General features: G+C 71.8%; 53 protein-coding genes (2 of these 53 cut by a window edge). 42 read left to right on the top strand and 11 right to left on the bottom strand.

Annotated features, from left to right (window positions below; genetic code table 11):
• The 5 genes in view from flgB to fliG are tightly spaced (at most 47 nt apart) and all read left to right on the top strand, a layout consistent with a single transcriptional unit that may run on beyond the window.
• A protein-coding gene (gene flgB / locus ACZZ97_RS12840; protein ID WP_314103710.1) for a flagellar basal body rod protein FlgB crosses the window boundary here: on the top strand, positions 1 to 311 show its 3' portion. The gene continues 49 nt to the left of window position 1, outside the view; only the last 311 of its 360 coding nucleotides appear in the window; its start codon lies beyond the left edge, outside the window; its stop codon occupies positions 309 to 311.
• Positions 311 to 706, top strand: a complete 396-nt coding sequence (locus ACZZ97_RS12835; RefSeq protein WP_314103712.1) for a flagellar basal body rod protein FlgC — start codon at positions 311 to 313, stop codon at positions 704 to 706. The genes flgB and ACZZ97_RS12835 overlap by 1 nt, the downstream gene beginning before the upstream one ends.
• Positions 706 to 1,071, top strand: a complete 366-nt coding sequence (gene fliE, locus ACZZ97_RS12830) for a flagellar hook-basal body complex protein FliE (RefSeq protein ID WP_314103714.1) — start codon at positions 706 to 708, stop codon at positions 1,069 to 1,071. Before ACZZ97_RS12835 ends, fliE begins: the two co-directional genes overlap by 1 nt.
• Complete coding sequence (fliF, locus tag ACZZ97_RS12825) at positions 1,071 to 2,765, top strand: flagellar basal-body MS-ring/collar protein FliF (RefSeq protein WP_463473385.1); 1,695 nt, start codon at positions 1,071 to 1,073, stop codon at positions 2,763 to 2,765. Before fliE ends, fliF begins: the two co-directional genes overlap by 1 nt.
• Positions 2,766 to 2,812: 47 nt before the next feature.
• A complete protein-coding gene (gene fliG / locus ACZZ97_RS12820; RefSeq protein WP_314103717.1) occupies positions 2,813 to 3,850 on the top strand; it encodes a flagellar motor switch protein FliG in 1,038 nt (345 codons plus the stop codon).
• 550 nt (positions 3,851 to 4,400) lie between these two features.
• Here the strand turns inward: fliG and ACZZ97_RS12815 are convergent.
• On the bottom strand, positions 4,401 to 4,883 hold the full coding sequence (locus ACZZ97_RS12815) for a winged helix-turn-helix domain-containing protein (protein WP_463473384.1): 483 nt from the start codon (positions 4,881 to 4,883) through the stop codon (positions 4,401 to 4,403).
• On the bottom strand, positions 4,880 to 5,323 hold the full coding sequence (locus ACZZ97_RS12810) for a hypothetical protein (RefSeq protein WP_463473383.1): 444 nt from the start codon (positions 5,321 to 5,323) through the stop codon (positions 4,880 to 4,882). Before ACZZ97_RS12810 ends, ACZZ97_RS12815 begins: the two co-directional genes overlap by 4 nt.
• 222 nt (positions 5,324 to 5,545) lie before the next feature.
• Here ACZZ97_RS12810 and ACZZ97_RS12805 point away from each other — a divergent pair, with 222 nt between their 5' ends.
• The 9 genes from ACZZ97_RS12805 to ACZZ97_RS12765 all read left to right on the top strand — a co-directional run bounded on the left by ACZZ97_RS12805 (position 5,546) and on the right by ACZZ97_RS12765 (position 15,231).
• A complete protein-coding gene (locus ACZZ97_RS12805; RefSeq protein WP_463473382.1) occupies positions 5,546 to 6,493 on the top strand; it encodes a FliH/SctL family protein in 948 nt (315 codons plus the stop codon).
• The gene (locus ACZZ97_RS12800; protein ID WP_463473381.1) at positions 6,490 to 7,959 is read left to right on the top strand and encodes a FliI/YscN family ATPase; all 1,470 of its coding nucleotides are present in this window, start codon (positions 6,490 to 6,492) and stop codon (positions 7,957 to 7,959) included. Before ACZZ97_RS12805 ends, ACZZ97_RS12800 begins: the two co-directional genes overlap by 4 nt.
• Complete coding sequence (locus tag ACZZ97_RS12795; RefSeq protein WP_463473380.1) at positions 7,959 to 8,447, top strand: hypothetical protein; 489 nt, start codon at positions 7,959 to 7,961, stop codon at positions 8,445 to 8,447. The genes ACZZ97_RS12800 and ACZZ97_RS12795 overlap by 1 nt, the downstream gene beginning before the upstream one ends.
• 5 nt (positions 8,448 to 8,452) lie before the next feature.
• Complete coding sequence (locus ACZZ97_RS12790) at positions 8,453 to 9,256, top strand: C40 family peptidase (RefSeq protein ID WP_463473379.1); 804 nt, start codon at positions 8,453 to 8,455, stop codon at positions 9,254 to 9,256.
• Positions 9,253 to 11,064, top strand: a complete 1,812-nt coding sequence (locus ACZZ97_RS12785; protein WP_463473378.1) for a flagellar hook-length control protein FliK — start codon at positions 9,253 to 9,255, stop codon at positions 11,062 to 11,064. The genes ACZZ97_RS12790 and ACZZ97_RS12785 overlap by 4 nt, the downstream gene beginning before the upstream one ends.
• A 113-nt stretch (positions 11,065 to 11,177) precedes the next feature.
• Positions 11,178 to 11,618, top strand: a complete 441-nt coding sequence (locus ACZZ97_RS12780; protein ID WP_123547645.1) for a flagellar hook assembly protein FlgD — start codon at positions 11,178 to 11,180, stop codon at positions 11,616 to 11,618.
• A 182-nt stretch (positions 11,619 to 11,800) separates the two neighbouring features.
• Positions 11,801 to 12,973 carry a flagellar hook protein FlgE gene (locus ACZZ97_RS12775; protein WP_123547646.1) on the top strand — a complete coding sequence of 391 codons (1,173 nt, stop codon included), beginning with the start codon at positions 11,801 to 11,803 and terminating at the stop codon, positions 12,971 to 12,973.
• 510 nt (positions 12,974 to 13,483) lie between these two features.
• Complete coding sequence (locus ACZZ97_RS12770) at positions 13,484 to 14,779, top strand: mannosyltransferase family protein (protein ID WP_463473377.1); 1,296 nt, start codon at positions 13,484 to 13,486, stop codon at positions 14,777 to 14,779.
• Positions 14,780 to 14,907: 128 nt separating this feature from the next.
• Entirely contained in the window at positions 14,908 to 15,231 is a 324-nt protein-coding gene (locus ACZZ97_RS12765; protein ID WP_463473376.1) for a hypothetical protein, read from the top strand.
• Between the two features lie 76 nt (positions 15,232 to 15,307).
• On the opposite strand, the gene ACZZ97_RS12760 is transcribed toward ACZZ97_RS12765, so the two are convergent.
• The gene (locus tag ACZZ97_RS12760; protein WP_463473375.1) at positions 15,308 to 15,592 is read right to left on the bottom strand and encodes a DUF4190 domain-containing protein; all 285 of its coding nucleotides are present in this window, start codon (positions 15,590 to 15,592) and stop codon (positions 15,308 to 15,310) included.
• Positions 15,593 to 15,714: 122 nt separating this feature from the next.
• Positions 15,715 to 16,356, bottom strand: a complete 642-nt coding sequence (locus tag ACZZ97_RS12755; protein WP_463473807.1) for a YitT family protein — start codon at positions 16,354 to 16,356, stop codon at positions 15,715 to 15,717.
• 534 nt (positions 16,357 to 16,890) lie between these two features.
• Between ACZZ97_RS12755 and ACZZ97_RS12750 the strand changes: the two genes are divergently transcribed.
• From ACZZ97_RS12750 to csrA, 13 genes are all read left to right on the top strand, one after another.
• On the top strand, positions 16,891 to 17,286 hold the full coding sequence (locus tag ACZZ97_RS12750; protein WP_463473374.1) for a flagellar FlbD family protein: 396 nt from the start codon (positions 16,891 to 16,893) through the stop codon (positions 17,284 to 17,286).
• Complete coding sequence (locus ACZZ97_RS12745; RefSeq protein WP_314103762.1) at positions 17,286 to 18,110, top strand: motility protein A; 825 nt, start codon at positions 17,286 to 17,288, stop codon at positions 18,108 to 18,110. Before ACZZ97_RS12750 ends, ACZZ97_RS12745 begins: the two co-directional genes overlap by 1 nt.
• On the top strand, positions 18,107 to 19,144 hold the full coding sequence (locus ACZZ97_RS12740; protein WP_463473373.1) for an OmpA/MotB family protein: 1,038 nt from the start codon (positions 18,107 to 18,109) through the stop codon (positions 19,142 to 19,144). The genes ACZZ97_RS12745 and ACZZ97_RS12740 overlap by 4 nt, the downstream gene beginning before the upstream one ends.
• Positions 19,145 to 19,190: 46 nt before the next feature.
• Positions 19,191 to 20,138: a flagellar motor switch protein FliM gene (locus ACZZ97_RS12735; RefSeq protein ID WP_314103766.1), complete on the top strand. Its 948-nt coding sequence runs from the start codon at positions 19,191 to 19,193 to the stop codon at positions 20,136 to 20,138.
• Positions 20,135 to 20,872, top strand: a complete 738-nt coding sequence (fliN, locus tag ACZZ97_RS12730; protein WP_194613974.1) for a flagellar motor switch protein FliN — start codon at positions 20,135 to 20,137, stop codon at positions 20,870 to 20,872. The genes ACZZ97_RS12735 and fliN overlap by 4 nt, the downstream gene beginning before the upstream one ends.
• 2 nt (positions 20,873 to 20,874) lie before the next feature.
• The gene (locus ACZZ97_RS12725) at positions 20,875 to 21,633 is read left to right on the top strand and encodes a FliO/MopB family protein (protein WP_463473372.1); all 759 of its coding nucleotides are present in this window, start codon (positions 20,875 to 20,877) and stop codon (positions 21,631 to 21,633) included.
• A 359-nt stretch (positions 21,634 to 21,992) separates the two neighbouring features.
• On the top strand, positions 21,993 to 22,853 hold the full coding sequence (gene fliP, locus ACZZ97_RS12720; protein ID WP_228507259.1) for a flagellar type III secretion system pore protein FliP: 861 nt from the start codon (positions 21,993 to 21,995) through the stop codon (positions 22,851 to 22,853).
• Positions 22,853 to 23,128, top strand: a complete 276-nt coding sequence (gene fliQ / locus ACZZ97_RS12715; protein WP_123547654.1) for a flagellar biosynthesis protein FliQ — start codon at positions 22,853 to 22,855, stop codon at positions 23,126 to 23,128. Before fliP ends, fliQ begins: the two co-directional genes overlap by 1 nt.
• A gap of 39 nt (positions 23,129 to 23,167) precedes the next feature.
• Positions 23,168 to 23,887, top strand: coding sequence for a flagellar biosynthetic protein FliR (locus ACZZ97_RS12710; protein ID WP_123548289.1), 720 nt, complete (start codon positions 23,168 to 23,170; stop codon positions 23,885 to 23,887).
• A 2-nt stretch (positions 23,888 to 23,889) separates the two neighbouring features.
• The gene (locus ACZZ97_RS12705; RefSeq protein WP_463473371.1) at positions 23,890 to 25,146 is read left to right on the top strand and encodes an EscU/YscU/HrcU family type III secretion system export apparatus switch protein; all 1,257 of its coding nucleotides are present in this window, start codon (positions 23,890 to 23,892) and stop codon (positions 25,144 to 25,146) included.
• Positions 25,146 to 27,197 (top strand): flagellar biosynthesis protein FlhA, encoded by a 2,052-nt coding sequence (locus tag ACZZ97_RS12700; RefSeq protein ID WP_463473370.1) that lies wholly within the window; start codon positions 25,146 to 25,148, stop codon positions 27,195 to 27,197. The genes ACZZ97_RS12705 and ACZZ97_RS12700 overlap by 1 nt, the downstream gene beginning before the upstream one ends.
• Position 27,198: 1 nt before the next feature.
• Positions 27,199 to 28,410, top strand: coding sequence for a hypothetical protein (locus ACZZ97_RS12695; protein WP_463473369.1), 1,212 nt, complete (start codon positions 27,199 to 27,201; stop codon positions 28,408 to 28,410).
• Between the two features lie 199 nt (positions 28,411 to 28,609).
• A complete protein-coding gene (gene csrA, locus ACZZ97_RS12690; protein WP_123547658.1) occupies positions 28,610 to 28,864 on the top strand; it encodes a carbon storage regulator CsrA in 255 nt (84 codons plus the stop codon).
• A gap of 136 nt (positions 28,865 to 29,000) precedes the next feature.
• On the opposite strand, the gene ACZZ97_RS12685 is transcribed toward csrA, so the two are convergent.
• Positions 29,001 to 29,858 carry a spermidine synthase gene (locus tag ACZZ97_RS12685; protein WP_463473368.1) on the bottom strand — a complete coding sequence of 286 codons (858 nt, stop codon included), beginning with the start codon at positions 29,856 to 29,858 and terminating at the stop codon, positions 29,001 to 29,003.
• 340 nt (positions 29,859 to 30,198) lie between these two features.
• Between ACZZ97_RS12685 and rpoB the strand changes: the two genes are divergently transcribed.
• From rpoB to ACZZ97_RS12670, 3 genes are all read left to right on the top strand, one after another.
• Positions 30,199 to 33,690, top strand: coding sequence for a DNA-directed RNA polymerase subunit beta (gene rpoB / locus ACZZ97_RS12680; protein WP_123547660.1), 3,492 nt, complete (start codon positions 30,199 to 30,201; stop codon positions 33,688 to 33,690).
• Positions 33,691 to 33,739: 49 nt separating this feature from the next.
• Positions 33,740 to 37,621, top strand: a complete 3,882-nt coding sequence (locus ACZZ97_RS12675; protein ID WP_133738215.1) for a DNA-directed RNA polymerase subunit beta' — start codon at positions 33,740 to 33,742, stop codon at positions 37,619 to 37,621.
• Between the two features lie 200 nt (positions 37,622 to 37,821).
• Complete coding sequence (locus tag ACZZ97_RS12670) at positions 37,822 to 38,952, top strand: GNAT family N-acetyltransferase (RefSeq protein WP_463473367.1); 1,131 nt, start codon at positions 37,822 to 37,824, stop codon at positions 38,950 to 38,952.
• 112 nt (positions 38,953 to 39,064) lie between these two features.
• Here ACZZ97_RS12670 and map read toward each other — a convergent pair whose 3' ends face one another.
• Positions 39,065 to 39,835, bottom strand: coding sequence for a type I methionyl aminopeptidase (gene map, locus ACZZ97_RS12665; RefSeq protein WP_314102063.1), 771 nt, complete (start codon positions 39,833 to 39,835; stop codon positions 39,065 to 39,067).
• Positions 39,836 to 40,002: 167 nt separating this feature from the next.
• On the opposite strand from map, the gene ACZZ97_RS12660 reads away from it, so the two are divergent.
• Complete coding sequence (locus ACZZ97_RS12660; protein WP_123547665.1) at positions 40,003 to 40,542, top strand: GNAT family N-acetyltransferase; 540 nt, start codon at positions 40,003 to 40,005, stop codon at positions 40,540 to 40,542.
• Between the two features lie 135 nt (positions 40,543 to 40,677).
• Here the strand turns inward: ACZZ97_RS12660 and ACZZ97_RS12655 are convergent, their stop codons facing one another.
• The 4 genes from ACZZ97_RS12655 to ACZZ97_RS12640 form a co-directional block, all read right to left on the bottom strand.
• Positions 40,678 to 41,037, bottom strand: a complete 360-nt coding sequence (locus tag ACZZ97_RS12655) for a hypothetical protein (protein WP_192169980.1) — start codon at positions 41,035 to 41,037, stop codon at positions 40,678 to 40,680.
• Between the two features lie 179 nt (positions 41,038 to 41,216).
• Positions 41,217 to 41,717: a roadblock/LC7 domain-containing protein gene (locus ACZZ97_RS12650; protein ID WP_314102062.1), complete on the bottom strand. Its 501-nt coding sequence runs from the start codon at positions 41,715 to 41,717 to the stop codon at positions 41,217 to 41,219.
• Complete coding sequence (locus tag ACZZ97_RS12645) at positions 41,714 to 42,328, bottom strand: GTP-binding protein (protein WP_314102061.1); 615 nt, start codon at positions 42,326 to 42,328, stop codon at positions 41,714 to 41,716. Before ACZZ97_RS12645 ends, ACZZ97_RS12650 begins: the two co-directional genes overlap by 4 nt.
• Positions 42,328 to 43,074 carry a cytidine/deoxycytidylate deaminase family protein gene (locus ACZZ97_RS12640; RefSeq protein WP_463473366.1) on the bottom strand — a complete coding sequence of 249 codons (747 nt, stop codon included), beginning with the start codon at positions 43,072 to 43,074 and terminating at the stop codon, positions 42,328 to 42,330. The genes ACZZ97_RS12645 and ACZZ97_RS12640 overlap by 1 nt, the downstream gene beginning before the upstream one ends.
• Before the next feature lie 366 nt (positions 43,075 to 43,440).
• Here ACZZ97_RS12640 and ACZZ97_RS12635 point away from each other — a divergent pair, with 366 nt between their 5' ends.
• The 11 genes from ACZZ97_RS12635 (at position 43,441) to ACZZ97_RS12585 (ending at position 56,461) form a co-directional block, all read left to right on the top strand.
• The gene (locus ACZZ97_RS12635) at positions 43,441 to 45,114 is read left to right on the top strand and encodes a GspE/PulE family protein (protein WP_314102059.1); all 1,674 of its coding nucleotides are present in this window, start codon (positions 43,441 to 43,443) and stop codon (positions 45,112 to 45,114) included.
• Positions 45,115 to 45,196: 82 nt separating this feature from the next.
• Positions 45,197 to 47,053 (top strand): type IV pilus twitching motility protein PilT, encoded by a 1,857-nt coding sequence (locus ACZZ97_RS12630; RefSeq protein ID WP_463473365.1) that lies wholly within the window; start codon positions 45,197 to 45,199, stop codon positions 47,051 to 47,053.
• Complete coding sequence (locus ACZZ97_RS12625) at positions 47,053 to 48,285, top strand: type II secretion system F family protein (RefSeq protein ID WP_314102572.1); 1,233 nt, start codon at positions 47,053 to 47,055, stop codon at positions 48,283 to 48,285. Before ACZZ97_RS12630 ends, ACZZ97_RS12625 begins: the two co-directional genes overlap by 1 nt.
• Before the next feature lie 278 nt (positions 48,286 to 48,563).
• The gene (locus ACZZ97_RS12620) at positions 48,564 to 49,010 is read left to right on the top strand and encodes a type II secretion system protein (RefSeq protein ID WP_463473364.1); all 447 of its coding nucleotides are present in this window, start codon (positions 48,564 to 48,566) and stop codon (positions 49,008 to 49,010) included.
• 109 nt (positions 49,011 to 49,119) lie between these two features.
• On the top strand, positions 49,120 to 50,523 hold the full coding sequence (locus tag ACZZ97_RS12615) for a prepilin-type N-terminal cleavage/methylation domain-containing protein (RefSeq protein WP_123547672.1): 1,404 nt from the start codon (positions 49,120 to 49,122) through the stop codon (positions 50,521 to 50,523).
• Complete coding sequence (locus ACZZ97_RS12610) at positions 50,520 to 51,209, top strand: PulJ/GspJ family protein (RefSeq protein WP_463473363.1); 690 nt, start codon at positions 50,520 to 50,522, stop codon at positions 51,207 to 51,209. The genes ACZZ97_RS12615 and ACZZ97_RS12610 overlap by 4 nt, the downstream gene beginning before the upstream one ends.
• Positions 51,209 to 53,083, top strand: coding sequence for a hypothetical protein (locus ACZZ97_RS12605; RefSeq protein ID WP_463473362.1), 1,875 nt, complete (start codon positions 51,209 to 51,211; stop codon positions 53,081 to 53,083). Before ACZZ97_RS12610 ends, ACZZ97_RS12605 begins: the two co-directional genes overlap by 1 nt.
• Entirely contained in the window at positions 53,080 to 53,913 is an 834-nt protein-coding gene (locus ACZZ97_RS12600) for a prepilin peptidase (protein ID WP_463473361.1), read from the top strand. The genes ACZZ97_RS12605 and ACZZ97_RS12600 overlap by 4 nt, the downstream gene beginning before the upstream one ends.
• Before the next feature lie 31 nt (positions 53,914 to 53,944).
• Positions 53,945 to 54,994: a type IV pilus assembly protein PilM gene (gene pilM, locus ACZZ97_RS12595; protein ID WP_463473360.1), complete on the top strand. Its 1,050-nt coding sequence runs from the start codon at positions 53,945 to 53,947 to the stop codon at positions 54,992 to 54,994.
• Positions 54,991 to 55,653, top strand: coding sequence for a hypothetical protein (locus ACZZ97_RS12590; RefSeq protein ID WP_463473359.1), 663 nt, complete (start codon positions 54,991 to 54,993; stop codon positions 55,651 to 55,653). The genes pilM and ACZZ97_RS12590 overlap by 4 nt, the downstream gene beginning before the upstream one ends.
• A gap of 4 nt (positions 55,654 to 55,657) precedes the next feature.
• Positions 55,658 to 56,461: a hypothetical protein gene (locus ACZZ97_RS12585; protein WP_463473358.1), complete on the top strand. Its 804-nt coding sequence runs from the start codon at positions 55,658 to 55,660 to the stop codon at positions 56,459 to 56,461.
• Positions 56,462 to 56,638: 177 nt separating this feature from the next.
• Here the strand turns inward: ACZZ97_RS12585 and ACZZ97_RS12580 are convergent, their stop codons facing one another.
• Positions 56,639 to 56,892, bottom strand: partial view of a hypothetical protein gene (locus tag ACZZ97_RS12580; protein ID WP_463473357.1) — the final stretch only. It continues 544 nt past the right edge of the window; the window shows 254 of its 798 coding nt (coding positions 545-798); its start codon lies beyond the right edge, outside the window; the stop codon is at positions 56,639 to 56,641.

Below are 56,892 nucleotides of genomic sequence, written 5' to 3'. Positions count from 1 at the left end.
GTCTCTCGCTGCGCCAGAAGACCATCGCCGCCAACATCTCGAACGTGAACACGCCCGGCTACCAGGCCAAGCGCGTGCAGTTCGAGGAGGCGCTCGGCCGGTCCGTCGCCCAGGGCGGCGCCGCGCAGGGGGCCGGCCACGTGCAGGCCACGACGCAGCGCTCGCTCGAGCCGACGCGACTCGACGGCAACAACGTCAACCTCGACACCGAGACCCTGTCGAACATCGACACCGTGCTCCGGTACCAGTTCGCCACCCAGGCGATGAACGGCGAGCTGACCAGCGTCCGCGCCGCGTTCAGGACCAACTGATGACCGCCTTCGACGCGATCGGCATCGCGAGCACCGGCCTGACCGTGCACCGCAAGTGGCTCGACGCCGTCTCCGACAACATCGCCAACGTCAACACGGTCAAGTCGATGGACGACACCGCGTTCCAGGCCCGCTACGTCGAGGTCCAGGAGGGCGCCGGCACCAGCGGCGTCTTCGTCAAGGCCGACCGCTACGGCAGCGAGGCCGGCCGCGTCACCTACCTGCCCGACCACCCGCTCGCCGACGCCGAGGGATATGTGCGCATGCCCGACATCGACCTGGGAGCCCAGATGGCCGACCTGATCATGGCCCAGCGCGGCTACCAGGCGAACGCCGCCGTGGTCGACCGCGCCAAGACCGCCTACGAGGCCGCTCTCCAGATCGGCCGCGGCTGATGCCGGTCGGAGGAGTCCCCGCGATCGGGGCCGTGGCGCCCACGGGCTACGCCGACGTGTCCGCACTGCTCGAGGGCGGCGCGGTCGGCGGCGCAGGAGGCGCGTCGTCCGTCACCGGGACCACCGGCGCGGCCAGCGCCTCCGGTGCCGCCTTCGGGTCGAGCATGGTCGGCGCGGTCGAGGGCCTCCAGCAGCTGCAGAGCCAGTCGAAGACGCTCGCCGTGAAGGCCGTCACCGGCGACCTCACCGACATCCACGACGCGACCATCGCGGCCACCCGTGCCCAGGTGACGCTCGAGCTCGTCGCCGCCGTCCGCAACAAGGGCGTCGACGCCTTCACCGAGATCATGAGGATGCAGGCCTGATGCCGACCGCAGTGCAGAACTCCCTCGCCCGGATGCGGGCGACGATGGGCGGCTTCTCCGTCGCCCAGAAGACCATCGCGGTGATCATGATCGCCGCGCTCGTGCTCGGCACGGTCGCCCTCGTGAGCTGGCTGACGAAGCCGAGCTACTCGCCGCTGTTCAGCGGCATCGAGCCCGCCGACGCGAGCGCCATCGTCGAGCAGCTCAAGGCCGACGGGGTCCCCTACGAGCTGACCGCGGGCGGCGGCACGATCCTCGTGCCCGAGGAGCACGTCTACCAGGAGCGCCTCACCGCCGCCGCGGCAGGCCTGCCCTCGACCGGCGGCCAGGGCGGCTACTCGCTGCTCGACACCATGGGCGTCACCTCGTCCGAGTTCCAGCAGGACGTCACCTACAAGCGCGCCATCGAGGGCGAGCTCGCCAAGACCATCTCGGCGATGGACGGCGTGAAGACCGCCACCGTGCAGCTCGCGATCCCCGAGGAGTCCGTCTTCGTCGCGGAGCAGCAGGACCCCACCGCGTCGGTGTTCGTCGAGACGCAGGGCGGCGTGACCCTCACCAGCAAGCAGGTGCAGGCGATCGTCAACCTGACCAGCGCCTCCGTCGAGGGCATGGCGACGACCGACGTCGCCGTCACCGACTCGACCGGCGCCGTGCTCTCACAGGTCGGCACCGGGGCCGTCGGCGGCGCCGGCGACCAGGCCAGCGACTACGAGTCGAAGGTCCAGACCGCCGTGCAGACGATGCTCGACAAGGTCGTCGGCCCCGGCAAGTCGTCGGTGATCGTCGCCGCCGACCTCGACCAGAGCTCGGGCACGAAGGTCACCGAGTCGTTCGCGCAGCCCACCAGCGGCCCCATCGCCCTCAACGAGTCGAGCACCACCGAGCAGTACGGCGCGGGCTCCGGGGGAGCGGGCGGCACCGGTGCGACCGGCGTGCTCGGCCCCGACAACATCGCCGTGCCGAACGGCACCGGCACGGGCACCGACGCGGCCGGCACCCCCACCGCGACCGGCGACGACGGCTACGTCAACGAGTCGGCCACGAAGAACAACGCCGTCGACAAGGTCACCGAGACGATGAGCGTGCCCGCAGGAGGCGTCAGCCGGCAGACCGTGTCGGTCGCCCTGGACGCGAACGCGGCCTCCGGCGTCAACATGCAGAGCATCAACGACCTCGTGCGGAACGCCGCGGGGATCGACACGGCGCGCGGCGACGCGGTCGAGGTCGCCCTCGTGGACTTCGACACGGAGGGCGCCGAGGCCGCGAAGGCGGCGCTCGCCGCGGCCGACGCGGCCGCCGCCTCCGAGGCGATGTGGGGCACGATCCGCACCGTCGGCATCGTCGCCCTCATCGTGATCGCGCTGATCGTCGGCCTGGTCGTCTTCGCGAAGAAGAACAAGCGGCACGACCGGGAGGACGTCGACCTCGGCGAGCTCGCGGCCGGCAACGCCGCCCAGACCTGGGACGCGACCATGCGGCTCGACCTCGACGACGCGGGCGCCGCCTCCCGCCGTCAGCTGCTCGCCGACGAGGCCGCCACCGTGGCCCTGCCGGTCGCGGCGCCCGAGCCCTCGCCCGAGTACGTGTCGGCCGAGCGCCGCCGCGCCGAGATCGACGCCCTCGCCGAGCGCGACCCCGAGAAGACCGCCGAGCTGCTGCGCGGCCTGATGGACGAGCGGGTCCAGTCGTGAGCGCGACCGCGTCCGCTGCGGACCTGACCCCGACGCAGGCGTTCGGGGTGCCCGCCGCGTTCGGTGCACCTGCCGCGCGCCCGGCGCTGACGGGGCCGCAGAAGGTCGCGGTCATCCTCATGCAGATGGAGCAGGCGCACGCCGCCGTCGTCATGAAGCAGTTCAGCGAGGAGGAGGCCGAGGAGATCACGGCCGAGATCGTCAAGCTGCGCCGCGTCGACCCCGCCGTGGCCGAGTCCGCCGTGGCCGAGTTCCACGACCTGACCCGCTCGGGCCGCTACCAGCGCCGCGGCGGGCACGACGTCGCCGTCGGCCTGCTCGAGGCGTCGTTCGGCTCGGAGCGCGCCGCCGGCGTCATGGAGCGGCTCGCCTCGAACGCGATGGGCAAGAGCTTCGAGTTCCTCGACGAGGCCGACCCCGGCCAGGTCATCACCCTGCTCGACGGCGAGCTGCCGCAGACCATCGCCCTCGTGCTCGCGCACCTGCGGCCGCAGCAGGCCTCGGCCGTGCTCGCCGGCCTCGACGTCGCCGCCCGCACCGACGTCGCGCAGGCCATCGCCACGATGGGCACCGCCACGCCCGAGGCCGTCGGCATCGTCGCGACCACGCTCAAGGTGCGTGCCGGCGCCGTCGTCGCGCCGCGCGAGCAGGTCGAGGTCGTGGGAGGCATCCAGCCCCTCGTCGAGATCATCAACCGCAGCGACAGCGCCACCGAGCGCGCGCTGCTCGACGGCCTCGACGAACGCGACCCCGAGCTCGCCGAGGAGGTCCGCTCGCGGATGCTCACCTTCGAGGACATCGTCAAGCTCGAGTCGCGCGACATCCAGCAGGTGCTCCGCGGCATCGACGCCGCCGTGCTCGCGACCGCGATGAAGGGGGCGCTCGCCGCCGTCGTCGAGGTCATCCGCGGCAACGTCTCGGAGCGCAACCGCGAGCTGCTCGACGACGAGCTGCAGTCGATGGGCCCCGTCCGCAAGTCGCAGGTCGAGGAGGCGCGGGCCGAGGTCGTCCGTGCCATCCGCGAGCTCGAGGCGCTCGGCACGATCACGATCCACCGCGCCGACGAGGACGCCCTCGTCGAGTAGCCCCCGCTGCCCGCGGCTGCCGCTGCTGCGGCTGCCGCTGCCGCCGCCCTCGAAATTTGAGAGTGATCCTGCTCCAGGCGCCCAGCCCGGTCCGGCCCTGTGCCCTCGCGGGAGCGGATCTGTCTCGCTTTGCGGCGTCCGCTGCGGGTGCCCGCCCCGCCGGTCGGCAAATGCCGACCGGCGGGGCGGCAATACGGGGATATCCGGGTACCGGAACGCGGTCCGGGCTCGTTCTGTCGGGTTCTGCAGGGTCCCGCGCTGGTCGGCCCGCGCCTCCTCGGCCCACGACGAGATCACTCTCAATTTTGAGAGTGATCTCGTCGTGGGCGGGCCATGGGCGGGGTCAGGCGGCCCCGTTCCGGAAGATCTGTCTCCGTTTGCGGTCGCAGCCCACGAACGAGCCTGGGCCAGCGCCGCAGATTTCCGGGGGCAGGGGTTTCGAGCCCAGGAGGCGCGGTCGAGCTGAGCAGGATCTCTCTCGCTATGCAGGCCGCAGGCGGCAGGCGGCAGGCGGCAGGCGGCAGTCGAGGTGCGACGCGAGGCCGCTGCGCTAGCCGACGGCGATCTCGCGCAGCACCGCGAGGTGCGCGGTCCAGGCGGCGCGCCCGTCCGGCGTCAGCTTGAGCGACGTACGCGGCCGCTTGCCGACGAACCCCTTCGACACCTTCACGAACCCGGCGGCCTCGAGCGTGCTGATCTGCTTGCTCAGCGCGGAGTCGGTCACCTGGACGGCGTCCCGCAGGTCCTTGAAGTCGAGCTGGTCGGCCGCCGCGAGCGCCGCCACCATCGAGAACCGCACCGGCTGGTGCAGGGTCTCCGACAGCCGGAGGCGCGGGTGCGGACCGCGGGACGTGCCGTCGCCCCCCGCGCCGGCGACGCCCCCCGAGCCCGAGCTCGCACCCGCACCCGCACCCGCACCCGCACCCGCGCCTGACCCCGCACCCGAGCCCGACCCCGCACCCGAGCCTGACCCCGCACCCGAGCCCGGCCCCGTGTCCGACCCCGACCCCGACCCTGCGCCGGCGACGCTCATCGCTCCGCCTGCCGAGCCTCGTGCGTCGCCGCGGCGACGGAGACGACCATCAGCGCGGCGGCCAGCACGCAGGTGCCGACGACGTCCTCGCCCTGGGACGAGCCGACGACGACCATCGCCACGACGTAGATCGCGAAGATGGCCCCGAGGTACAGGCCCCAGCGGCGGCCGAACCCGATGCGGTGCGACCGGAGGAAGGCGAGCTGGAACGCCACCACGGCCGCGATCCAGACCAGCAGCGCGATCATCGCCACGAAGTAGTTCGTGCCCGTCGTGAGCCCGAGGGCGAGCGTGCCGAGCGAGAGCACGGAGCCGAGCGAGAGCAGCACGGCGACGCCGGGCCAGCCGGCCCGAGCGGTGGCGTGGCGCCCGGTCGAGTCGGCCTCGGCCAGCAGCTGGCGGGCCTCGTCCGGCGTGGGGAGCCTGGTCTGGTCGGTCATGGTCTCGTCCTCTCGTCGATGTGTTCCCACTCTAGGAAGTACTTTCTCGTTAAGCAAGTACTTTCTGATTGCCTGGACAAGTCCGCACCGCGCACCCTGCCCCCGTTCGGGGCAACGCCTTACGCGCCCCCCGCGACCTGCCGAGAGTCGCCCTTGAGCACGGATCGCTCGACCCCTGGCCACGGATCGGCCGAACCGCCCTCCCTCCTGAACGGCCCGTCGATGCTCGATCCCGCGATCTCCGCCTCGGAGACGATCTCCGCCCCGGAGTCGTTCTCGCGCGTCGTCTACCCCTCGCTCACGGAGGTGCGGTCCGGCTCGTCGACGACCGCCCCCGCACTCGACCCCGGTCACGCCGTGACCCGCGGCACCGGCATCGGCGCGGTCGCCGGCCTCGGCGGTGCCCACGGTGCCGCCGCCCGCAGCGCCTCGCTCCTCTCTCCCCACGCCGACCCCGACGCCGCCGCACGCGCGGCCCGTGCCGAGGCCCGCGGCCACGCGGCCGGCTACGCGGCGGGCCTCCGTGCCGCCGAGGCCGACCTGGCCGCGCGTCGGGTCGCGACGGACGCCGAGCACCTCGAGTCCGTGACGCGCCTCGAGCGCTCGCTGGCCGCCTCCTTCGCCGCGCTCGACACGGCCGCCGAGGCGCTGCGGCAGCGGGTCGCGCCGGTGCTCGCCGAGTCCGAGGAGGTGCTGGTCCAGACCGCGCTCGACCTCGCCTCGGCGGTGGTCGGCTACGAGGTCGCGGCGTCCGAGCCCGACGTCCGAGCCGGGAGCAGCCTCGCGGCCGAGCACGACGGCGTCGCCGAGCACCGCGCCGCGGCCGAGCACCTCAGCGCGGCCGAGCACCGCGCCGCCGTCGAGCACCCCAGCGCCGCCGAGCACGCCGCCGCCCCGCACCCCGCCGGCCCCCGTGAGGGCCGCACGGCCCGCGCTGCCGTCGCCCGCGCCCTCGACGGCCTCGACCGCTCGCTGGTCGTGGGCGTGCGCCTGCACCCGGCCGACCTGGCCGCCCTCGGGGACGCGGTCGCCGCCTCCTCGGTGCCGCTCGTCGCCGACTCCCGGCTCGCCCGGGGAGACGCCGAGGTCGACCTGCCCGCCGGCCTCGTCGACGCCCGGCTCGTCACCGCCCTCGCCCGGGCGCGCACCGCTCTGCTGGGGGGATCGTGACCCTCACCGCACCCGCCCGGACCCGGCTGGCCGCCGCCCGCGCCGCCGCGCGCCCGCAGCGCGTCGGCAGCGTCGTCAGCGCCGTCGGGCTCGGCATCACCGTGCGCGGCCTCGACGCTGCGGTCGGTGACGTGCTCGAGATCGGCGTGCCCGCCACCAGCACGGACGCCGCCTCCCTCGGCGCCGGCGCGAGCAGCGTCGGCGCGGCCAGCGTCGGCGCGGCCTCCGGCACGACCGGCGCCGCCGCGGCCTCCGGCACGACCGCCTCCGCCACGACGTCCGCCGCCTCCGCCCTCGCCGAGGTGGTCGCGACCACCCCGGACGGCCTCCGCTGCATGCCGCTCGGCCGCCTCACGGGCGTGACGGCCGGCACGCCGGCGCGCTCGACCGGCCGCCCCCTCCTCGTCCCCACCGGCACCGGCCTCTTCGGCCGCGTGCTCGACGGCCTCGGCCGTCCGATCGACGGCAAGGGCCCCCTCCGTGCCCCCGACGGAGCCGGCGTCGACCTCGTCCCGCTGCACCACGAGACCCCGTCGGCGATGCACCGCGCGCGGATCGACACCCCCCTGCAGCTCGGCGTCCGCGTGCTCGACACGCTGACGACCGTCGGGCGCGGGCAGCGCGTCGGGCTCTTCGCCGGCTCGGGCGTCGGCAAGTCGTCGCTGCTGTCGATGATCGCCCGGGGCACCGACGCGCAGGTCAGCGTCATCGCCCTCGTCGGCGAGCGAGGCAGGGAGGTGCGCGAGTTCCTCGAGGACGACCTCGGACCCGAGGGCCTCGCCCGCTCCGTCGTCGTGGTGTCGACCAGCGACGAGCCGGCGCTGATGCGACTCCGTGCCGCGTTCGTCGCGACCCGCATCGCGGAGTCGTTCCGCGACCAGGGCGCCGACGTCGTGCTGATGATGGACTCGCTGACCCGCGTGGCGATGGCCCAGCGCGAGATCGGGCTGTCGGTCGGCGAGCCGCCGGCGACCCGGGGCTACCCGCCGTCGACCTTCTCGGTGCTCGCCGAGCTGCTCGAGCGTGCCGGGACCGACCGGATCGGCTCCGTCACCGGCCTGTACACGGTGCTCGTCGACGGCGACGACCACAACGAGCCCGTCGCCGACGCGGCCCGCAGCATCCTCGACGGGCACGTCGTGCTCGACCGCAAGCTGGCCGTGACCGGGCACTTCCCGTCGGTCGACGCGCTCGGCTCGGTCTCGCGCGTCGCCTCGAAGGTGACCACCGCCGAGCAGCGCGCCGCCGCCACGAGCCTCCGGAAGGTGATGGCCGCGCGTCGCGCCGCGCAGGACCTGCTCGACGTCGGCGCCTACCAGCGGGGCACGAACCCGCTCGTCGACGCCGCGGTCGAGCACCAGGGCGCGATCGACGCGTTCCTGCAGCAGGGCATGGACGAGCGCGCCGACACCGCCGCCTCGTGGGCCGGACTCGCCCAGCTGACCGCCCGACTCGGAGGTGCCTGATGGCCCGCGCCTTCTCCCTCCTCGGCCTCCTTCGGCTGCGCCACGCGCAGCAGGACCAGGCCGCCGGGCACCTCGCCGAGGCGAACGACCGGCTGCGCGACGCGGCCGACCGTCGCCTCGCCGCCAAGCGCACCCTCGACGACGGGCCCGCCCAGGTGACGGACGCGGCCATGCTCAGCGCGATCGCCGCCTCCCGCGCGTCGAGCCGGGCGATGCTCGCCGAGCTCGACGCCGTCGCGGCACGCCGCCGGGCCGAGGCGGAGGAGGCGCAGACGGCGTTCGAGGCGGCGCGCCGGGCCGCGATCGGCCTCGAGAAGCTCGAGGCCGCGCACGCCGTCGAGGCCGCCGCCGAGGACCTCCGCACCGAGCAGGCCGCCCTCGACGAGATCGCCGGCCAGTCGTGGCGGGTGCGCCAGGCCGAGGCCGCCGCCTCCACGACCACACCGACCACACCGACCACCACCTCGACGCCAGGAGGCGCACAGTGAGCCCCGTGAGCGAGGTCCTGTCCCGGATCGACGACATCAGGACGCAGATCGACCAGCTGCGGAACGGACGCACGCCGTCCGTGCTCGGCACGGCGGCCGCGGCGTCCGCGGGGTCGGGCAGCTCCGCGGCCTCGGCCGGCGCGTTCGCCGACGCCCTCGCCGGCACGAGCGGCGCCGGTGCGGCGGGCGCCGCGGGCGGCCTCGCGACGACCCCCTCCGTGGCAGCAGTCAAGGGAGCCGTGGCGACCGGCAGCGGCGCGACCGGCGCCGACGTCGTCAGCGGCGCGAAGAAGTACCTCGGCGTGCCCTACGTGTTCGGCGGCGAGAGCGCGAGCGGGATGGACTGCTCCGGCCTCGTGCAGACCGTGTTCAAGGAGCTCGGCGTCTCCATGCCGCGCGTCGTGCCCGACCAGGCCCGGATGGGCGCCGAGGTGCCGTCGCTCGCCGAGGCGAAGCCGGGCGACCTGCTCGTCGCCAAGGGCGAGGGGCACATCGTGATCTACCTCGGCGACGGCAAGGTGCTGCACGCGCCCCGTCCGGGCAAGGACGTCCAGATCGTCGACAACTGGTACAAGGACTCCGACCTGTCGACCATCCGCCGCATCGTGCCCGCGACCGGGACCGCTGCCGCGTCCGCCGTGGCGGGCGCCTCGCCTGCAGGCGTCTCCGCGACCTCGCTGGCCTCGCTCGCGTCGTCGCTCGGCGTGACCGGTGCCGGTGCCGGTGCCGGTGCGGCCGGCGGCTCCGGCTCGACCGACCTGATGACCGCCGCGCTCCAGCGCCTGATGAGCGGAGGGGCCGCCCGATGAGCGTCCTGCGCACCCTGCACCCCCTCGTCCCCGGCCCTGCCGACCGGGCCGACGCCTCCTCCGGTCCCGACCGCTCGGCGGCAGGGCGCTCGTCGGCCGGTCGTCCCGCGGCCGGGCGTTCCGCCGCGGGCTTCGGCGAGGCGATGTCGTCGGCCGCGCCGCGCGACCAGGCCCCGGCCCACGCTCCGGGTCCGCGACGCCCGTCGTCGACCGCGACGGCCTCCCCTTCTCACGCTGCAGCCGCCGGGCGCGCGCCCGCGGCCGCTGCGGGCCCGGCCGCTGCGGCTGCGGCTGCGTCCGCGGCAGGTCCGGTCGCGGCCGGGGAGTCGCTCGAGGGCGGGACTGCGGATCGCGTCGGCGATCTCCCCCAGGCAGGATCGTCCTCGCCGGGAGCGGCCTCCCTGCAGGCGGCCCTGGTCGCCGCTGCCCTCGGCTCTTCGCCGTCTCCTGCGGGTGTCTCTCCTGAGGCTGATCCGTCCCGTGACGGATCAGCGATCCTCCCCCTCTCCCCGCCCGTCGGCGAGGCCGTCGGCCCGGCCCCGGCCCCGTCCTCGGCCCCCGCCGCGACCCCTGATCCGTCTCGTGACGGATCAGCCGCCTCGGCCACGGGCGCCGCGGTGCCGGGACAGTTCTCGCAGGAGGCGGCACTCGCGCAGACCGTGTCGGTCACCGATCCGTCCCGTGACGGAACAGCCCTGAGCCCGGGCTTCCCCCGGACGGTGCCCGCCCCGACCGCGGGCGTCGGCGACGTGCCCGCGGGCCTCGTCACGGCTGCGGCCTCGGCTGCGGCCTCGGCCTCGACCTCGACCGCCACCTCGACCTCTGCGGCGACCGCGACCGCCGCGACAGCCTCCGCCGGCGCTGCGGTCGGCGGCTGGCGGCAGGCGGCAGCCTCGGGCACGTCGCCCGCGACGCCGGGCCCCGTCACGGCCGCGTCGCCGTCGTCGGGGGAGAAGATCCCGACGGCCCCGGCCACCGCGGCCGGGGCGCCCCCGGCCAGCGTCCCGTCAGCATTCGTGCGCGCCGCCTCCGCTGCAGGTTCAGCGTCCGTCTCCGTCCCCGTCCCGGTCCCCGGCTCGGCCGCCGGGCCCTCGGCGACCGCCGCCGACCGGGCGCTCCTCGCCGATGCCGGCGTCGCGACCACCACGACGACCAGCACCTCCGCCTCCGCCGTGCCCGTCGCCCCGCCGATGGTCGCGGTGCCCGGCGCGCCCGCTCCGGCAGCCGCAGCGGGCGCGACCTCCGTCGCCGCGCCTCCTGCGGCCCCGGCGCCCCTCGGGCAGCAGCTCGCGCGTCCCCTCTTCTCGCTCGCCGCCGCGGGTGCCGGGACGCACGTCGTCACCGTCACCGTGAGCCCCGAGGCCCTCGGGCCGGTCACCGTCCGGGCGCACGTCGGCGCGCACGGCATGCACGTCGAGATGTTCGCCCCGACCGACGCCGGGCGGGAGGCGGTGCGGGCGATCCTGCCCGACCTCCGCCGCGACCTCGGGGGAGCGGGGCTCCAGGCGAGCGTCGACCTCTCGAGCCAGAACCAGCCGTCCGACGACCGTGCCGACCAGCAGCGGCTGCTCGACCAGCGGGCGGCGCAGCAGTCACCGCAGGAGGCGCGCGACGGTTCCGCCCAGTCCGGCACCGGAGAGCGCGGGGCCGGCCAGCCCACCGGGCCGCGCGACCCCGACGGCAGGCTCGGTCGCGACGGCCCCGACGCCGACAGCCTGCGGGCCGGGGCCCTCGGGGCCGAGGCCGGTGCGGGCGGGCTGCGGGGCTCCTCCTCGCCGCCGACCGTCTCGATCGACGTGCTGGCCTAGCGCCCGCACCGCCCGCCGCCGCCGCCCGCAGCGCCGACCACGGCCCGCACCGCCGCACAGCACGACCCTCCACAGCTCGCCCCCGTTCCGCCCTCCACAGGAAGACACAGCAGATGCCCTCGATCGACCAGATCTCCGGAACCGTCGACCCGACCGTCATGGCCGCGGCCCAGCAGTCGTCCTCGGCGCGCACGACGAAGACCGCCATGGACGGCGAGATGTTCATGAACCTGCTGGTCACGCAGCTGAAGAACCAGGACCCGTCGTCGCCGATGGACACCAACGCGATGATGGCGCAGACCACGCAGCTCGCGATGATGGAGCAGATCACCAACCAGACGACGACCGCGAACGAGGGCTTCTCGCTGCAGATGCGCACCTCGGCGTCCGCCCTGGTCGGCCGCGAGGTCAGCTACACGGGCCCCGACGGCAAGGCCGTCACCGGCACCGCGACCAGCGTCTCGTTCGCCGAGTCCGTGCCCAAGGTCACCGTCGGCGGGAAGGAGGTCGCGTTGGATCTCATCTCCGGCATCACCGCGACGCCGAAGGCCTAGCGACTCGTTCCCTCGCGGCGCCGCCGCCCTCGCGGCCCAGCCGCACGGCACCCCCCTCGCGGCCCAGCCGCAGGCACGGCCGCGCAGCACCCCGCACTTCTCAGCACCGCCCCGGACGCAGGACGCGACCGGTCTCTCCGCGCAGGACGCGCCTCCTCAGCTCCGTCCGAAAGGCAGCTCCCATGCTCCGCTCCCTCTACTCCGGCATCTCCGGCCTCCGGTCGCACCAGACCATGCTCGACGTCACCGGCAACAACATCGCCAACGTCAACACCGCCGGCTTCAAGTCGTCGACCACGCAGTTCCAGGACACCCTGTCGCAGATGACCCAGGGCGCCGGAGGTCCGCAGACCGGCATCGGCGGCACGAACCCCGCGCAGGTCGGCCTCGGCGTGCAGGTCGCCGGCATCTCGACGAACTTCGCGCAGGGCTCGGCCCAGGCGACCGGCAAGGCGACCGACCTGATGATCTCGGGCGACGGCTTCTTCGTCACGCGCCTCGGCAACGACACCGTCTACACGCGGGCCGGCGCCTTCGACTTCGACGCCGACGGCCGTCTCGTCTCGGCCGACGGCAAGATCGTGCAGGGCTACTCGGCCACGAACGGCGTCGTGAACGACGGAGGCGCGGTGGGCGACATCATGCTGCCCCTGAACGGCGCGGCGCCGGCCACCGCCACGACCGGTGCGAACGTCGCCGGCAACCTGCCGTCCGAGACCGCGGTCGGCGAGACCCTGACGCGCGACTCGAAGGTCTACGACGCGTTCGGCAACGAGCGCACCCTGACCCTCTCGTTCAAGCGCACCGACATCGGCTGGGACGTCACCGGCGTCGACGGCACCGGCACGCCGAGCACCACGCAGCTCAGCTTCACCGACGGCGTGCAGAACGGCGCCGCGTCGCTGACCGTCGGGAACATCGCCGTCGACCTCTCGAAGATCACCGGCTTCGCGGCCCTGAACACGGTCGCCGTCACCGACCAGAACGGTCGTGAGGCCGGCACGCTCAAGGGCTTCAGCCTCTCGAAGGACGGCACGCTCGTCGGGCAGTTCAGCAACGGCGAGTCGCTCGCCGTCGGCCGCATCGCGCTGGCGACCTTCGCCAACCCGGGCGGCCTCGAGAAGTCGGGCTCGTCGGGCTACCGCGCCACGGCGAACTCGGGCAACGCGGCGCTCGGCGTCCCCGGCTCGCCCGGAGTCGGCTCGCTCTCGAGCGGCACGCTCGAGATGAGCAACGTCGACCTCTCGCAGGAGTTCACGAACCTGATCGTCGCCCAGCGCGGCTTCCAGGCCAACGCCCGCATCATCACCACCTCGGACGAGGTGCTCCAGGAGCTCACGAACCTGAAGCGCTAGCCGCTCGCTCGCTGCTGCAGCCGCAGCGCAGGAGGCGCGGACCCGGTCCTCGAGACCGGCCCGCGCCTCCTGCGCTCTGCCTGCTCTCGCCGGCCCCTGTGCTCTCGCCTTGCACCCCGGAGTGGACCATGCACCCGTCGTTCCGGGGTGCATCGTCCACTTCGGGGTGCGGCAGCCCCGCCCTGCGCGCGGGCACCTCGCCGCGGCACGCACGCACCCCTCCCTGCGCAGTGGCCACCTGAAGCCGGCGGGTTCCTGTCTCTCTCGGCGGGCGGGCGCGGACCCGCCGCCGGCGACACGAACCCGCCGCACCCCACGTGAACCCGCCGCCGCGACACGAACCCGCCCCACCCCACGCGGACCCGCCGCCGGCGACAGGAACCCGCCGCACCCCACGTGAACCCGCCGGCGGCGACAGGAACCCGCCGGCTCAGCACCCAACGCCGCACGGAGCAGAGGCGCGGGGTACGGCGGCCTGCCCTCCCAGCGCCTGCCGGGTAGACAAGATCGATGACGACGGGGACGGAGGCGCGGCGCAGCACGCGCCCGGAGCCGTCCGCCCCGCGGGCCGGCACCCTCCGTCTGCCCCGCCCGGGCCTCGCGACGACGCTGGTCCTCCTCGGCGTCTACGCCGCCTCGCGTCTCGTCACGACGCTGTTCCTCGCCGTCGTGCACGCCCTCACGGCGACCGCGACCTGGGCGCAGCACGACGGAGGCCCGGGCTTCGCGGGCTACCTCTCGTCGTGGGACGCCGTGTTCTACCGCCAGATCTCCGAGCAGGGCTACCCCGTCGAGCTGCCGCGGGACGACGAGGGCCGGGTCGCCAAGAACGCGTGGGCGTTCATGCCCCTCTTCCCCGCGCTGGTGAGGGTCGTGCGGCCGGTGGTCGGCGGCGACTGGCTGATCGCGGCGATCGTCGTGGCGGTGCTGGCGGGGGCCGGGGCGACGCTGGTGCTCCACCGGCTGATGCTGACGCGGTTCGGTGCCCGCGCCTCCTTCTGGGGTGCGGTCTTCTTCTGCGTCGCGCCGATGTCGTTCGTGCTGCAGGTGCCGTACGCGGAGTCGCTGTTCCTGCTGCTGATGTTCGGCGCGCTGCTCGCGATGACGCTGCGGCGCTGGGCCTGGTTCACGGTGCTCGGCGTGCTCGCCTCGGTCGCTCACCCCGGCAGCCTCGCCCTCTCGGCGGCGCTCGGGCTGACCTGGCTGGTGCGGCTCATCCGTGCTCGCCGCGCCACACGGCGTGACGAGCACGAGCACGAGCACGACCGCGACCGCACGCCCCTCGCCGAGCACGACCGCGACCGCACGCCCCTCGCCGAGCACGTCCGCATCTGGGCGGCCGGCCTGGTCGTCACCGCGGCGGGCTTCGCGTGGCCGGTCGTCGTGGCCGCGGTCACGGGCGAGCGCGACGGCTACTTCGCGACGGAGTCGTCGTGGTGGCGTGACTACATCGGCTCGGACGGCTTCGTCCCCTTCACGCCGTGGTTCCGCTTCGGCGACGCGATGGCCGGCTGGCTCGGGGTGGTGGCCGTGGTGCTGCTGCTCGCGGTCGTGGTGCTCGGGCTGGTGCGTCGCTCGCAGCGTCTCGGCCTCGAGCTGCAGACGTACACGATCGGGTACGTCGCTTACCTCGTCGCGGTGTTCCTGCCGCAGCAGTCGAGCTTCCGCATGCTGATGCCGCTCGCGCCGCTGCTGGGCGACCCGCAGCTGTCGGCCACGAGGAGGCGCGTGGTCGTCACGATCGTCGCCAGCCTCCTGCTCCAGGTCGTCGCGATCGTGCTGCTCTGGACGGCCTGGCCCCCGTAGATGTCGCCCGTGGGACGGAGGCGTCCACGGCACGTCGCCCGTAGCGTCGTCGAAGGGCCTGCGTCGACCCCGTCGACCCCGTCGACCCCGTCGGCCGGGCCCGTCACGAACAGGACAGGAGCCCCACCATGACCCTCGTCACCACCAGCGTCCGCGGCGTCGCGGCAGTCCTCCGCAGTCTCGTCATGGTCGTCGGCGCCGTGCTGGCAGGAGCGGCCGTCATGGTCGTGGTCCTGCTCGCAGCCGTGGCCCTCACCCTCACGACGGGCACGGCCGTCCACCTGCCGGGTGTCCTGCAGACGTGGCCGAGCACCGAGAACGGCGCCCCGGCGGTGCTGTTCGAGCCTGACGGCACAGGGGCGGCCGTGGCCGTCCTCGTCGTCGCGGCCGTCCTGATCGCGGTCGGGCAGCTCTGGACCCGGCGAGCACGCGCCCGCGCCTGCGCCTCCTGACGAGGCCCCCAGACACGAAGGAGGCGCGGTGCCCGTCGAGCGGGCACCGCGCCTCCTGCGGTCGATCTCGCAGAGATCAGTAAGTGGGGATGTTGTTCATCTGCTCCATGGCCACGGGCAGCACGAGCACGAAGTACAGGATGCCGAAGACGATCGACAGCAGGCCGATGATGATGCCGGCGATGGCCAGGCCGCGGCCGCGCTCGCCCGTCTTCTTGATCTGCGACAGGGCGATGAAGCTGACGACGACGCCGGCGATGTTGACGACGAAGGCCAGCACGAAGCCGACGATGGCGAGCGTGTTGAACTTGGCGGAAGCGCCGGGGGCAGTGGTGGCGGGGGTGTTCTGGTCGTAGGTCATGGTCGTGACTCCTCTGGAGCGGGGTGGCCTCGACGGTCGTCGGCCCGACTCCGAAGGTAGAGAGTTTCTCGAGTCTGTGTCCGACCTGAGAGCGGTTCACCCGCAGATCACCCCCGAAGTGGTCACGTGCGACCGAGGTACCGCCCCTGCTTGTGGTTGAGGGCGAGCACGAGGTTGAGCACCACGGCGCCTGCGGCCGACAGCAGCACGATCCAGGGGGAGACGACGGTGAGCGAGAACAGGATGATGACGACGTCGACCGCCATCTGCACGTAGCCGGCCCGCCAGCCGAGCTTCTCCTGCAGCACGAGCGCGAGGATGTTGATGCCGCCGAGGCTCGCCCCGTGCCGGAACAGGATCAGCAGGCCCACCCCGACGAGCAGGTTGCCGCCCAGCGTGCCGTAGACCGGGTCGATGTCGTCGATGTGGAACACGGCCGGGTGCAGGTACGACATCGCCGACACCATGCCGACGGTGAGCACCGTCCGCAGGGTGAACGCGATCCCCTTCTTCCACACCGCGAGCGCGAAGAACGGCACGTTCACCAGCATGAACAGCGCCCCGAACGACAGCGGCCCGGCGTAGTCGAGCAGCAGCGCGATGCCGGCGGTGCCGCCCGAGACGGCTCCGCTCGTCTTCAGCAGGAACAGCCCGAAGGAGGCGATGAAGACACCCGTCACCACCCCCATCACGTTCTCGACCAGGCTGTGCCGGTTGGCGTCGACGGTCGCGGAGTTCTCGGTCAGGGCAGGGTCGTCGACCAGCGGGGTCGCCGTGTCGGGCGACAGAGCGGCGTCCGGCCCGGTCGACTCGGGTGTCGAGTAGACGGGCGACGAGCCGGTCGGCGTCGAGCCGACCGTGGGTGCAGCGCCGGGCGAGGCGGGGACGGGGGCAGGGGAGGCGGAGGTGGGGGAGGAGGGCCGGGCGACAGGGGTGGCGTCGCGCGTGCCGTCGTTCGCGGGGGTGTCGGTCACCGCAGCATCTTGCCAGCCCGGTGTTGCGTGCATGTGTCGCCCGCCGCCTCCTGCCTCTGCCGCGTCCTCCGATCCCGCGGCCACAGGTCCCGGCGGGAAAACGACAAGACGACGCGGGGCCCCGCGTCGTCTTGTCGCTATCGCGTCGGCTAGCGCCCTAGCCAGCGAGGCGACGCCGCGCCGTCCGCCGAACGGAGGACACGCGCCACGACCCGCGCCTAACGCCGCCCGGCCCCCTGCCGATAGTTCCCCCTGAGCAGCTCAGGACGAGCAGCTCGCCCGCCCCACGGACGGTGGCGGGAGACACAGACCTAGGACGGGCCGATGATCGTCGTCACGCGACTCAACGACAGCAGATTCGCTGTCAACCCAGATTTGATCGAGCGCATCCACGAGACGCCCGACACGACGCTGATCATGGTCGACGGGGCGAAGTACATCGTCACCGAGCCGATGGCCGTGGTGATCGAGATGATCGCCCGCTACCGTGCCCGCATCGTCTCGCTCGCCTACGACGCGCCCGACCTCGCCGCCCCCGCGACGCAGCCGCTCGGCAGCCGCACGTCGACCGGCCCGCAGCTCGGCATCGTCCGCGGCTCGCGAGGCGCCGCCAGCACCGGCAACGAAGGAGGCGGCGGCCTCGTCTCCGCCCTCCGCCCGGCCGAGCAGGCCCCCGCGACCAGCGCCACCACCGTGCCCGCACCGACCGGAGCCCGCTGATGGATCCGGCGACGATCATCGGCATCCTGCTCGCGTTCGGCGCGCTGTTCGGGATGATCAAGCTCGAGGGCGTCCACGTCGAGGGCCTGTTGCTGCCCGCGCCGATGCTGCTCGTCTTCGGCGCCACGATCGCGGTCGGCATCGCCGGCACGACGATCAAGGACGCGATGCTGAGCTTCAAGAAGATCCCGCACGCCTTCACGGGCAAGGTGATCCCGCCGCAGTCGGTCATCGACGACATCGTGGCGCTCGCCGAGAAGGCGCGCAGCGAGGGCCTGCTCTCGCTCGAGGCGGAGGCCGAGAAGGTCGAGGACCCCTTCATGAAGGGCGCCCTGCAGAACATCGCCGACGGCACCGACGGCGAGGAGCTGCGGATCCTGCTCGAGGACGAGATGGAGTCGCGTCTCGCCGCCGACCGCACGGCGAGCAAGTTCTTCAACAGCCTGGGCGGCTACGCCCCGACCGTCGGCATCATCGGCACGGTGGTCAGCCTGACCCACGTGCTCGAGAACCTCGCCTCTCCCGACGAGCTCGGCCCGTTGATCGCGGCGGCGTTCGTGGCGACCCTCTGGGGCCTGCTCAGCGCGAACTTCCTCTGGCTGCCGTTCGCTGGCCGCCTGAAGAAGCTGGCCGACCTCGACGAGGCGCGCATGACGCTGCTGATCGAGGGCGTGCTGGCCGTCCAGGCCGGGAGCCAGCCGCGCCTCCTCGGCGAGCGCCTTAAGGCCATGGTGCCGGTGCACTCGCTCGAGGCCGGTGCCGGCAAGGCGGGCAAGGGCGCCAAGGCGAAGGCCGGCGCCGACGACCAGGGCCTCGCAGCGTGAGCGGCGCGCGCGGCGGCCGCAAGAAGAAGGGCCACGCCGAGGAGGAGCACCCGGACGAGCGCTGGCTGGCCTCGTACATGGACATGGTCACCGTGCTGATGTGCATGTTCATCGTGCTGTTCGCGATGTCGAGCGTCGACCAGGACAAGTACATCGCCCTGCGCAACTCGCTCGCGACCGGCTTCGGCCAGACCGACGTCGGCAAGGTCGACACGGCGTCGGGCACCGTCGTCACGGTCAACGACGTGACGCCGGAGGGCCAGGGGTACTCCACCGGCGACGAGACCGACATGAGCAAGGCCTCCGCGAGCGGCACGGCCGGCACGGCCGAGGAACTCGCGCAGGCGCAGGCCGAGCTCGACGACCTGACCGCCATCAAGGAGGCGATCGCCGCGGGCCTCGCCGGCTCCGGCCTCAGCGCCGACGTGCAGTTCTCGACCGACGCCCGCGGCCTCACCGTGCGGCTGGTCGGCTCCGAGACCTTCTTCGGCACGAACAGCGCCGACCTGAGCGACACCGCACGCCGCGTGATGGACGCGATCGCGCCGGTCCTCCGCGGCGCCGGCCACGACGTCTCGATCGAGGGCCACGCCGACCAGCGCAGCTCGACCGCTCCCTACGCGACCAACTGGGAGCTGTCCTCCGCCCGGGCCACGCAGGTGCTGCGCGACCTGGTCGAGCGCGGCGGCCTCCCGGTCGAGCACGCGCAGGCCGTCGGGTTCGGCTCGTCGCGCCCCCTCTCGACCGGCGGCACCGAGGCCGACTTCGCCACGAACCGCCGGGTCGACATCGTCGTCCTGTCGAACCAGTCCGACGACGTGAGCGCGCTGCTGCCCCAGCTGCAGGCGGCGGCCGAGGGCGCAGGAGGCGCGGTGACCGCCGGCAGGAACGCCGCCGCCGAGAGCCCGCCCGCCGTCGAGGAGGCCGCCGCGACCACGACGACCACCGAGAAGAAGACCGACAAGACCGAGAAGAAGACCGAGAAGGAGTCCGAGGACGCCCACGCCGAGGGGGCCCAGTCCGGGGGGCACTGACCACGAGCGCCTAACGACGAGGAGGCGCTGGCCGAGAGTGCCGGTCGTGACGCTCCTCGAGACCCTGCCCCCGGGCACGCCCGCACCGGCCCCGGCCGTCGCTGCGCCGCGCCCGCCGAAGCAGGTCGAGATCTACGACTTCCGTCGTCCGACGACGCTGCCCCGTGAGCACTCGCGGGCCCTCGAGCTCGCCTTCGAGACGTTCGCCCGGCAGTGGGGCACGCAGCTCACCGCCAAGGTCCGGGTGCTGTCGCAGGTCACCTGCGAGCAGCTGCAGGTCCTCACCTACGACGAGTTCGCCGCCTCGCTGCCCGCGACGACCGCGATGGTGCTGTGCGGCATCGAGGGCACGACGCCCAAGGCCGTCATCCAGTTCCCCACCTCCGCGGCGCTCAGCTGGGTCAGCCACATGCTCGGCGGCACGCGAGCCTCGACCGTGCCCGAGCGCACCTTCACCCCGATCGAGCAGGCCCTCGTGCGGCGCCTCATGGAGGACGCCCTCGACGACCTCCGCTACTCGTTCGGCAACCTGCTCGTCGCCCAGATCGTCGTCGGCGGCTTCCAGTACAACTCGCAGTTCGCCCAGGCCGCGCAGAAGTCCGACCTGATGATCGTCGCCTCGTTCGACATCCGGGTCGGCGAGCGCAGCGCCGCCGGCACCGTCGCGATCCCCGCCGAGGTGCTGCTGCCCCAGCTCGGCGAGTCCGAGTCCGCGGTCGACCCGGCGGAGGTGCGCCGCCTGCTCGGCGGCCAGCTCGCCTCGGTGCCGGTCGACGTCGCGCTCCGGCTGGCCCCCGCGGCCGTGCTGCCGAGCGTCGTGCTCGACCTCGCCGTCGGCGACGTGCTGCCCCTGCCGCACCCGCAGTCGCGCCCGCTGGCGATCACGGTCGACGGCCAGGTCGTCGGCCGTGCCGCCGTCGGCTCCGCCGGCTCGCGCCTCGCGGGCATCGTCGTCTCCACCTCCCTCACCGGCACCGAAGAAGGAACCTCATGACCGGCACGACCATCACCCTGCACACCGCCGCGGCGGAGGCGCTCGTCGCGCAGCTGCCGACGCCCGTGCCGCTGCGGGCCGTGCCCGTCGACGCCGCCACCGCCCAGGCTCGCCGCAGCACCGCCTCCTCGGCCGTCGTCACCTCGTTCGTCGGGTCGCTCTCGGCCGACACCGCGCTGCTGCTCGCCGACATGGACCAGGTCGCCGCGGCCGCCGGCACCGACTCGCCCCTCGTCTCGGTCGTCGACGTGCTCCGTCCGGCCCTCGAGGCCGCGACCTCGGTCCTCGGCGCCGGCGTGCTCGGCGACAGCCGGCTCGAGTCGGCCGACGCACTGTTCGCCGACCACTCCACCGTCGTGTTCGACCTGACCGCCGCGGGCGAGACGGTCGGCTGGTTCGCCGTGCGGCTCCGTGAGGACGGCACCGTCGGCCTCGTCTCGTCGAGCTCGCCCGCCTCCTCCGTCCCCGCCGCGCCGCTCGGCGCCGGCAACCTCGGCCGCATCAACAACGTCGAGATGGCGCTGACGGTCGAGATCGGCCGCACCCGCATGTCGGTCCGCGACGTGCTCGGCCTCGAGCCCGGCGCCGTCGTCGAGCTCGACCGCTCGGCCGGGGCCCCCGCCGACGTGCTGCTCAACGGCCGCCTGATCGCGCACGGCGAGGTCGTCGTCGTGGACCAGGACTACGCGATCCGCATCACCCGCATCCTCGACGTCGCCGACGGCGTCGCCTGATCGTGGACACGCTCTTCGTCGCGCTGCGCGTCGCCCTCTCGCTGGGCGTCGTGCTCGCCCTGCTGTGGGTGCTGCAGAAGCGCCTCGCGAAGGGCGGGCTCCGCGGGGGCCGTGCCTCGGCTCCCGTCTCGATCGTCGCCCGTCAGGGCATCGGCGCCAAGGCCAGCGTCGTCGTGGTCGACGTCGAGGGCGAGCGCCTCGTGCTCGGCGTGACCGAGTCGTCGATCACCGTGCTGGCCGCGGCCGACGCGCCCGCGTCCCAGCCCGCCGTCGTCGCGCTCGAGCCTGCGCCCCAGTCTCCCGTCGTCGCGCTCTCGTCCGTGCAGCCGTCCGAGGCGCCCCGGTCGCTCGTCGCGCCCGCTGCGCCCGGCGTCGACGTCCCGCAGGAGGCGCGGGTCACCCCGATCGTCCCCCTCGCGTCGGTCGCCCCCGCGCCGGCCCCCTCCGCTGCCCCGAGCTTCGACGCCGTCCTCGCTGCCGACGGCGCCGCCCACCCCGCCCGAGTTGCCCCTTCGCGGGCCTCTGACGCCGCCGAGGCCACGCGAACTGGCAACTCCGCGGGCTCCGCTCCGCTGCTGCGGCCGCGCGGGGCCGAGCGTCGCGCCGTGACGCGCGGCTCGCGCAGCGCCGGCAGCGCCGCAGCGCGCGACCCGCGCGACCGCGCCCGCGGCCGCGCCGCGAAGCCGCTCGAGGGCTCGATCCTCGCCCCGGACACCTGGCGGCAGGCGGCCGCCGCCGTCCGCGCCGGTCGCGCCGGATGAGCGCGTCCGCCGCGCACCGGGCGAACCCGACCTCCGCGCACCGCGGGACCGCGGCGCACCGCGCGCCCGCAGCCTCCGCGTCCCGCGCGACCCGCGCCTCCTCCGCCCCGGCCTTCGGCACCGCCCTGCTCGAGCGCGTCCGCCCGACCCTCCTCGACGGCCTCCGCGGCGCCCCCCTCGCCCGGACCCGCGCCGCCGCGACCCGCGCCGTGACGACCCGCACCCCGCGCACCCGTCTCGCCCACGCCCGCCTCGGCGCCCCCGCCGTCGGAGCCGCCCCCGTCCGCTTCGCCGACACCCGCCTCGCCCGCGCGGTCGTCGTCGCCCTGCTGGCCCTGGTCGTCGCGTCCGGGCTCGTCATGCTGATCGGCCAGCAGGCCTCCGCCGCGCCGGTCGCCCCCACGTCCCCGACCGCCCCGGCGCAGCCGGGCACCGGCACCGGCAGCACCGGAGGCACGGGCAGCACCGACGGCTCGACCGGCACCGGCACCGGCGAGACCCCCGACTTCACCGAGTCCGACCAGACCGTCACCGACGGCACGGGCACCGGTGGCCTGAACATCGACATCAACGGCCCCGACGGCGCCCCCAGCCAGGCGATCGTCACCCTGCTCGGCATCACGCTGCTCAGCGTCGCGCCGGCCCTGCTGCTGATGATGACGTCGTTCACGAAGATCTTCGTCGTGCTCGCGATGACGCGGAACGCGCTCGCGCTGCCGTCGATCCCGCCGAACCAGGTGCTCGCGGGCCTCGCCCTGTTCCTGAGCCTGTTCATCATGGCGCCGATCCTGGGGCACATCAACGACGACGCCGTGCAGCCCTACCTGAACGGCCAGCTCGACTTCCAGGGCGCGATCGACGCCGGTGCCGCCCCGCTCCGCGAGTTCATGCTGGCGCACACCCGCGAGGAGGACCTCGCGCTGATGACCCGCTCCGCCGACCAGCCGAACCCCGCCAGCCAGGCCGACGTGCCGATGCTGACGCTCATCCCGTCGTTCATGATCAGCGAGCTCCGTGCCGCCTTCATCATCGGGTTCGTCATCTTCATCCCGTTCCTCGTCATCGACCTCGTCGTCAGCGCCGCGCTGATGTCGATGGGCATGATGATGCTGCCGCCGGTGATGATCTCGCTGCCGTTCAAGATCCTGCTGTTCGTGCTCGTCGACGGCTGGGGGCTCATCATCACGAGCCTCATCGAGAGCTACCAGGTGAGTGCCTGATGGACTCCAACGCCGTCCTCGACCTGTCGATGCAGGCCCTCATCATCACGGGCAAGCTCGCCGCGCCCGTGCTGATCACCTCGCTCGTCGTCGGCTTCGCGATCTCGCTGCTGCAGTCGATCACCCAGATCCAGGAGGTGACCCTCGCGTTCGTGCCCAAGGCCGTCGCGGTCGGCATCGCCCTGATCGTCTGCGGCCACTGGATGATCAGCGAGATGGTCTCGTTCACGACCATGGTCTTCGACCGCATCCCCCAGCTCCTGAGCGGGGGCTAGGCCGCCGTGTCGATCGACCTCAGCTGGCTCGAGGCGACCATGCTCGCCGCCGTGCGCATGACCGCCTTCATCGTCGTCGCGCCTCCTTTCTCGTACCGGGCGTTCCCCGGCCGGGTGAAGGCGATGCTCGGCGTCGGCCTCGCGCTCGCCGTGGCGCCGCGCGTCGCGCCCGGCTACGAGTCGCTCGACACGGGCGGCTTCGTGCTGGCGCTCGTGCTCGAGCTGGTCGTCGGCGCGGTGCTGGGGTTCCTCGTGTTCCTGGTCTTCGCGGCGATCCAGTCGGCGGGCAGCCTGATCGACCTGTTCGGCGGCTTCACGCTGGCGCAGGCCTTCGACCCGCAGTCGATGATCAACGGCGCCCAGTTCACCCGCCTGTTCCAGATGACGGCGCTGGCGCTGATGTTCGCCAGCGGCGGCTACCAGGTGCTGATCGGCGGGCTCACCCGCTCGTTCGACGCGTTCCCGCTCGGCCTCGGCATGGACCTCTCGCGACCCGTCGAGCTGATGACGAACGGCGTCTCGCAGATGTTCCTCGCGACGCTCCAGATCGCCGGACCGCTCTGCGTCGTCCTGTTCCTCGCCGACGTCGGGCTCGGCCTGCTCAGCCGCGTCGCGCCGGCCCTGAACGCCTACGCGATGGGCTTCCCGCTCAAGATCCTCATGACGGTGATGCTCGCCGGCGGCGTGTTCCTCGCCCTGCCCGGCGTGGTGCAGAGCCTCACCGGCGACGCGGCCGACATGGTCCTGGGGGTGAGGTAGCGATGGCGGACGACAGCGGCGAGCGCTCCGAGGCGGCCACCGACAAGCGGATGAAGGAGGTCCGCTCCAAGGGCCAGCTCTCGCGCTCGCAGGACCTGAGCGCGTGGGTCGGCGTCGGCGCGGCCGCCGTCATGATCCCCGGCACCATCCAGCGCGGCGCCGAGGCCGGCACCGACCAGCTCTTCTCGATCGGCCAGGTGATCCGCCACCCCGACGACACCACCGTGCTGCAGCTGCTCGGCGGCGGCGTGGGCTCGATGGCCGGCACGATCGGCCCGATGCTCGCGGTCGTCGGCGTGGCCGTGCTCGCGACCGCGGTCGTGCAGGGCGGCGTGCACGTCAAGCGCATGACCGGCAACTACGAGCAGTTCAACCTGCTGAACGGCCTCAAGACGACCTTCGGCACCCAGGCGCTCTGGAACGGCGCGAAGGCCCTGATCAAGACCGCCGTCGTCGGACTCGTCCTCTGGACGGCCGTCCAGGGCCTCCTGCCCGTCCTCATGAGCGGGGGCGGCCTCAGCGTCTCCGCGATCATCGAGGAGGCGTCGGCCGGCACCACGGTGCTGCTCCAGGCCGCCATCGCGGCCGGCCTCCTCCTGGCGGCGGCCGACGTCTTCGTCGTCATGCGCCGCAACCGCAAGAAGACGCGGATGACCAAGAAGGAGGTGCGCGACGAGCACAAGAGCAGCGACGGCGACCCGCTGGTCAAGTCGCAGCGCCGCTCGCGCCAGCTCGCGATGAGCCGCAACCGCATGATGGGCGCCATCGTCGACGCCGACGTGGTGATGGTCAACCCGACCGACTACGCCGTGGCTCTCAAGTACGAGCCCGGCAAGGCCGCGCCCCGCGTCGTCGCGAAGGGCGCGGGCGCCGTCGCCGCGAAGATCCGCGAGCAGGCCGAGGCCGACGGTGTCCCGATGGTCGCCGACGTGCCGCTCACGCGGGCGCTGCACGCCTCGTGCGGCCTCGGCGAGGAGATCCCCGTCGACCTCTACACGCCGGTCGCCCGCGTCCTCACCTTCGTGATGGCCCTGAAGGCGCGCGGCGCGACCGCCGCCGTCGGCCGGGCCCACGCGAACCCCCGCCCCACGACGGCCGACGAGGTGTCGAGCGTGCTCGCCCCCGAGTCGCTGGCCCCCGACGCGGTGCCGCGCGCGATCCGCGCCGCCCGCGCCGCGCCTCCTGCGCCGGTCGCCCCCGCCGCCTCGCCGGCCCCCTCGCTCTCGCCCCGCCCCGCCGCCACCGGAGGAACCGCCTGATGAAGAAGACACTCCCCAAGCTCGCCGTGCCGGTCGGCGTCGTCGCGATCGTGCTGCTGCTCGTCGTGCCCGTGCCGGCACCGATGCTCGACGTGCTGATCATCCTCAACATCCTGCTGGCGCTCGTGATCCTGCTCACGACGCTGTTCGTGAAGAAGCCGCTCGACTTCTCGGTGTTCCCGTCGCTGCTGCTCGTCGCGACGCTCTTCCGCCTCGGCCTCAACGTCGCCTCGACGCGCCTCGTGCTCGGCGAGGGCTTCGCCGGCCACGTGATCGAGGCCTTCGGCCACGTGGCGGTGAGCGGCTCGATCATCATCGGCGCCGTCATCTTCTGCATCCTGATCATCATCCAGTTCGTGGTCGTGACGAAGGGCGCCGAGCGCGTCGCCGAGGTCGGCGCCCGCTTCACCCTCGACGCCATGCCCGGCAAGCAGATGGCGATCGACGCCGACCTCAACGCCGGCCTGATCACCGACGAGGTCGCCAAGGAGCGCCGCGCCGCCGTCAGCGCCGAGGCCGACTTCTACGGCTCGATGGACGGCGCCTCGAAGTTCGTCAAGGGCGACGCCATCGCCGGCATCCTGATCATCGTCATCAACCTGGTCGGCGGCGTCGCGATCGGCGCGATCCAGAACGGCATGGCGATCGGCGAGGCCCTCAACCACTACGGCCTGCTCACCATCGGGGACGGCCTCGTGACGCAGATCCCCGCGCTGCTGATGGCGGTCAGCACCGGCATGATCGTCACCCGCTCGGGCGCCGACAGCGACATGGGGTCCCAGGCGGCGGCGCAGCTCTCGCAGTCGCGCATCGCGATCATGATCGCCGGCGTCGCCGCGATCGGCATGGGCTTCATCCCGGGCATGCCGATCATCCCGTTCCTCCTGATCGGCGCCGGCCTCCTCGTCATCGCGCAGCGGCTGGCGGCCAGGGCGAAGGCCGAGGAGGCGCAGGCGGCCCTCGAGGCGATCGCCGCGCCTCCTGCGCCCACCGACACGACCGAGGACCTGCTCGAGCAGATGCGCGTCCACGCCCTCGAGATCCTGCTCGCGCCCGACCTCGTCGACATGGTCAGCGGCTCGTCGGACGACCTGCTCGGCCGCGTCAAGGCGCTGCGCCGCAAGATCGCCGTCGACATGGGCATCGTCGTGCCGCCGGTGCGCACCCGCGACAGCGTCGACCTGCCGCCCTCGACCTACTCGATCCGCATCGCGGGCGTCGAGGCCGGCCGCGGCGTCGCCCCGACGCGCTCCGTGCTCGCCCTCGGCGACCAGCTCGACGGCCTGCCCGGCACGGCCACGGTCGAGCCCGTCTTCGGCCTCGCCGGCAAGTGGGTGCCCGCCGAGATGCGGCACAGCGCCGAGATGACCGGGGCGACCGTGATCGACCGCGTCTCGGTGCTGGTCACGCACCTGTCGTCGATCATCGGCGACAACGCCGCCCGGCTGCTCAGCCGCGAGGACGTCCGCGTCCTCACCGAGGGCCTCAAGCAGGTCAACGCCTCCGCGATCGACGACCTCGTGCCCGGCATGCTCTCGCTCGCCGAGCTGCAGCGCGTGCTGCAGGGCCTGCTCGCCGAGCGCGTCCCGATCAACGACCTCGGGCGCATATGCGAGGGGCTGACCCTCCGCGCCAAGGTCTCGACCGACCCCGAGGGCCTGGTGGAGGCGGCCCGCGCCTCCCTCGGACCGGCCCTGACCGCGCGCCACCTCGACCAGGGCGTGCTGCGCGTCATCATGATCGACCCGGGCCTAGAGCAGTCGATGCTCGAGGGGCTTCGGCCGTCCGACCAGGGCACGCAGATCCTGCTCGACGGCCACCGCGTCGAGCAGGTGCTGGGCTCGCTGCGCGAGTCGGTCGCCTCCGTCGAGGCCCAGGGCCTCAGCGCCGTTCTCGTCTGCGCGCCGGCCCTGCGCCCCGCCATCCACCGCCTCGTCTCGGCGCAGCAGGGCGGCCTGCCCGTGCTGTCGTACCAGGAGGCCACGGCCGCCGGCTCGACCATCGAGACCGTGGGCGTCGTCCGCGCCGCCGACCCGATCACGGCGATCTGACGTGCCCACGCGGAGGGTGATGAGCGGCGAGTCGCTCGAGGCGCTGCGGGCCGAGGTCCGCGCCGTGCACGGCCCGGGCGCCCGGATCGTCGCGGCGCAGAAGGTGACCGTCGGGGGAGTCGCGGGCGTCTTCGCCCGCAAGCACTACGAGGTCACGGTCGAGGTGCCCGACCCGCGCACCGACGTGCCGACGGCCCGCATCACGATCACGCCCCCGGCCTCGCGCGCCGGCATCGCGGCGCTGCTCGCCGACGCCGACGCCGCCGACGGGTTCGACCCGCGCGGCGGTGCCGACCTGCGCGGTGCGGCCGGTGCGTACGGCACGGTCGATCCGCAGGGCGACGGCGGCCCGCGCGACCCGTTCGACGACGTGCTGTCCGGGCGCGAGGCGACCGCGCCGCGGGTCGTCCGCGCGGTGCCCGCGTCCCCGGCGTCCTCGCCCGCAGCCGCAGCCGCAGCCGCAGCCGCAGGTGCTGGCGCTGCTGCCGCCGCCGCACGGCCGCCCGCCGCGGCCAGCCCGCGTCGCGCCGCCCGCGCCGCCGCGGCCGCTGCTGCCTCCGTCCCGTCGCCCGCCGTCGCCGCGGCCGCCGGCGACCTCTCGACCCGCACGGACGCGTTCGCCGAGATCATGGACGACTTCACCTTCAACGGCATCGCCGCCGCCGAGGCCCCGGCGGCCGAGGTGCACGACGTCGAGGAGGCGCCCGCCGGCCCCCTGACGACCGCAGCCGCCTTCCTCGCCGCGGCCGCCGCCTCCTCGTCCGCCCCCTCGGCGCTCGCCCCGGGCGACGCGGGCGACCGCCCCGCGCCGTCCGTGCTGCGCGGGGCCGGCGACCTCGTGGTCGTCGTCGGGCGTCCGGGCGACGCGTTCCGCGTGGCTGCCCAGATGGCGACGTCGTTCGGGCTGCGCTCGGTCGACGCCGCCGATCGCCGAGGCGCCATCCTCGCCCGGGCGACCGGCGTGCACGAGGACTCCGCCGTCGTCACCGCCCTCGCGTGGGACGCCGCCGCGCCCGCCGCCCTCGAGGCGATCGCGGCGGACCAGGTCTGGGTCGCCGTCGACGTCGGCCGCAAGCACGACGACACGGCCCGCTGGGTCGAGGCCGTCCGGGCCGTGCAGCCCGTGGCGGCGGTCGCCGTCGTCGGCGAGGACGACACGTCGACGCCCGGCACGGTGCACCTTCTCGGCGTCCCGGTCGGCTGGCGCGCCTAGCCGCCCTAGCCGCCCTAGCCGCCCTGGCCGCACCGGCGTCCCCGCAGGCCCCCCGCTGTCCCGTCGCGTTCCGAGCATCACGTCGGGTCGCGGCGGGACGTGATGCTCGGAACGCGACGGGACACGAACTCCCGACGTGGCCGCACGCCGGGCGCCCGGTCTGCGCCGTCTCCGGCCCCGCACCTCCTAAGGTGGGGGGATGCTGGTGTTGACGCGCAAGGTCGGGGAGCGGATCCTCATCGGTGACGACATCGTCATCACCGTCCTCGACTCCCGTGGTGACGGCGTCCGCATCGGCATCGACGCCCCCCGCGGCGTGAAGATCCAGCGCGAAGAGGTCGTCAAGGCCGTGACCGAGGCCAACGTCGAGGCCGCCGGCGCGACCTCCGCGGCCGACGCCGAGGCCCGCCTCCGTGCCGCCCTGGGCGCCCCCGCGCCCCGCGCCGACCAGTAGCGGCCCGCGGGTACGCCCGCCCGCGCGCCCGCCGGGACACTGCACCGCATCTCGTGCACCGCACCGCGTCTAGACCCGGTGCGTCGTACGGGACCCGGTGCGATGGCCCGCAGGCGGCAGCAGGCAGCCAGCAGCCTCAGCGGCTCCCGAACACGCTCCGCGACGGCTCCGGCGACGGCACCGCGGTCGCGTCCGTGACGACCGGCGCCCCGGCGACGAAGTCGCGCAGCTCGCGTCCGTGCACGACCTTCGCCGGCAGCGGGTCCGACGAGTAGAGCCGCGGCATGCGGTCGGTGGGCAGCGGCGAGGGCGAGCCGATCAGCACGACGTTGCCGAACCTCCTGCCCTTGAGGGTGGCCGGGTCGGCGACCGCGGCGACGTGCTCGAAGACGGTCGACAACGTCGACGCCTGCCCGCGGGCGAAGGCCAGCCCGGCCCCGTCGGCCGAGTTCACGATCAGCATGCCCGTCGGCGACAGGAACGTGGAGGCGGCCGTGTAGAACTCGAGGCTCGTCACGTGAGCGGGGATGCGCGACCCGCCGAAGACGTCGACGACGAGCAGGTCGACCGACCCGCGCAGCCCGGCCGGCAGCTTCTCCATCACCTCGCGGGCGTCCCCGTAGCGGAGCCGGATGGAGGCGCCCCTCGGGAACGGCAGCCGCTCGCGCACCAGCGCGATCAGGTCGGCCTCGAGCTCGATCACCTGCTGGCGCGAGCCGGGCCTCGTCGCCTCGACGTACCGGGGCAGCGTGAGCGCGCCGCCGCCGAGGTGCAGGGCCGTCAGGGGCCCCTCGGGCAGCAGGTCGACGGCGTGGCCGATGCGGCGGACGTACTCGAAGGCGAGGTGCGTGGGGTCGTCGAGGTCGACGTGCGACTGCGGGGTGCCGTCGACGACGAGGGTGAACGAGCCGGGCCGGTGCCTGTCTTCGTCGACGCGGGCGAGCCCCGCTCCGATCGAGACCTCGGCGGGCGGGTCGTCGTGGGGTGCGGCCATGTCCCGATCCTCCCACCGAGGAGGCGCGGGCGGAATTCCGCGGGATCGCCTGCGTTATACCCGAGGTCAGCCCCGAGGTCAACGACAGGGCTTGCCAGGCGTGTCCGGGCTGCATAGTATTGACCTTTGCGCTCCCTCGTGCGTCCCGTCGTCATATCTCGGTCGACGACGCACATCCGAGACAGTCCCCCGAATATCGCGGCGGGGGCGTCCTCGGTCTCGGCCTCCGGCACGGTCCAGCGACCCTGCCGCGCGGCCGACGGTTCCCGGGAGGGCCGTTCACCACCCACTCATACTGTCCGACAGTGATGACCCGACGGGGTCCACGGAGGTAACTTCCTTGGCTGCTGCGAACACCGCATCCACCAACTCGCCCAAGAACGGCCGTGGCGCCTCGCGCCTCTCGTTCGCCAAGATCACCGACACGCTCACGGTCCCCGACCTCCTGGCGCTGCAGACCGAGAGCTTCGACTGGCTCGTCGGCAACGACATCTGGAAGACCCGCCTCGCCGAGGCGACCGAGCAGGGTCGCACCGACCTCGCGCTGCACTCCGGCCTGGAGGAGATCTTCGAGGAGATCTCCCCGATCGAGGACCTCGGCGAGACCATGCAGCTCAGCTTCACGGCTCCCGAGCTCGAGGACCCGAAGTACTCCATCGACGAGTGCAAGGAGCGCGGCAAGACCTACGCCGCCCCCCTCTACGTCAACGCCGAGTTCATGAACCACCTCACCGGTGAGATCAAGACCCAGACGGTCTTCATGGGCGACTTCCCCCTCATGACCGAGCGCGGCACGTTCATCATCAACGGCACCGAGCGCGTCGTCGTGTCGCAGCTGGTCCGCAGCCCCGGCGTCTACTTCGAGCGCGCCTCCGACAAGACGTCCGACAAGGACATCTACTCGGCTCGCGTCATCCCCAGCCGCGGTGCCTGGCTCGAGTTCGAGATCGACAAGCGCGACCAGGTCGGCGTCCGCATCGACCGCAAGCGCAAGCAGAGCGTCACCGTCTTCCTCAAGGCCCTCGGCCTGACCAGCGAAGAGATCACGGAGAAGTTCCAGGGCTTCGCGTCCATCGAGGCCACCCTCGAGAAGGACGCCATCCTCACGAAAGAGGAGGCCCTCAAGGACATCTACCGCAAGCTCCGTCCCGGCGAGCAGGTCGCCGCCGAGGCCGCGCGTGCGCTCCTCGACAACTTCTACTTCAACCCGAAGCGCTACGACCTGGCGAAGGTGGGTCGCTACAAGATCAACCGCAAGCTCGGCATCGACGCGCCCCTCGGCGACTCGGTCCTGACCGTCGACGACATCGTCGCGACTATCAAGTACCTGGTCTCGCTGCACGCTGAGCAGAAGACGATCGACGGCACCCGCGACGGCGAGTCCGTCGAGCTGCGCCTCGACGTCGACGACATCGACCACTTCGGCAACCGTCGCATCCGCGCGGTCGGCGAGCTGATCCAGAACCAGGTCCGCACCGGCCTGTCCCGCATGGAGCGCGTCGTCCGCGAGCGCATGACCACGCAGGACATCGAGGCGATCACCCCGCAGACCCTGATCAACGTGCGCCCCGTCGTCGCCGCGATCAAGGAGTTCTTCGGCACGTCGCAGCTCTCGCAGTTCATGGACCAGAACAACCCGCTGTCGGGCCTGACGCACAAGCGTCGCCTCAGCGCGCTCGGCCCCGGTGGCCTGAGCCGCGAGCGCGCCGGCGTCGAGGTCCGCGACGTCCACCCGTCGCACTACGGCCGCATGTGCCCGATCGAGACCCCGGAAGGCCCGAACATCGGCCTGATCGGCTCGCTCGCGTCGTTCGCCCGCATCAACTCGTTCGGCTTCATCGAGACGCCCTACCGTCGTGTCAACGGCGGCAACGTCAGCACCACGATCGACTACCTCACCGCCTCTGAAGAGGACGAGTTCGTCGTCGCCCAGGCCAACGCCCCGCTCGACGACGACTTCAACTTCGTCGACGACAAGGTGCTGGTCCGCAAGAAGGGCGGCGAGGTGGAGCTCGTCGCGAAGGACGAGGTCGACTACATGGACGTCTCGCCGCGCCAGATGGTGTCGGTCGCGACCTCGCTCATCCCGTTCCTCGAGCACGACGACGCCAACCGCGCCCTCATGGGCGCCAACATGCAGCGTCAGGCCGTCCCGCTGGTCCGCAGCGAGAGCCCCCTGGTCGGCACCGGCATGGAGGGCTACACGGCCATCGACGCCGGCGACGTCGTCACCGCCGACGCCGCAGGTGTCGTCACCGAGGTCTCGGCCGACGTCGTCACCGTCCAGCTGGACGAGGGCGGCACGCAGGACTACTACCTGCGCAAGTTCGACCGCTCGAACCAGGGCGCCAGCTACAACCACCGCGTGATCGTCGACGCCGGTCAGCGCATCGAGGTCGGCGAGGTCATCGCCGACGGCCCTGCGACCGAGAACGGCGAGCTCGCGCTCGGCAAGAACCTGCTCGTCGCGTTCATGCCGTGGGAGGGCTACAACTACGAGGACGCGATGATCCTGTCGCAGAACCTCGTGAAGGACGACACGCTCTCCTCGATCCACATCGAGGAGTACGAGGTCGACGCCCGCGACACGAAGCTCGGCAAGGAGGAGATCACCCGTGACCTCCCCAACGTCAGCCCCGACCTGCTGGCCGACCTCGACGACCGCGGCATCATCCGCATCGGTGCCGAGGTCCGTCCCGGCGACATCCTCGTCGGCAAGGTCACGCCCAAGGGCGAGACCGAGCTGTCGGCCGAGGAGCGCCTCCTGCGCGCCATCTTCAACGAGAAGAGCCGTGAGGTCCGCGACACGTCCCTGAAGGTGCCCCACGGCGAGCAGGGAACCGTCATCGGCGTCAAGGTCTTCGACTCGCAGGACGGCGACGACGAGCTCGGCTCGGGCGTCAACCAGCGCGTCGTGGTGTTCATCGCGCAGCGACGCAAGATCACCGCGGGCGACAAGCTCGCCGGCCGTCACGGCAACAAGGGCGTCATCTCGACGATCCTCCCCGTCGAGGACATGCCGTTCCTCGCGGACGGCACGCCGGTCGACATCATCCTGAACCCGCTGGGCGTCCCCGGTCGCATGAACTTCGGCCAGGTGCTCGAGATCCACCTCGGGTGGATCGCGGCGCAGGGCTGGAACGTCGAGGGCATCCAGGAGTGGGCCAAGAACCTCCCGCCGGAGGCGCTCAGCGCGGCTCCCGGCACGAAGGTCGCCACCCCGGTGTTCGACGGCGCCGCCGAGCGCGAGATCGAGGGCCTCCTCGACTCGACGCTGCCCACGCGTGACGGCGACCGCCTGATCGGCTCCTCGGGCAAGACGATGCTGTTCGACGGTCGCTCGGGAGAACCCTTCCCGAACCCGATCTCGGTCGGCTACATGTACATCCTGAAGCTGCACCACCTCGTCGACGACAAGATCCACGCTCGTTCGACGGGCCCCTACTCGATGATCACGCAGCAGCCCCTGGGCGGTAAGGCCCAGTTCGGCGGACAGCGCTTCGGGGAGATGGAGGTGTGGGCCCTCGAGGCCTACGGCGCCGCGTACGCGCTGCAGGAGCTCCTGACGATCAAGTCCGACGACATCCTCGGCCGCGTCAAGGTCTACGAGGCGATCGTCAAGGGCGAGAACATCCAGGAGCCCGGCATCCCCGAGAGCTTCAAGGTCCTCATCAAGGAGATGCAGTCGCTGTGCCTGAACGTCGAGGTCCTCTCGGCCGACGGCCAGACGGTCAGCCTGCGCGACACGGACGACGAGGTCTTCCGTGCTGCGGAAGAGCTCGGCATCAACATTTCCTCCCGCTTCGAGTCGTCGAACGTCGACGAGATCTAAGCCCCCTTCCCACAACGACACGTCGATACATCTGACAAGGGACTGAATTTTGATCGAAGCAACAACTTTCGATGAGCTGCGGATCGGCCTCGCCACGGCCGAGAACATCCGTGCCTGGTCGCACGGTGAGGTCAAGAAGCCGGAGACCATCAACTACCGCACGCTGAAGCCCGAGAAGGACGGCCTCTTCGGAGAGCAGATCTTCGGGCCGTCGCGTGACTGGGAGTGCGCGTGCGGCAAGTACAAGCGCGTCCGCTTCAAGGGCATCGTCTGCGAGCGCTGCGGCGTCGAGGTCACGAAGTCGTCGGTGCGCCGTGAGCGCATGGGCCACATCGAGCTCGCCGCTCCCGTCACGCACATCTGGTACTTCAAGGGCGTCCCGTCGCGCCTCGGCTACCTGCTCGACATGGCGCCGAAGGACCTCGAGAAGGTCATCTACTTCGCCGCCTACATGGTGATCTCGATCGACGACGAGGGCCGTCACGCCGACATGCCCGGTCTCGAGAACGAGCTCCGCCTCGAGATCAAGCAGCTCGAGACGCAGCGCGACACGCGCATCGCCGACCGTCTGCAGAAGCTCGAGGTCGACCTCGCCGCGCTTGAAGAAGAGGGTGCGAAGAGCGACCAGAAGCGTCGTGCGAAGGACGTCGCCGAGAAGGAGATGGGCCAGACCCGCAAGGCCTTCGACGAGGACATCAACCGCCTCGAGCGCGTGTGGGAGGACTTCCGCACGCTCAAGGTGGGCGACCTCAAGCCCGAGGACGCCGTCTTCCACGAGCTCCAGGACCGCTTCGGCATGTACTTCGAGGCCCACATGGGCGCCGAGGCCATCAAGAAGCGCCTCGAGGGCTTCGACCTGACCACCGAGGCCGAGAACCTGCACCTGCAGATCTCGGAGGGCAAGGGCCAGAAGAAGATCCGCGCGATCAAGCGCCTGCGCGTCGTCAGCTCCTTCCTCGCCACGGGCAACTCGCCCGCCGCGATGGTGCTCGACGTCGTGCCGGTGATCCCGCCCGAGCTGCGCCCGATGGTGCAGCTCGACGGTGGCCGCTTCGCGACGTCCGACCTGAACGACCTCTACCGTCGCGTCATCAACCGCAACAACCGCCTCCGTCGACTGCTCGACCTCGGTGCCCCCGAGATCATCGTCAACAACGAGAAGCGGATGCTGCAGGAGGCGGTGGACGCGCTCTTCGACAACGGTCGCCGCGGCCGTCCCGTCACGGGCACCGGCAACCGCGCCCTGAAGTCCCTGAGCGACATGCTCAAGGGAAAGCAGGGTCGGTTCCGCCAGAACCTGCTCGGCAAGCGCGTCGACTACTCCGGCCGTTCGGTCATCATCGTCGGCCCGACGCTCAAGCTGCACCAGTGCGGTCTGCCCAAGCAGATGGCGCTCGAGCTGTTCAAGCCGTTCGTGATCAAGCGCCTGATCGACCTGTCGCACGCTCAGAACATCAAGAGCGCCAAGCGCATGGTCGAGCGTTCGCGCCCGCAGGTGTGGGACGTCCTCGAGGAGATCATCCGCGAGCGCCCCGTGCTGCTGAACCGCGCGCCCACGCTGCACCGTCTCGGCATCCAGGCCTTCGAGCCCCAGCTGGTCGAGGGCAAGGCCATCCAGCTGCACCCGCTCGTCTGCGCGGCGTTCAACGCCGACTTCGACGGCGACCAGATGGCCGTGCACCTGCCGCTGTCCGTCGAGGCCCAGGCCGAGGCGCGCATCCTGATGCTCGCGTCGAACAACATCCTGAAGCCGTCCGACGGCCGACCGGTGACCCTGCCCGCACAGGACATGATCATCGGCCTGCACTACCTGACGACGGTCACCGAGGGCGCAGTCGGCGAGGGCCGTGCCTTCTCGTCCGTGTCCGAGGCGATCCTCGCCAAGGACCAGGGCACGCTCGACCTGAACGCGATGGCCAAGATCCGCATGAACGGCGTGCACTTCGCCGAGGGCGAGGCTCCCGAGGGCTACGAGGTCGGACAGGACATCCTGCTCGACACGACCCTCGGTCGCGCGCTCTTCAACGAGAACCTGCCGGCGGACTACCCGTTCGTGCAGCAGGTGACCGACAAGGGCATGCTCTCGACGATCGTCAACGACCTCGCCGAGCGCTACCCCAAGGTCGCCGTCGCGGCTGCCCTGGACAACATCAAGGACGCGGGCTTCTACTGGGCCTCGCGCTCCGGTGTCACGGTCGCCCTCTCCGACGTCCTCACGCCTCCGCGCAAGCCGGAGATCGTGGCGGGCTACGAGAAGCAGGCCGCAGCGGTCCAGTCCGAGTTCGACAAGGGCCTCATCAGCGACGCCGAGCGTCGTGCGGACCTGATCAAGATCTGGACGGAGGCCACGAACGAGGTCGCCGCCGAGATGCGGGCGAACTTCCCGGTCGACAACACGATCAACCGCATGGTCACCTCGGGTGCCCGAGGGAACTGGCTGCAGGTGCGCAACATCGCCGGCATGCGAGGCCTCGTGAACAACCCGAAGGGCGACATCATCCCCCGCCCGATCATCTCGTCGTACCGCGAGGGCCTGTCGGTGGCCGAGTACTTCATCGCGACGCACGGTGCCCGCAAGGGACTGGCCGACACGGCCCTCCGTACGGCCGACTCGGGGTACCTGACCCGTCGACTCGTCGACGTCTCGCAGGACGTCATCATCCGTGAGGACGACTGCGGCACCTCGCGCGGCCTCGAGATGCCGATCGCCGCGCCCGACGCCGACGGCGTCATGGTGCGCGACGCGACCGTCGAGAACACCGTGTTCGCCCGTTCGCTGGCGGCCGCGGCCGTCGACGCGAAGGGCACCGTGCTGGCCGAGGCCGGCGCTGATGTCGGAGACGTGCTGATCGACGAGCTCGTGGCGGCAGGGGTCGAGACCATCAAGGTCCGTTCCGTGCTCACCTGCGAAGCCGCGGTCGGCGTCTGCGCACAGTGCTACGGCCGATCGCTGGCCACCGGCAACCTGGTCGACATCGGCGAGGCCGTCGGCATCATCGCGGCCCAGTCGATCGGCGAGCCCGGCACGCAGCTGACGATGCGCACCTTCCACACCGGTGGTTCGGCCTCGGCCGACGACATCACACAGGGTCTTCCCCGCGTGACGGAGCTGTTCGAGGCGCGTACCCCCAAGGGTGCGTCCCCGATCGCCGACGGTGCTGGTCGCATCACGATCGAGGACACGGACAAGGCCCGACGGGTCATCCTCAACCTCGACAACGGCGACGAGCCGGTCATCTACCCCGTGCTCAAGCGCTCGACCCTCCTCGTCGAGGACGGTCAGCACGTCGAGCTCGGCGCGCAGATCATCGCCGGTGCGGTCGACCCGAAGGAGGTCCTGCGAGTCAAGGGCGTCCGTGCGGTGCAGCAGCACCTCGTCGGGGGCGTCCAGGACGTCTACCGTTCGCAGGGCGTGCCGATCCACGACAAGCACATCGAGGTCATCGTCCGTCAGATGCTCCGCAAGGTCACCGTCGTCGACCACGCCGACACCGACCTCCTCCCCGGTGAGCTCGTCGACCGGTCGAAGTACAACGAGATCAACCGTGCGGCGCTGACCGAGGGCAAGCGGACCGCGTCCGCCCGCCAGGAGGTCATGGGCATCACCAAGGCCTCGCTCGCGACCGAGTCGTGGCTGTCGGCCGCCTCCTTCCAGGAGACGACCCGTGTGCTCACGCAGGCTGCGATGGAGGGCAAGAGCGACCCCCTGGTCGGTCTGAAGGAGAACGTGATCATCGGAAAGCTGATCCCCGCCGGAACAGGGCTGTCGCGCTACCGCGACGTCTCGGTCGAGGCGACGGAAGAAGCGAAGGCCGAGCGGTACCCCAACCGCGTGTTCACGGACGATGCGTCGTTCACCGAGGCTGACCTCAGCTTCGTGGACTTCGACTCGTTCTCGTCGGACGACTTCACGCCCGGCACCTACAACTGATCGGGATCGCCATGACGGCGCCGCGGGTCTGACGACCTGCGGAGCCGACAGGCACCACGACGGGCCCCGGCCCTCGCACCACGCGAGGGACGGGGCCCGTCGTCGTTCCCGGGCGACCTGGGGGAGGCGCGGGTCGCTCTCGCAGGCTCGCGCGAGGTCCCGTGACCTGAGCGGCTCCTGAGACCGGGCAGTATGGAGCGATGAGCACCGAGCACTCCGCACAGTCGTCTCCGTCCGCCGAGCCCGCCGAGCCCACGGTCGCTCGGGGCGAGGCCGCGGCGGGGGTCCGGCTCGACGCGGTCGACCTTCCCGTCAGCGCCCGGGTCCCGAGGCCGGACGCGCCCCTCCCTCGTGACCGCGACGGCCTGCGCTGGCGCCCGGCGACCCTCGCCGACCTCGGGGCGCTGCACGCGCTCGACGGGCGCGTGGCGTCGGCCGACCACCCGCTGCACGTGACGTCGCTGTCGTCGATGCGCCAGCTGCTCGAGATGCCCGGCATCGACCTCGAGCGCGACTCCCTCGTGGCCGACGAGGGGGACGGCCAGCTGGTGGCCTGGGGCCTCAGCTTCCTCTGGCCCGTCCGCGAGTCGGTCGTGCGCGTGTCCGTCGACGGCGGTGTCGACCCGCGTCGGCGCGGGACGGGCCTCGGGCACGACCTCGTCGAGTGGCAACGGCTGCGCGGCGAGCAGCACCTCTCCGGTGCGGACGACGTCCTGCCCGCGGTGCTGGCGGCGGGCGTCGAGCAGGAGGCGGAGAGCCACGCGGCCCTGCTGGAGCGCCAGGGCTTCGGCCCCGCCCGGTGGTGGAGCACGCTCAGCCGTGACCTGACCCGCTCGGTCGAGGCCGTGCCCCTCGACCCCGCGGTGCGGCTCGAGCAGTACTCGACGCACCGTGAGGAGGCGACCCGGCTGGCCCGCAACGAGGCCTTCGTCGACCACTGGGGCAGCCAGGCGAGCACGCCCGAGGTGTGGCGCATGCTCGTCGGCGCGGCGACGTTCCGCCCCGACCTGTCGTTCGTGGCGGTCGCCGGGGGCGACGACGGCGAGGAAAAGGTGGTCGCCTTCGTGCTCACCACCGTCGAGCCCGAGCAGTGGCCGGCCCACGGCGGCCGCAGCGCGCACGTCGACTACGTGGGCGTCCGGCGGGCCTGGCGCGGCCGGCACCTCGCGCAGTCGCTGCTCGCGACGGCCCTCGCCCGGCAGGCCGACGAGGGCTTCGAGCTCTGCGTGCTCGACGTCGACTCGACGAGCCCCACGGGCGCCGTCGGGCTCTACGAGCGTGCTGGCTTCACGGTCGCGGGCCGTCGCGCCGCGTACCTCCGCGAGTACTGACGCCCCCGCGCGCCGCACGCGTGCCCGACGACTCGAGTTGCCGCTTCGCGGGCATCTGCGCGCCCCACGCCCCCGCGAACCGGCAACTCGACGAGCGGCCCGCCAGGACGCGCTAGCCGCGGACGGTCAGGATCTCCGCGCCGTCCTCGGTGATGGCGACCGTGTGCTCGCTGTGCGCCGTGAGGCAGCCGGTCGCGCTGCGGAGGGTCCAGCCGTCGTCGTCGGTGACCAGCTCGTCGGTGTCGGCCATGACCCACGGCTCGAGGGCGAGCAGCAGCCCGGGACGCAGCTTGTAGCCGCGGCCGGGGCGGCCGATGTTGGCGACGTGCGGGTCCTGGTGCATGGTCGAGCCGATGCCGTGACCGCCGAACTGGACGTTCACGGGGTAGCCCGCCCCGGTCAGCACCGAGCCGATGGCGTACGAGACGTCGCCCATCTTCGCGCCGGGCACGGCGGCGGCGATCGCGGCGGCCAGGGCGCGCTCGGTCGTCTCGATCAGCTCGGTGCTGCCCGCGGGGCGCGAGGTGCCGACGACGAAGCTCAGGGCGGAGTCGGCCGCGATGCCGTTCAGCACGACCGCGAGGTCGAGCGTGAGCAGGTCGCCGTCGCGCAGGGCGTAGTCGTGGGGCAGGCCGTGCAGCACGGCGTCGTTGACCGCCGTGCAGATCCAGTGCCCGAACGGCCCGCGGCCGAACGACGGCGCGTAGTCGACGTAGCAGGACTCGGCACCGGCCTCGAGGATCATCTCGCGCGTCCACTCGTCGATCTCGAGCAGGTTCGTGCCGACCACGACGCGCTGCGAGACCGTGTGCAGGATGTGCCCGACCAGCGCGCCGGAGTCGCGGGCACGGCCCAGCTCGGCGGGGCTGAAGATCTCGATCACGGGGGCGTCTCCTCGGGTCTGCCGGCTGGCGGCGGGGCAACTGACCTGTCAATGCTACGGCGTCGGCGACGAGGGACGTCGTGGGCGTGGGCCCCCGCCGTCGGCGTCCCACGACGCCCGCGTCACCGTCCTCGGCGTCCGGCACGGGCGCGGCCTAGGGTCGGGGAGTGCAGTTCGAGCAGGCCCTCACCGACACCGTCCTCCTGCGGGAGGCGCGGGTCGGCGACGCCGCCGCCCTCGCCGAGGCGCACCGGCGCAACCGCGAGCACCTCGCGCCGTGGGACCCGGAGCGTGCGCCGTCGTTCTTCGAGCCCGCCGGCCAGCGTGCGATGCTCACGGCGCGCATCGCGTCGGCCGCCGCCGGCGAGCAGCAGCCGTTCCACCTGATGGAGGGCGACCGCGTGGTCGGCACGATCGCGCTCAACCAGATCGTGCGCGGGCCCCTGCAGAAGGCGGCCGTCGGCTACTGGGTCGACCGGGAGCGGACGGGGCAGGGCCTGGCGAAGGCGGCGCTGGCGGTCGTGGTCGACCTCGCGGCGACCGCCCTCCGCCTGCACCGCCTCGAGGCGAGCGCCCTGCCGCACAACGCGGGGTCGCGTGCCGTGCTCGCCGCCTCGGGCTTCGAGCAGTACGGCACGGCGCCGGGCTACCTCCGCATCGCGGGGGAGTGGCGCGAGCACGTGCTGTACCAGCGCCTCCTCGACTGAGCGGCCCGCACCCGCCCGCACCCGCCCGCACCGCACCGCCCCGCACCGGCCCGCACCGGCGCACGACGACGGGGCGCCGACCTCAGTGGTCGACGCCCCGTCGGGGTGCTGCGGCGCAGGGAGCCGCGGCGTGGGTCAGAAGGCCAGCTGGCCCTCGACCTCCTTGGACTTCATGCGAGCGAGGGCGAGGTTCGCCTTCGAGCGGTCGAGCACGAAGTAGATGAAGACCTCGCGGTTGCTGGCGAGGGGCCGGATGATGTGGATCTGGCTCGACAGGGTGATGAGGATGTCCTCGATCGAGTCGGCGAGGCCGAGCGACTTCGCCGTCTTGAGCTTGGCGCGGACGACCTCGGTGTTGCCGGCCGCGGCCAGCTCCAGGTCGATGCCGCTGCCGGCGCCGCCGAGCAGCATGCCGGAGGCGCTGTCGACGACGGCGGCCGCCATCGCGCCGTCGACGGTGAGGAGGGTCTCGAGGGACTCGGAGATGTTCGCCATGGTGTCTGTGCTTCCTGTTCGGGTCAGGGCAGTTCGGGTGTGAGCTGTCCGGCCCTGACCTGGTCGGGTCAGGGGTGGTGCGGGCAGCGGTGCCGGCGTCGGGCGGGCACCGCTCGGCAGCCGGCCGCGGAGGTGCGGCCGGAGCGGTCGGAGGGGCAGGGCTGCGTGCCTGGCCAGGGTCAGAGCACCGGGACGCCGTGGGCGTCGGCGTGCACGGGTGCGTCGCCGTGCTCGACGGCGGCGTCCGGCTCGTGGGCGGCCGCGTCGGGCTGCACGGCCGGGCGGTCGGCCAAGGAGGCGGCCAGCTGCTGGGCGCAGCGGCGCGCGACCGAGAGGGCCTTGCCGAGCGTCTCGTCGTCGTCGAACAGCGCGCCGAGCACGACGGGGTGCCCGGGGACGCGCAGCTGGATGACGTGGCCCTTCTGGGACGCGATGATGACGTACTCGCTCGAGCCGATCCGCACCTCCCGGGCGACGGCCTCGCTGAGCGCCTGGATCGAGCTGGCCATGCTGGCGAAGCGGTTCGCGTCGACCTTGCCGTCAGGCACGTGGACGACCTCGAAGCCGTCGTCGGTGAGGAACGAGCCGTAGACGAGCGAGCGGCTCACCTCGCCCATGGCGAGGAGGGCCTGACGGCCGAGGTCGACGACGACGGGGTCGAGGTGGGGCGCGAGGCTCATTCGGCCACCGCCACGGCGGGCTGGGCGGCGAGGGGCGCGGCGGAGGCAGCAGCGGCAGCAGCCGGTGCAGCGAACATCTCGCGCATCTCGATGTTGGCGACGAGCGTCATGAGGACGGTGCGCATCTGGTCTTCCTGTCGGGGGTCGACCGTGAACACCGGCACGACCAGGTCGGGGCGGCGCTCGGTCAGCGCCGCCGAGTAGTCGGCCACCGTCGGGGTGGCCGAGACGTCGGAGCGCGTCGCCGCGACGACGACGCCGCCGCGGTCGTAGAGGTCGCGGAACTCGTCGAGGAACGTCAGCATCTCGCCCACCGGGTCGGCGGCGTCGTTGTTGACGAGCAGCACCATGCCCTTGGCGCGCTCCTTGAGGATCGTCCACATGAAGTCGAACCGCTGCTGGCCGGGGATGCCGTAGAGGCGCACCTTGTCGGTCTCGCCGAGGGTGATCTCGCCGTAGTCGAGGGCGACCGTCGTGGTGTCCTTGTCGGCGGTGGCCCGGTCGGTGTTCGCGGCCTCGGTGCGGACGACCTCGGTCTCGCTGAGCGTCTCGATCGCGGTCGTCTTGCCGGCGCCCATCGGGCCGCCGAAGAGGATGACGTGCTCGGCCATCAGAGGCCGAGCCGGTCGCGCAGACGGCTGAACAGGCCGCCGCGGCGGGGCTGCGGGGCGACCCGGACGTGGTCGGGGCCGGAGGACGACGAGGCAGAGGACGCCGACGACGACGAGGAGCCGCCGGCGGCGACCGCGGCCGGCTCGGGCGACTCGGCGCGCAGCAGGCGCATCAGGCTGAACGCGTTGACGAGGCGCCGGGCCTCGGCCGGGTCCGACTCGCTCGCGTTGGCCAGCTCGCCGACCGGGAGGAACGTGTAGCCGAGCATCGCGGTCATCCGCATCTGCTCCGGGGTGTGCGTCAGCATCGTGAAGTTGGGCCAGCGCACCAGCTTGTAGCGGTCGTCGCGCTGCAGCCACCAGGCGAGCTCGCCGAGGAACGAGTTGTTCCCGATCAGCCAGAGCAGCGCGTCGAGGTCGGTGCCGGGCGGGCGGGACGCCTCGACGGCGGGGTCCTTGGCCTCGACGACCACGTCGATGTCGACGGGCTCGGCGGGGAACGCCGTCAGGGGGGTGTCCCACCAGTAGGCGTTCGTCTCCACGTCGACGACGAGGGGCAGGTGGTCGGCCTGGCGGACGACCACGATCGACGCGGTCGGCTGCTGCTGGAGGCGGTGGAGGGCGATGGCCACGCCGGTCCAGCCGAACGACGGCACGGTGATGCCCGTCGTCTCGGGGCCGGGGGCGCTGCCCGTGTGGGGGGCCTGCGGGTCCGCTGGCGCGGTCCGGGCAGGCTCGAACGTCATCTCGTGACCGTGCATCGTGCGTGGCTCCTAGGGGGTTCGGCGGTCGTCATCCGTGAACTGGGCCACACGTGTCGTCGGGCCCAGGATCGCCGTCGTCCACTAGACCAGTCGCGTCCGGCGGCGTGCCACCCCCTGTTCTGGGCGTCGGCGACCCCCTTTGTGGGCGGTCGCCGCGCCTCCTTGGCCCTGTGGGGAGAGCCGGTGCGCAGCCCGCCGCGGAGGGCTGTGACGCAGACGGGGGGCACCCTCACTGGGACGTGTCGGCGAGGCGGCCCCGCCGTAGCGTGGCGACTGCTCGGGACGACTCCCGAGGACCTGCCGCCAGGACCCCGACATGCCGGGCGCGCGTACCGAGGAGATGCACCCGTGGCTTCGATGACCGAGATCCTGATCCTGCACGGGCTGCTGCCCATGGAGCACCTCGACCGCGTGGGGCGCCGGGGCGCCGACGAGGAGGCGTCCATCAGGGAGCTGCTCGAGTCCGGCACCGTGACCCCCGCGCAGGTCGCCCGCGCCCGGGCCCAGGCCAACGGCGTCGACTTCGTCGAGCTCGTCGACTACCCCGTCGACCGCGCCGCCGTGACGATGGTGCCCGCCGCCGTCTGTCGCCGGCACAGCGTGCTGCCGATCGCGGTGCGCGACGGCCTCCTCCTGCTCGCGATGGCCGACCCGGGCGACGTGTTCGCGATCGACGACGTGCGCGCCGCGCTCCGCATCGGCGTCGAGCCGGTGCTCGCCGACCGCGCCGACCTGCAGGCCGCGCTCGACCGCTACCTCCGTGCCGACGACGAGCTCAACGACCTCACCTCGACGCTCGAGGAGGAGACCAGCGCGGTCGAGGCCGCCCAGGCCGACATCGCCTCCTCCGGCCCCGACGACGACGTGCCCATCGTGCGCTTCGTCAACCTGCTCGTCAGCCAGGCCATCACCGACCACGCCTCCGACATCCACATCGAGCCGGCCGAGCACGACGTGCGCATCCGCTACCGCATCGACGGGGTGCTGCACGAGATGCAGCCGGCCCCCAAGGCCATCCAGAACGGCGTGATCTCGCGCCTCAAGATCATGAGCGAGATCGACATCGCCGAGCGTCGACGCCCGCAGGACGGCCGCATGTCGGTCCGCCACGGCGGCCGCCAGATCGACCTGCGCGTCGCGACCCTGCCGACCGTGTGGGGCGAGAAGGTCGTCATGCGGATCCTCGACAACTCGAACACGTCGATGAGCCTCCGCGACCTCAACCTGCTCGAGCGCAACTTCGACGTCTACGCCGCGTCGTACTCGAAGCCCTACGGCATGATCCTCGTCACCGGCCCCACCGGCTCGGGCAAGTCGACGACGCTGTACACGACCCTCAACGCGGTCGCGCGTCCCGAGATCAACGTCATCACCGTCGAGGACCCGGTCGAGTACCGGATGGACGGCATCAACCAGGTGCAGGTGAACCCCAAGGCGGGCCTCACCTTCGCCGGGGCGCTGCGGAGCATCCTGCGGTCCGACCCCGACGTCGTCCTGCTCGGCGAGATCCGCGACCACGAGACCGCGCAGATCGCCATCGAGGCGTCGCTGACCGGCCACCTCGTGCTCAGCACCCTGCACACGAACGACGCCCCCAGCGCGATCACCCGCCTCACCGAGATGGGCATCGAGCCGTTCCTCGTCGGCAGCGCGATCGACTGCGTCGTCGCCCAGCGACTCGCGCGTCGCCTCTGCGACCGCTGCAAGACGCCGACCTCGTACACGCCCCGCCAGCTCGAGCACCTGCGGTTCCCGGTGCGCCTCGACGAGCCCGCGCCGCTCGTCTACCAGCCCGTCGGCTGCGCGCAGTGCTCCAACACCGGCTACCGCGGCCGCATCGCCCTGCACGAGGTGATGAGCGTCTCCGAGGAGATCGAGCGCCTCGCCGTCTCGCGTGCGTCGAGCGCCGAGATCGCCCGGGTCGCCACCGAGCAGGGCATGGTCAGCCTCCGCCACGACGGCTGGGCCAAGGCGAAGCTCGGCCTGACCAGCGTCGAAGAGATCCTGCGGGTCGTCGCGTGAGCGCCCCCGCCGCCCGCATCCGCACGACCCGCACCGCACCCGTCCGCACCGCCCGCCGCACCGCACCCGAGGGAACGCCCGCATGAGCGACAACGTCTTCGAGATCCCCGACCAGGTCGACCCGGCCGACGGCTGGACCCCGGGCACGCCCGGCAACGACCTGAGCACCCACACCCCCGCGACCGAGTGGGAGCTGCCCAAGGCGCCGCCGACGCTGGCGCCGCACATCGACGAGGCCGACCGCGGCCCGGTCTACACGATGGACGACGCCGGCGGGGAGGCGGTGCTCGGCTGGAGCCCCACCCCCGCACCCACCAGCCGTCGCGCCGCGCGGCTCGCGAGCGCCCTCGAGGGCGGCGGCCTGCCCGCGCGCACCCCGTGGAGCGACCCCCGCTTCGACGACTTCGACACCGCCGCCGCGCAGGTCGCCCCGGCGAGCCCCGCCGTGGGCGAGGTCGGCTCGGCGGCGGCGCCGCAGGCGTTCATGCCGGCGTACCTCGCCGCCGAGACCGCCCTCGACGACGCAGCCGCCGCCTCCTCGGCTCCCTCGCTGCCCGACGTGTCGTCGGCCGCGCCGACCTCTCCGGTCGTGCCCGGGGTCGCTCCGTCGCACTCGGCCGTCCCGTCGCACTCCGCCGCCCCGGCGCCCGTCTCGCCCCAGCTCGGCGACGGCGGCCTGCTGCGCGTGCCGTCGTTCGCGCCGTCCAGCGCCCAGCACGCCGCCGAGGAGGCGCCCCCCGCCGCCCAGGTCGAGTCCCGACCCGGCATCGAGCTGCACGAGCACGCCCGCACGGTCGCGCACCCTGCCCTGATCTCGGCGCTCTGCGAGGTCGTGCTGCAGGGCGCCTCCGACCTGCACGTCACGGTCGACGCCGCCCCGACCCTCCGCGTCGACGGCGGTCTGCAGCCGGCGCTCGCCGGTGGCGACCCCTGGGACGCCCCGACGGTCTCGACCGCGCTGACGAGCCTGCTGACCCCGGCGATGAAGGAGCAGTTCGACGAGCGGCTCGAGCTCGACTTCGCCTACTCGCTGTCGGACGAGTCGCGCTTCCGCGTGAACTTCTACCAGCAGCGCGGCGTGATGGGAGCGGCCTTCCGCCTCATCCCGACCGAGATCAAGCAGCTCGCCGACCTGGGCGTGCCCGAGGTCGTCAGCCGCTTCGCGAAGCTGCCCCGCGGCCTCGTGCTCGTCACGGGCCCCACCGGCTCGGGCAAGTCGACGACCCTCGCCGCCCTCATCGACCTGGTCAACCGCACGCGCGCCGACCACATCGTGACGGTCGAGGACCCGATCGAGTTCATGCACCAGCACAAGAAGGCGATCGTCAACCAGCGCGAGGTCGGCCACGACACGCACAGCTTCGCGAACGCGCTGAAGCACGTGCTGCGCCAGGACCCCGACGTCATCCTCATCGGCGAGCTCCGCGACCTCGAGACCATCTCGGTCGCGCTGACCGCCGCCGAGACCGGCCACCTCGTGTTCGCCACCCTGCACACACAGAGCGCCGCGCAGACGATCGACCGTGTGATCGACGTCTTCCCGCCGCACCAGCAGGACCAGGTGCGCACCCAGCTCGCGTCGACGCTGCAGGGCGTGGTGTGCCAGACGCTGCTGCCGAAGGCGGGCGGCAAGGGCCGTGTCGTCGCGACCGAGATCATGATGATGACGCCGGCCATCGGCAACCTCGTGCGCGAGGGCAAGACGTACCAGATCTCGTCGTCGATGCAGGCGGGGCGGGACCTCGGCATGCACACGATGGACCAGAAGCTGGCCGACCTCGTCAACACCGGCACCGTCACGCACAAGGCGGCGATGGAGAAGGTGCACGACGCCGAGGGCTTCGACCGCCTCGTCACCCGTGTGATCAACAAGTCCGAGACGGTCGGCCTCGACGCCGGCATCGACTTCGGCGACGCCTTCTCGATCGGGAGCAACTGATGGCCACCAGCACCGCGTACGCCTACAAGGGCCGCGACTCGGCCGGCAAGGTCGTCAAGGGCAAGGTCGACGCGTCCAGCGAGGGCGCCGTCGTCACCCGCCTGCGCACCATGGGCGTGCAGCCCATCTCGATCGCCGCGGCGAGCGACGGCACCGGCCTGCAGCGCGAGATCTCGCTCGGCGGCCTCGGCGGCGGCGGCGTCAAGATGAAGGAGATCGCGGTCATGTCGCGCCAGATGGCGACCATGATCGCGTCCGGCCTGTCGCTGCTGCGCACACTCACGATCCTCGCCGACCAGGTCGACAACAAGACGCTGCAGAAGGTCATGCAGGAGGTGCGCGACGACGTCGAGACCGGCGTCTCGTTCTCCGACGCGGTCGGCAAGCACGACAAGCACTTCCCGCCCCTGATGATCAACATGATCCGGGCCGGCGAGGTCGGCGGGTTCCTCGACAAGGCGCTCGAGTCGACTGCCGACAACTTCGAGAAGGAGGTGGCGCTGCGGTCCACGATCAAGTCGGCGATGACCTACCCGGTCGTCGTGCTCGTGATGTCCCTGCTCGCGGTGGTCATCATGCTGACGTTCATCGTCCCGATCTTCCAGGACATGTTCACGAACCTCGGCGGCCAGCTGCCGCTGCCCACGATGATGCTGGTCTACGCCTCGCAGGCCATGCCGATCGTGCTGCCGATCCTGATCGTCGGCGGCATCGGCGGCTCGATCTGGTGGAAGACCAACAAGAACTCCGTCAAGGTGCGCTCGAAGCTCGATCCGCTGAAGCTCAAGCTGCCGGTGTTCGGCGAGCTGCTCCGCAAGATCGCGATCGCGCGCTTCTCGCGCAACTTCTCCAACATGATCGGCGCTGGCGTCCCCATCCTCACCGCCCTGCGCATCGTCGGGGAGGTCTCGGGCAACTACGTGCTCGAGGAGGCGCTGGTCGAGGTCGCGGAGTCGGTGCGGCAGGGCGAGTCCATCGCCGCCCCCCTGACCGCCTCCGGGGTCTTCCCGCCGATGGTCACGCAGATGATCTCGGTCGGCGAGGACGCCGGCTCGCTCGAGACGATGCTCGAGAAGGTGGCGGACTTCTACGACCAGGAGGTGAAGTCGACCACGGAGTCGCTCACGGCCCTGATCGAGCCGCTGCTGATCGCGTTCCTCGGCGTCGTCGTCGGCGGCATGATCGTCGCGCTGTACCTGCCGATCTTCCAGATCACGTCGCTGATCAAGTAGTCGCAGGGCGGCTCTGAGCCGTCCTTCCTCGCTGTGCCCGAAGGGCCCGACCACCGGTCGGGCCCTTCGTCGTGCGCGACGGGTGTCGGATAGCAGCTGACCCCTGAACAGGGGTTCTGCCCGTTCGGGGGTGACCCGGACTGGGGCCGTGTCGCCGGCATAAACCCCCCGTCTGCGGGATTCTCGCGGGTCTCGGGGGCTGGGAGAGTCATCTCCGGCGGGAACGACGTGACCGCCTCCGATCACCTCTCCCGCACCCGATCTCGAACGGACCAGTCATGTACTTCGCACTCATGGGCAAGCTCTCCGCCCGCCGCCAGAACCTCGCCCAGGACAAGGACAAGGGCTTCACGCTCATCGAGCTCCTCGTCGTCGTCATCATCATCGGCATCCTCGCCGCGATCGCGATCCCCGTGTACCTCGGCGTGCAGAACAACGCCAAGGACTCGGGCGTCAAGAGCGACCTGTCGAACGCCAAGACCGCAGTCATCGCTTACCAGACCGAGAGCGGCTCGTTCCCGGCTTCCACTGACCTCACGGTCGAGAAGCTCGGCACCTACGGCTACACGGTCGGCGCCAACACCGCCGGACTCGCCTACAGCGGCACCGCCACCGCCGCCAAGTTCTGCCTCACGGCCAAGAAGGCCAGCGACGCGACGAAGAGCTTCTACGTCACCGAGTCCTCGGGCGTCGTCGAGGCCAAGCCTGCCGGCTCCGTCTGCTGATCATCCGGGACGGGTGTCCGCGCTTCGGCGTGGACACCCGTCCGCCCGATCGTCCCCCTGACGGTCTGACCTGAACCCACCCCTGAACCCGACCGGGAGGTGATCCACCATGTTCCGACGCCTCAACGACGTCCTCCGCCCCGCCAGCCCAGCCGAGCGTGACACCGGCTTCAGCCTCGTCGAGGTCATCGTCGCCATGATGGTCTTCACCATCATCTCCATCGGGGTCGCTTACACGATCACCAACTCCCTCGTCCTCACCCGCGAGAGCCGAGCCCGTGCCATCGCCACGCAGCTCGCCGCCCAGGACATCGATCTCCTGCGCAGCGTGAAGGACGTCTTCACCATCGTCGACAAGACGTGGACCACCGAGGTGGGCGGCACCACCTACGAGGTCACGCGCCGCGCCAGCTGGGCGACCACCACGTCGAACACGACCATCTGCGGCACCGGTACCGGCACGCTGCAGTACAAGCAGGTAGAGGTCTCCGTCAGCTACGCAGGCATGCGGCCCGGCGGCGAGATCACCAGCGCCACCGCCATCGCGCCGAACAGCCGCATCAACGACCCGAACAAGGGGACCATCGTCGTCGAGGTGCTAGGCGCCAGCGGCACGGGCACCTCGGGAGTGACTGTGCAGATCGCTGCGGCCACCGATTCCCCGAACGGCGCGGTCGCGCCGCCCACGCCGGCCAAGACCGACTCCACGGGCTGCACCTACGCGCTGGGCCTGGCCGCGGGCAACTACCAGGTGACCATCTCGAAGGGCGGCGCCGTCGGTCCAGACCAGAAGAGCACCCAGGTGATGACCCCGGTCGTCGTGACGGCCGGCACGTCGCAGACGGCCTCCTTCTCCTTCGACACCGCCGCCTCGTTCAACGCCTCCGTCGGTCGAGAGCAGGCGCTGCTCCGCACCCTCCCCACGAACCTCGACCTGACCTTCCGCAGCAGCGCACAGGGCGACTACACGGTCGCTGCGTCCGCGGCTTCGCCGGTGCCGCTCTTCCCGTTCACCGGGGGGTACTCGGTCATGGCCGGTCGACACATCGACCCGACGACCGATCCCAAGAACAACGTCGAGTCGTCGTGCCTCAACGTCGACCCGTCCGCCTGGACCACCCCGGCCGCTGACGGCATGGTGGGCGCTCAGATCATGCCCGTAGGCGCTGCACCCGGCGACTCGGCGGTGCCGATCGTCCCGACCGGGGTCGTGCAGCTGGCCGACCTCCCAGGCGTCCAGCGGGTCGCCGCCGTGCAGCAGAACAGTAAGGCGAACGGTGACCCGGGATGCGTGACGGGCCAGACGTACTACTTCCCCTCGGTCACGGCCCTGACGGCGATGGCGCTGCCCTACGGCACCTGGAAGTTCTACACCTACAACACGAGCAACAGCGGCACCGTCTTCACCTTGAAGGACCAGATCACGCCGCGCGGTGACGCCGCCCGTACCCGGGGCATCGTCGACACGACGGCCAAGACGGTGTTGCTCGACCCCCGAGGCGGCACCCCGTGACGCTCCTCCGCGCTCGGCTTGCCGAGCTGAACGAACCAGGACGCCGCGACCTCGGCATCAGCCTCGCCGAGCTGCTCGTCTCGATGATGGTCTTCGCGATCCTCATGGCCATCACTGGCAGCTTCATGGTCGGTGCCTCGCGGGCCTCATCACAGGTCCGCGCCATCGACGGTGCGACCCGGACGGTGACGAACTCGATGACGGCGGTTACGCGCAACCTGCGGGCGGCCACTGACAACCCTGTCTCCGGGCAGCCTCTCGACGCACCCGCCTTCGAGCTGGCGAAGAGCAACAGCGTCAGGTTCTACGCCTACGTCAACTTGGTCTCGGCCGCTCAGACCCCGGTGATGGTGCAGTACGACCTGACAGGCGGGCAACTCATGGAGAGCACCTGGCCCAGCTCCGTCACGTCCGATGGCTTCTACACCTTCAATGTGGCGAACGCCCCCGTTCGACGAATCGTGGGCTCGCCCATGGTGCAGGGCGTCGATACCTTCACGTACCTCGACGCAGCCGGGGCCGTCATCCCTCTGACGACCGACGCGGTCCCCGCCTCCAAGGTGTCCACCGTCGCGGCAGTGCGTGTGCGCCTGCAAGCGGGCACCGGCACGACCCCGGCGACGTCCACGACGCTCGTGAACACCGTCGGCCTGCCCAACCTCGACATCGCCAGGACGCTGCCCTAATGACCCGACTCCTGCACCTGCACATGTTCCGGGGTGTCCTCCGCCGTCTGCGCGGCGACGACCGCGAACGCGGTGTCGCCTTGGCCAGCGTCATCGGACTCGGAGCCGTGCTGCTCCTCCTGAGCGTCACGATGATCTCGGTCGCGGTCAGCGGCTCCGTCAAGGCCCGTGGCGACTCGGACTACAACGCTGCCATCGCCGCCGCCTACGCGGGTGTCGAGGACTACCAGAGCAAGCTCGCCAACAACAACGCCTACAGCCAGTACGGAGTGCGCGCTACGTCCTTCAGCAGCGGGAGCAGCTTCACCGGCACGAACGGAAACCCTGCCTTCGGCAAAGGCAAGGCCGGCACATGGCAGACCGTCCCCGGCTCGGACGCCTCGTACCGTTACGAAGTCGACACCTCGCAGTACTCGAGCAAGGGCAGCCTGCGACTGCGCTCGACGGGACGCGTCGGTGACACCACCCGCAGCGTGGTCGCCGACCTCAAGCAGGACGGCTTCCTCGACTACGTCTACTTCACCGATTTCGAGATCAGCGACCCTGCGCTGTCGAGCACGAACTGCAGCCCGGCTTACGAGTGGGCTGTGAACTCTCGGCCCAGTTGCACGACCATCCAGTTCGCCCCGGGCGACGTCATCAACGGTCCGCTGCACACGAACGACACCATGGTCGTCTGTGGCGGTCCTCAATTCCTCGGTGCGACGACGACGGCGAGCACGCGTGCCAATCGCTTCAACTCGGCCACGGGGGCGAACTGCACGGGCACCCCGGTCTTCGGCAAGGACAAGAAGTCGACTCCCGACTACGCGGCCCAGATCACGATGCCGCAGACGAACGACAAGATGAAGCAGGAGACGAGGGCTGACCTGTCGGGATCAACCGTGCCGAACCCGGGTTGCCTCTATACCGGTCCGACCTCGATCACCCTGAACGGCGACGGCACGATGACCGTGTACTCGCCGTGGACCAAGTCCACACAGCTGAACAACGGGGCCGAGACGGGAGCCGTCCGGACGCCCGCCAAGTGCGGCATCGTCGGCGACCGAGCCGGCGGCGGTTCGCTCGGCAGCCCTGGCGGCCAGACCTTGCCTGTGCTCGACGGCAACCTGATCTACGTCCAGGACGTCCCGACGGCCTCGAGCAACGTCAACGCCCGTGTCGGCTCGAACCTGCCAGCGAAGTACAGCTGCACCGGTGCCGACGGCGCGGTCGCGGGCAACGGGGTGGGATTCCCTGCCGCGGGGGAGACCGGCGCGAGCTACTCATGCACCGCCGGCGACGTCTTCGTCAAGGGCACGCTCAAGGGCAACATGACGATCGCGGCCTACAACTTCGTCTACGTCACGGGTGACGTCCTCCTCGCCGACTCTGCCCGCGACATGCTCGGCCTTGTCGGCACGAACGCGGTCTACGTCTACAACCCCACGAAGACCTACTCGACGACGACGACGCGCTACCGCACCGAGTACTACACCTGCTACTACAACGGCAGGGCCTACAACTGTCCTCGGGACGTCCCCTACGACGAGACCACCTATTCGACCGGGCTGATGGACCGCACCGCCAGCGACCGGACCATCCAGGCCGCGATCCTGTCCGTGGCGCACACCTTCACCGTGCAGAACTACAACCAGGACGGCGGCTACCCCAAGGGCAAGCTCAACGTGCTCGGCTCGATCTCGCAGAAGTTCCGCGGCCCGGTGGCGACCACGGGGGCCACGGGATACACGAAGTCCTACGTCTACGATCCGCGCATGCGCTACACGGCGCCGCCGAAGTTCCTCAGCCCGGTGTCGACCAGCTACGGCGTGACGCACATCGTCGAGAGCCAGACCGCCGTCGACTGGACCGGCAAGGAGGTCGTCTCATGACCGCACTCCTCCTCGCCGCGCTCACCACCGGCGGGCTCGGCCTGCTGATCGGCTCGTTCCTCAACGTCGTCGTGTACCGAGTCCCGGCGGGCATGTCGATCTCGTCACCGCCGAGCGCCTGCCCCGGCTGCCACGCGCCGATCAAGGCGTACGACAACGTCCCTGTGCTCAGCTGGCTCGCCCTCAAGGGCCGGTGCCGCAGCTGCCGCACCGCCATCTCGGCTCGCTACCCGATCGTCGAGCTCGCCACCGGTGGCTTCTTCGCGCTGGTCGCGGCCGTCGTCTGGCCCTGGACCGCCGTGCCGACCGAGGCCGCCCCGCTCGTCGCGGCGCTGCTCGAGCTCGTCGCGTTCCTCTGGCTGGCCGGCGCGAGCGTCGCGCTCGCCATCATCGACGTCGAGCACCACCGGCTGCCCGACGCGATCGTGCTGCCGTCGTACGCGGTCGGCCTCGTCCTGCTGGGCAGCTCCTCGGCCGTGTCGGGGGAGTGGGACGCGCTGCTCCGCGGCGTCGTCGGCATGGTCGCCCTGTTCGTCTTCTACCTGGCCCTCGCGCTCGTCAAGCCCGGGGCCATGGGCCTCGGCGACGTCAAGCTCGCCGGCGTGCTGGGCCTCTGGCTCGGCTGGCTCGGCTGGGGCGAGCTCGTCGTCGGCGCCTTCGCCGCGTTCCTGCTCGGCGGCCTCTTCTCGATCGTCCTGCTCGCCACCCGTCGTGCCCAGCGCGCCGGCGGCATCCCCTTCGGCCCCTGGATGCTCGCGGGCGCCTGGGTCGGCGTGCTCGTCGGCGGCACGGTCGCCGCCTCCTACCTCCAGCTCCTCACCCTCGCGTGAGCCCGAACTCACGCAGAAAAGAGACCACCCCATGACGAAGAACATCGTCGGAGTCGACATCGGCAGCCGATCGCTCCGTGCGGTCGAGGTCGCCGACGTCGACAAGCCGCGCCCCACCGTCGTCCGCTTCTCCGAGATGGCCCTCAGCGACGGCGCTGCCAGCCGCGGAGAGGTGCTCGAGCCCCAGACCGTCGCCAGCGCCCTCAAGCAGCTCTGGAGCGCCGGCGGCTTCAAGAGCAAGAACGTCGTGCTCGGCATGGGCAACCAGCGCGTGCTGGCTCGCGACCTGACCGTGGCGAAGGCGTCGCGCGAGCGGATCCGCGAGTCGCTGCCGTTCCAGGTGCAGGACATGCTGCCGGTGCCCGTCGCCGACGCGCTGCTCGACTTCTACCCCTACAAGGAGAGCGAGGGCGAGAACGGCCCCGTGCTCAACGGCCTGCTGATCGCCGCCGTCAAGGACGCCGTCCTCGGCAACGTCCGCGCCAGCAAGCTCGCCGGGCTGTCGACCATGGGCGTCGACCTCATCCCGTTCGCGAACACGCGCCTGCTGATCAATCGCCCCGGCCTCACCGGCACCGTCGCCCTCATCGAGATCGGCCACAGCACCTCGTCCGTGATCGTCGCGACCGACGGCGTGCCGCAGTTCGTCCGCATCATCCCCTCGGGCGGCGACGACGTCACGCAGGCGATCATGGCCAAGCGCGGTGTCTCGGTCGAGGAAGCGGTGGCCGTCAAGCGCGAACGCGGCCTGAGCACGCACATCACCAACGCCGAGGAGCAGGCCTCGTCGGCCGCCATCTTCGAGTCGGTCAACGAGCTGCTCGGAAGCTTCCGCAACACCGTCCAGTACTTCGTCAACACCCGGACGACCGAGACGATCTCGCAGATCGTCCTCGCCGGAGGCGGTGCCCTGCTGCCCGGCCTCCCGGACGCCCTGTCCGAGGTGACGCGCCTGCCCGTCGTCGTCGCCGACCCGTTCGCGACCGTCGCGTTCGGCAAGAACGTCGACGAGGCCGCCCTCCGCGGGCGCGCCTCCGACATGACCGTGGCCCTCGGGCTCGCACTGGGGAGCGCCGCATGAGCCGCACGAAGAAGACCGCCGCGGCGGTCGTCGGGGGACTGCCCCGCGTCGACCTGCTGCCCCCGGAGGTCCGGGCCGAGCGCCGTGGCGGCGTCGCCGTGCGTCGCGCCTGGATGGGCGTCGTCGGGGCGGCCGCCGTGGCCGGAATCGCCGTGGGGGCCGCCACCCTTCATTCGATCGAAGCCCAGGACGAGCTGCTGGCCTCGCAGGCAGACACGCAGCAGCTGCTTCTCGAACAGGGCAAGTACACCGAGGTACGGGACACCCAGTCCGAGATCACGCTGCTGACCGCCGCGCAGGCCGTCGCCGGAGCCACCGAGATCGCCTGGCCCTCGTATCTGGCCCAGATCCAGGCGACCCTTCCGGCGGGGGTGACGGTCTCGACGATCAGCATCGACCAAGCCACTCCGACGTCGGACTACGCACAGTCCGACACGCCTCTCCAGGGCGCTCGTATCGGAACCGTCACTTTCAGCGCGAGGAGCGACGAGCTGCCGAGCGTCCCTGACTGGCTGGACGGCCTCGCGACTCTCCCTGGGTACACGGATGCGACCCCAGGGTCGGTATCTCTGGAGAACGGCGTCTACGAGGCGACAGTCACCATGCACATCGACCAGCGCGCGTTCTCGAACCGCTTCGCTCCGACGGAAGGCGAGTGACCTCGTGGACCGCAATCGCATCAAGATGATCGTTGCCGCGCTGAGTGGCGTCGCCGTCCTCGCGCTGGGCTTCCTGCTCGGCGTGCAGCCCCAGCTCTCCTCGGCGTCCGCCGCGGCCGAGCAGCGCACGACGGTCGAGACGCAGAACGAGAGCCTCCGAGCCACGCTCGCCCAGCTCGTCTCCGAGAACGACCAGCTCTCGACTCTGACGGCCGATCGCGACACGCGTCGCGCGTCCGTGCCGGACGCGGCCGACATGCCCGAGCTGATCCGTCAGCTTGACGAGATGGCCGACGCCGCTGGGGTACCCGTAACGTCGTTCACGGCCGCGGATGCCGTCTCGTACGAGATGCCCGCGTCGGCTGCCGCTCCGGTCGGCGACGCGGCGACTGCCGAGGGCGCTGAGCCGACGGAGGGCGCGGACGCGTCGGCTGCCGCCCCGGCGGAGGCGTCAGGTCCCACCGCTCCGACCACGTTCACTGACCCCGCTGTCACGGCTGCCAATTTCTCGACGATCGCCGTCACGGTCGACATCGCGGGCTCGTACGACCAGGCGCTCGACTTCGTCGACCGCCTGCAGACGGGCCCGCGTCTGTTCCTCGTGACCACCATCACGAGCAGCGACCCCGAGGAGGCCTCCGGGGACGAGGCCGGTGCGGCGGAGGGGCAGGCCTGGACGGTGGGCGGCCTCGTCTTCGTCCTGCAGGACGGCGAGACCGCCCCCGCCGACGGCGACGCCACGACGACTGCGCCGACGCAGGCCGAGGGCACCGACGAGGGCACGGACACCACCGCCAGCGGTCGCTGACCGGCCGACCCGCGCCTCCTCCGCTCGGTTCCGCAGCCAGGGCCCGGCTCCTCCCTCCCGGGGAGCAGCCCGGGCTGAGGTGCTTCCTGCGCCCGCCTCGAGCGGTCTCCGCTACGGGGCAAGTCTGCCGCGAGTCTGCGTCGCCGATTAGTTAGCGCGCCTAGAGCGGTGAAGCGTTCAGTTGCCCGTTAGGGCGAGAGCCACTAGACCGCCCGCGACAGCACCGAAAATGGTTGAGGCGGAGACGATTGCGACTTCGAAATCGCCCTTACGGGAGCCTTCGGCGAATAGGACGACGTCCGAGGCATTTTGCACCGCGTGAGCGTACTGGTCTCTTTTGAATTCATCCAAATGGTTTGCAAATGCAGGAAGCGCGTCTGTTTGGCTCAGAGTCTGCGCGATCGATGTCTGTGCGCTCTGCATTTCATCGG

The organism is Frigoribacterium sp. AC512 (genome assembly GCF_979258295.1).
This window is presented reverse-complemented; position numbering and strand designations above follow the sequence as displayed.

Bases quoted from the DNA above. Each gene is read 5' to 3' on its own strand.
- ACZZ97_RS12835 (WP_314103712.1), top strand. From the start codon at position 311: ATGACCGCCTTCGACGCGATCGGCATCGCGAGCACCGGCCTGACCGTG.
- fliE (WP_314103714.1), top strand. From the start codon at position 706: ATGCCGGTCGGAGGAGTCCCCGCGATCGGGGCCGTGGCGCCCACGGGC.
- fliF (WP_463473385.1), top strand. From the start codon at position 1,071: ATGCCGACCGCAGTGCAGAACTCCCTCGCCCGGATGCGGGCGACGATG.
- ACZZ97_RS12815 (WP_463473384.1), bottom strand. From the start codon at position 4,883: ATGAGCGTCGCCGGCGCAGGGTCGGGGTCGGGGTCGGACACGGGGCCG.
- ACZZ97_RS12810 (WP_463473383.1), bottom strand. From the start codon at position 5,323: ATGACCGACCAGACCAGGCTCCCCACGCCGGACGAGGCCCGCCAGCTG.
- ACZZ97_RS12805 (WP_463473382.1), top strand. From the start codon at position 5,546: ATGCTCGATCCCGCGATCTCCGCCTCGGAGACGATCTCCGCCCCGGAG.
- ACZZ97_RS12795 (WP_463473380.1), top strand. From the start codon at position 7,959: ATGGCCCGCGCCTTCTCCCTCCTCGGCCTCCTTCGGCTGCGCCACGCG.
- ACZZ97_RS12785 (WP_463473378.1), top strand. From the start codon at position 9,253: ATGAGCGTCCTGCGCACCCTGCACCCCCTCGTCCCCGGCCCTGCCGAC.
- ACZZ97_RS12780 (WP_123547645.1), top strand. From the start codon at position 11,178: ATGCCCTCGATCGACCAGATCTCCGGAACCGTCGACCCGACCGTCATG.
- ACZZ97_RS12775 (WP_123547646.1), top strand. From the start codon at position 11,801: ATGCTCCGCTCCCTCTACTCCGGCATCTCCGGCCTCCGGTCGCACCAG.
- ACZZ97_RS12770 (WP_463473377.1), top strand. From the start codon at position 13,484: ATGACGACGGGGACGGAGGCGCGGCGCAGCACGCGCCCGGAGCCGTCC.
- ACZZ97_RS12765 (WP_463473376.1), top strand. From the start codon at position 14,908: ATGACCCTCGTCACCACCAGCGTCCGCGGCGTCGCGGCAGTCCTCCGC.
- ACZZ97_RS12760 (WP_463473375.1), bottom strand. From the start codon at position 15,592: ATGACCTACGACCAGAACACCCCCGCCACCACTGCCCCCGGCGCTTCC.
- ACZZ97_RS12750 (WP_463473374.1), top strand. From the start codon at position 16,891: ATGATCGTCGTCACGCGACTCAACGACAGCAGATTCGCTGTCAACCCA.
- ACZZ97_RS12745 (WP_314103762.1), top strand. From the start codon at position 17,286: ATGGATCCGGCGACGATCATCGGCATCCTGCTCGCGTTCGGCGCGCTG.
- fliN (WP_194613974.1), top strand. From the start codon at position 20,135: ATGACCGGCACGACCATCACCCTGCACACCGCCGCGGCGGAGGCGCTC.
- fliP (WP_228507259.1), top strand. From the start codon at position 21,993: ATGCTGATCGGCCAGCAGGCCTCCGCCGCGCCGGTCGCCCCCACGTCC.
- fliQ (WP_123547654.1), top strand. From the start codon at position 22,853: ATGGACTCCAACGCCGTCCTCGACCTGTCGATGCAGGCCCTCATCATC.
- ACZZ97_RS12710 (WP_123548289.1), top strand. From the start codon at position 23,168: ATGCTCGCCGCCGTGCGCATGACCGCCTTCATCGTCGTCGCGCCTCCT.
- ACZZ97_RS12705 (WP_463473371.1), top strand. From the start codon at position 23,890: ATGGCGGACGACAGCGGCGAGCGCTCCGAGGCGGCCACCGACAAGCGG.
- ACZZ97_RS12700 (WP_463473370.1), top strand. From the start codon at position 25,146: ATGAAGAAGACACTCCCCAAGCTCGCCGTGCCGGTCGGCGTCGTCGCG.
- csrA (WP_123547658.1), top strand. From the start codon at position 28,610: ATGCTGGTGTTGACGCGCAAGGTCGGGGAGCGGATCCTCATCGGTGAC.
- ACZZ97_RS12685 (WP_463473368.1), bottom strand. From the start codon at position 29,858: ATGGCCGCACCCCACGACGACCCGCCCGCCGAGGTCTCGATCGGAGCG.
- ACZZ97_RS12670 (WP_463473367.1), top strand. From the start codon at position 37,822: ATGAGCACCGAGCACTCCGCACAGTCGTCTCCGTCCGCCGAGCCCGCC.
- ACZZ97_RS12655 (WP_192169980.1), bottom strand. From the start codon at position 41,037: ATGGCGAACATCTCCGAGTCCCTCGAGACCCTCCTCACCGTCGACGGC.
- ACZZ97_RS12650 (WP_314102062.1), bottom strand. From the start codon at position 41,717: ATGAGCCTCGCGCCCCACCTCGACCCCGTCGTCGTCGACCTCGGCCGT.
- ACZZ97_RS12645 (WP_314102061.1), bottom strand. From the start codon at position 42,328: ATGGCCGAGCACGTCATCCTCTTCGGCGGCCCGATGGGCGCCGGCAAG.
- ACZZ97_RS12640 (WP_463473366.1), bottom strand. From the start codon at position 43,074: ATGACGTTCGAGCCTGCCCGGACCGCGCCAGCGGACCCGCAGGCCCCC.
- ACZZ97_RS12630 (WP_463473365.1), top strand. From the start codon at position 45,197: ATGAGCGACAACGTCTTCGAGATCCCCGACCAGGTCGACCCGGCCGAC.
- ACZZ97_RS12625 (WP_314102572.1), top strand. From the start codon at position 47,053: ATGGCCACCAGCACCGCGTACGCCTACAAGGGCCGCGACTCGGCCGGC.
- ACZZ97_RS12620 (WP_463473364.1), top strand. From the start codon at position 48,564: ATGTACTTCGCACTCATGGGCAAGCTCTCCGCCCGCCGCCAGAACCTC.
- ACZZ97_RS12615 (WP_123547672.1), top strand. From the start codon at position 49,120: ATGTTCCGACGCCTCAACGACGTCCTCCGCCCCGCCAGCCCAGCCGAG.
- ACZZ97_RS12605 (WP_463473362.1), top strand. From the start codon at position 51,209: ATGACCCGACTCCTGCACCTGCACATGTTCCGGGGTGTCCTCCGCCGT.
- ACZZ97_RS12600 (WP_463473361.1), top strand. From the start codon at position 53,080: ATGACCGCACTCCTCCTCGCCGCGCTCACCACCGGCGGGCTCGGCCTG.
- pilM (WP_463473360.1), top strand. From the start codon at position 53,945: ATGACGAAGAACATCGTCGGAGTCGACATCGGCAGCCGATCGCTCCGT.
- ACZZ97_RS12590 (WP_463473359.1), top strand. From the start codon at position 54,991: ATGAGCCGCACGAAGAAGACCGCCGCGGCGGTCGTCGGGGGACTGCCC.